The organism is Ruegeria sp. CH5, assembly GCF_056537025.1.
The window spans coordinates 1-57,671 of record NZ_JBQFQT010000001.1 but is presented as its reverse complement, the minus strand read 5'-3'; the positions used below and the strand labels follow the sequence as shown (position 1 = coordinate 57,671).

Sequence of the window (57,671 nt, the reverse complement as noted above, 5' to 3'; positions counted from 1 at the left end):
GTGAGATGATTGCTGCGTGAACCTGCTTCCGGTCCAGCTGCAACAGCAGCTGATTGGTCAAGCCCGGAACAATTCTGACACGCACGTCAGGATGTTCTGACTTCAGCCTTGATAACGCAGCAGGCACCAAACCCGTCAAAGTCGTTGGAACTGCACCCAAGATGATCTCGCCGGCAAGTTCCTTGTCCAATCTCACCTTGTCAGCCAGGCCATCATACGCGGCGACGACCGCCGCCGCTTCTTCAACAAGCATGAGCCCCGCACTGGTCAGTTTGGGTGTCTTCGCCGACCGGTCAAACAAGTCGAGCCCCCACATGGCTTCAAGATTCCGCATCTGATGGCTTACCGCCGACGGCGTCAGATGCTCGGCCTCCGATGCTGCTCGAAAGCTTCCATGCCGATGTATTGCGATCAAAGTTCGCAACGCTCGAATGCTCATCTCAAAGACCTCGCCACTTTTGCCGGACCCGCAAAAAGGTGAGAGATTTTCACCGATGGATCAAATCATTTTCGTTTTTGTTTACATTTTTTGATCTGTACCCTGCGCGAAACAAGCTAAATGAAACAGCACCCTGAGGTCCCCATGGTTGCCCCAAAGTCCAACACCTACACGTCCATCGTTGCCAAGCCTTTCGCTCCTAACTTCGGGGCCGAGATCTATGGGGTCGATTTGAGCCAGCCTGTGCCCGAAGACCAGTTCGCCGAGATCCGCGATGCCTTTCACACCTATCAGGTTCTGTTCTTCAAAGAGCAGAAAGAGATACCGCCTGCGCAGCACATCGAGTTTGGGAAACGCTTCGGGCCGCTCCACGCACACCCCGCAGCCCCAACGATGGAAGGGTATCCGGAGATATTCGAGATCCATGCCACTAAAAATTCAAAGGTAGCCAACGGTGAGTTCTGGCACTCGGACGTGTCATGTGATGAGACGCCCCCATTGGGAACAATGCTTCAGATCCACATTGCCCCTCCTTGCGGCGGGGACACCATGTTCAGCGATATGTATGCGGCTTACGACGATCTGTCCGAACCGATCAAAAGCATGCTCGACGGACTGTCCGCCCTCCACAGCTCCGAACACATCTACAAGGGCCGGTACAGCGACCGGGGCCAAAAGGACGCGGATATTGATTGCCCCGAAGCAATTCATCCGATCGTCCGAACTCACCCCGAGACAGGACGAAAATCGCTGTTCGTCAACCGAACGTTCACAACGAAGATTATCGGCTTGTCGGACAAGGAAAGTGAGGCGATCCTCAACATGCTTTTCGAGCATGCCGAACAGATCAACTATCAAATCCGGTTCCGGTGGTCGCTCAACGATATGGCGTTTTGGGACAATCGTTGCTGTATGCATCGTGCCATCTGGGACTATTGGCCCGCGGAACGAAAGGGGCGGCGTGTAACCGTGAAAGGCGACCGACCCGTCTAGTTCTGACGGGACGGGATTTCTGGGTCGAAGAAACCATTTTGGGAGCGCGAAGTGCAAGCTGCAGTCGTCAGAGAGTTCAACGAGGACCTTTCGATTGAAACGGTCCCGGACCCAACCTGCCCCGACAACGGAGTGGTCTTGGAGGTCGCCGCCTGCGGCGTGTGCCGCTCGGACTACCACGGCTGGTCCGGTGCCCACCCGAAAGTTCAAAACGGCTCCATTCTGGGGCACGAGTACTGTGGAACCGTTGTCGAGGCCGGGTCGAATGCGAAACACAAGGTGGGTGATCGCCTCATCGCCCCATTCATCCTGGGCTGCGGCAATTGCCATGCCTGTCAAACCGGAGTGTCGAATACCTGCGCCAACCAGATCGTTCCCGGATTTGGCGCACCGGGCGCCTATGCGGAATATGTTGCGGTGCCTTTTGACCATAACTTGGTTCACTTGCCAGACACACTCTCCCCTGCCCTCGCCGCCGGCCTTGGCTGCCGCGTCACCACCGCATGGCATGCTTTGACGGACCGAGCAGACGTTGCTGCGGGCGAATGGGTTGCTGTTCATGGAACCGGAGGAATTGGTCTGTCCGTCCTCTTGCTTGCGAAAATGCTAGGATGCCGGGTTGTCGTGGTGGATGTGGTCGATGAGAAACTCGAGCACGCAAAACTCCACGGCGCGGACGCGACGGTCAATGCATCCAAAGAGGATGCGGCGACCGCGATCCTGGAAATCACCGGTGGAGGAGCGCAAGTTTCCATCGAAGCTCTGGGCATCGAAACCACGACGAACGCTTCACTGGAGTGCCTCGCGATCTTGGGCCGTCATGTGCAGATTGGGATGCCGTCGGGTGACGGTTGGATGCGCATGAACATGCGCGCGATATATTCCAAACAGCTCTCGGTTTTTGGCACCCGGGGCATGCCGTCCTGGAAGTACCCGCGTCTGCTTGGCCTGATCGAGCGGGGTGACGTAGACATACAGCCGATGGTGGCCAGAGAAGTCCGCCTTGAGGATGCCAGCGGTGAGCTTCGCGCGATGCGTGGCCCGACCTCGCCGGGCACCGCTGTAATCACGAGTTTTCGACCTTGATTGGGTGCCTGCGTCTTGCAGGATGCACGCAGGCCAAAAGGCTAAAAGTGTTGAAAATAAATAACTTAAGGCAAGTATCGGCGTTTGCCCCGGCTATCGCCACACACGCCGAAAACACTGTTCCCGAAAAATATTGTGAAGCCGTTTCAACAAGAAAAGCCCGCCCAAACAGTTTTGGTCAGTTCAGGCGGGCTAGCCTATCAGAGAATGAAATCACCTTCGTCTAGGCTGCTGGCGCGGACGCCGAACAACGAGATTTCCGTGTCTCCCAAATCGATCTTGGTCTTGAAGAAACGGCCGCTGATCGCATCCTCGACCTCCTCATAGTCTGTGAAGCCATAGGCGCTGAGGTCGATCTTGTCGCGACCTGCGCGAAAGCCGAACACAGTGTCATGTCCGCCGCCTTGTTCGAAGACGAAGCTGTCAGAGCCCGAGCCGCCGATGAGTTTGTCGTTTCCGGCACCGCCCGCGATCTCGTCATTTCCACGGCCGCCGAAGATGATGTCGTTTCCGCCCTCGCCGTTCAGGGTGTCGTCACCCTTGCCGCCGAAAACCTTGTCCCGACCGTCACCGGCGAGAACCAGATCGTCCCCACTTCCTGCGAAAACGATATCGTTGCCGCCCTTGGCATCGATCAGGTCATTGTCCCGGCCCGTGCGGATGACTTCGCGACCATCGTCTCCGATGACGAAATCGACTGCCCCGGAACCGTCAGATTGCAGCAGATCGGCGGGCAGCAGAACGCCGTTCAACACATGAATCACACCGTTAGACGCCTGAATGTCGGTCGCGATGAGGCTTGGATCCTGAATGTCCGGATCGGCGTCGATAAGGGTAAGGGTCTCGGCATCCACACCAATCGTTCCGCCCTGGAGCGTTTCGATTTCCTCAGATGCCAGAACCTGGCTGGCCTGCAGGCTTTCACCCGAGACATGGTAGGTCAGCACCGTTGTCAACAGCTCGATGGGATCGTTTCCGCCGTTAAGCAAACGCAGTGCGTCAACAAGGTATGCAAAAGCTCCGCCCTCATCGCTGCCTTCGTATCCCAGCGAGTTGGAGAGCGCGATAAACGCGTCATCGGTCGGCGCAAAGGCCGTAAGATCGGCATTCGGGTCATTCAGGGCGCCCGCCAGATCAGCCGCGATCAGGGCTTCTCGAAGAATGTCGAAATCACCCCCGTTTTCGTCAAAGCCGGATGCGCCGCTTACCGCAAGAACGGTTTCGGTGATCGTCGGGGCGTCATTGCCTGGCAGATCGATCGGCAGCAGAACCCGATCAATCACGTGGACCACGCCATTGTCCGCCAGAATGTCTGTCTGCACCAGCGACGGGTTGATGAGGTCCGGCTCCAGATCGCCAAGTGTCGGCAATTCGGACGCATCGATCACTCCGCCCTGAAGTGAGGTCACCGAACCCGCCGACGCAATCTCGGACGAACCTTGGGTGCCTGCTGCAACATGATAGGTGACGATCGTCTCAAGCAGCGTTGCGGTTTCGACCGGATCTTCGTTCAGAGAGGTCAGAAATGCGGTTACGGCTGCGGTGTCAGTAACGTCGCCCGCAAAACCCAGATCAGCTGCGAGCTGCCCGAATGCCGCGTTTGTCGGGGCAAAAACCGTGTAGGTCGCAGAAGAGTCACCAGCCGTTCCACTGAGGACACCGAGGTAGTCAGTCCCCTTCTGGTCATCGATAAAACCTATTGCTGCGACAAGAATGCTAAAGCTTGGATTTCCTGCGGCAATTCCTGCAATTGTCGTCATAATTTCCTCCACCTGAGATTTGCAAGCCAACGATTGGCTTACCGCTGGTACGGAGCGCACAGGCCGTTCGGATCAAATATTTCTGAATCACGATATGTCCCCGGCGGTGGCGCGTAGAGCGTTCCCGGGCTCGCTGAGGCCGAAACCAAAAACAAATCCAACCGGGTCAGATCAGCGTATCGATCATCAGTTGAGAACAAAGGTGACGGCCAATGGGAAAACCCAAATTCGTAGTTGAAATGGGGCGTCAGGAACTTCGCGAAGTGCGTCGGCAAAGCTGGCGGCTGTACGTTTTTGTCGGTGTTCTCAGTTGCTTCACCAACCTTCTGATGCTGACAGGGCCATTGTACATGCTGCAGGTGTACGACCGGGTTTTGGGCAGCCGATCCGTGGAAACGCTGGTCGCTCTCTCGGTGCTTGTTGCGTTCTTGTACGGCATTCTGGGCCTGCTTGAATATGCTCGGGGAAGAATTTTCGGACGCGTCGCGGCACGTTTTCAGGCACGGCTTGACCGTCGGGTATTCGAGGCGGTGCTGCGCAAAGCCTCGGTCGCTCCGGACGATCAAACGGAAACCGGCCTGCGCGATCTTGAGGCTGTTCAGCGGCTTTTGTCTTCTCCGGTTCCAATGGCCTTTTTCGACGTGTTTTGGACTCCCGTCTTCCTCTTGGGCATCTGGATATTCCACCCTTGGCTTGGTGCTGTCGCCGCGCTGGGTGGCTTGGTCATCTTGGCACTGACCGGCTTGAACCGATTTTTTTCGGCACGGCCCATGTCGAATGCCAGCCGCGCTGTCGCCTCGTCCGAAGCAATGTCCAACCAGTTGCGGAACGAAGCCGAAATCGTTGAGGCGATGGGTATGCGCGATGCGACCTTCACGCGGTGGAAGGCCTTGCGCGACCGGGCGCTGAAGGAGCAGATCCGCTCGGCTGACGTAAGCGGCAGCTTTGCCAACGTAACAAAGACTTTCCGGTTGTTTTTGCAGTCGGCCATCCTTGGTGTCGGTGCATTTCTTGTGCTTCAGGGGGAACTGACTGCAGGCGCAATGATTGCCAGCTCAATCCTGCTGGGCCGGGCGCTGGCACCGATGGAGCAGCTTGTGGCGCAATGGCAGTTGGTTCAGACCGCAAAAAGAGGCTGGGACAATCTGGCCGAACTGCTCGGCACCGTACCCCCCGAACGTGTGAATACGCGACTGCCGAAACCCAAAGCCAAGTTGGTTGTTCAAAACCTGACCGTCTTTCCGCCGAACTCACGGCAAGCCGCTCTGAAATCCGTTTCCTTCAACGTGAACCCCGGCGAAGCAGTTGGCTTGATTGGGTCGTCCGGCGCGGGGAAATCCACACTTGCCAGATCCTTGACTGGCGTATGGCGTCCGCACAGCGGCACGATCCGGCTGGATGGCGCCGCGCTGGATCAATACGGCTCGACCGAACTTGGCGGCCTCATCGGCTATCTTCCGCAGCGGTTTCAGCTGTTCGACGGCACCATTGCCGAAAACATTGCCCGAATGGCGCCCGAGCCGGACGATGCCGCTGTCGTGGCAGCCGCAAAGAAGGCAGATGCGCATGAGATGATACTACGGCTCGCTGATGGCTACGACACCTACGTATCGGCAAACGGAGGGCAACTGTCCGGTGGTCAGATGCAACGTATCGGCCTCGCCCGCGCCATGTACGGCGACCCCGTTTTGCTGGTGCTGGACGAACCAAATTCAAACCTCGACGTCGAAGGCAGTGCCGCGGTCAATCGCGCAATTGAAGAGTTCAAGGCAAACGGAAAATCCGTGTTGATCGTGGCCCATCGGCCGGCCGCAATCCAGGAATGCGACAAGCTGATAATGCTTGAAAACGGCACCGTCCGGGACTTCGGCGCCAAGAAAGACGTGCTTCGGAAACTCGTTATCAACCACGAACAAATCGCAAAAACCGCCAGACAGGGAGGCCTGAAATGAAACCGGAACGGTCCGACATCAACTCGTCCCTTTCCTGGTCAGCGCGCGGACCAGTGCTCGTGGGTCTCGTGGGTCTGATGCTGTTGCTTGGAGGCTTTGGATATTGGTCCTTCACGACCAATATTGCCGGGGCAATAGTTGCCAGCGGTCGAATTGAAGTCGATCAAAATCAACAGGTTGTGGAACACCCCGATGGCGGCGTGGTCGCCGAGATACTTGTCGACGAAGGGTCCCTGGTCGAGGCCGGTGATGTCCTGATCAAGCTGGCATCCAATGACCTTGCCACCAAATTGGCGATCGTCGAAAAAGAGCTTTACGAACTCATGGCCCGCCGCGGCCGGCTTGAGGCGGAAAGAGACGGAAACGAAGAAATTCGCTTTGATCCCATACTTCAGCAAGCCGCATCTTTGGACATCGACATCGCGGACTTGGTCTATGGGCAGGAACGATTGTTTGTGGCGCGCAAGCAATCCATCGCGCAGGAGATCGATCAGCAAGTCAAAAGGGTTGGTCAGATCGACAGCCAGATTGTCGGGATTGATGCTCAAAAACTGGCGCTTGCCACCCAGCTGGACCTGATCCGAAAGGAACTGACGGATCAGGAGTCTTTGTTTGAACGCGGATTGGCCCCCGCATCCCGCGTTCTGTCATTGCAACGGGAAGAGGCACGCCTGAGCGGCACGATGGGTGACCTGACAGCCCGTATCGCGGAATCCGAAGGGCGAAAGACAGAAATCGAGATTCAGATCCTCAAATTGCAAAGCAAACGTCGCGAAGATGCCATTACCCGCCTCAGGGACCTACGGTATCGGGAACTGGAGTTGCGCGAGGAAACGACGAATATTGCAGAGCGTATCGCCAACCTTGAAATCACGGCGCCTGTCTCTGGGGTCGTACACGGATTGAACATCTTCAGCCTTGGCGCGGTTGTGAAACCGGCTGATCCGGTATTGTACCTGGTTCCGCAGGATCGTCCGCTGATCATAAGTGCCCGCGTCGACCCCATTCACGTCGACCAGATGTTCGTCGGACAAGATGTCGTTTTGCGCTTTTCGGCCATGGATCAGCGCAAGACGCCCGAATTGACAGGACGGGTCACCCTGGTTTCTGCGGATGCGTTCGAGGAAGCTTCGACAAACCAGACCTACTACACAGCCGAGATCGCACTGAACGCCGGCGAGCAGAAAAAACTGCCCGCGGAAACACCTCTGGTCCCTGGAATGCCGGTCGAAACCTTCATACGGACGCAGGACAGAACACCGATTGCCTACCTGATCAAACCGTTCAGCGACTACTTTGCGAAAGCATTTCGTGAGACTTGAGTGTGGGCCCCGTGTCGCCGTCAAATCAAGCCACGAGCGATTCACATAGGTCTCTCTGGCCCTGCGCGGGAAACCCGTGCGCTCCGGCTGGCTCCGACGAACCTTGTGCACCTCTCGCTTAAACAAACCAAAGGCTGACTTTGCGTTGCGGAAGGGCGCCCAAACGCCGTTCAGTTGACGGTGCAACATCGTTGGTCAACGATAGGCTTGACGCTTCAGGTCAGCATTCCACCGCACAGACGCGGCTTTGACACAGGGAACTCGGCGGCCATCGGTTGAAGTCCGCTCAACTTCTGAATCGCAACCCAACCGGATCGTTTGACCGTCTGGCCACGCATTGCGGCAACCACGCTGTCCGCAGACTTTCAGACGGCATCAACGCCGCAGATCGAACGGTCAAATACCTGCATCGACGAGCAACGAGACCCGGCTCAATCAGACGGCATTTGCGCCGTTGGTGTCGACATGGAAATCGCTCGTTCCTCATCCGTCATATCTTCGGCAATCCCTTCAAAGAGCGGTGTCGAAAGATACCGTTCGCCTGTGTCGGGCAGCATCACCAGCATCACCGATCCGTCCGGGGCGCTTTTGGCCACTTCCATTGCGATGGCAAATGTGGACCCCCCTGAGATTCCGGTGAAAATCCCCTCCTCTGCGGCCAGACGCCTGGACCAGGTGATACCGTCCGCTCCGGCGACGGGAAGCAGTTCATCATAATAAGCATTGTCCAGAGCTTCCTGAAGCACATACGGGATGAAATCGGGCGTCCAACCCTGAATGGGATGCGGCTCGAAAGCCGGATGGCTCTCAGTAGGCTGATGGGCCTCATTGCGGGTGTTCACGTAGCCAGACCCGACAATCGCAGCGTTTGCAGGCTCGGTCAGGATGATCTTGGTGTCAGGGCGATCGCGCTTGAGCACGCGCGACACGCCCGAAACGGTACCGCCTGTTCCATAACCGGTGATCCAGTAGTCAAGCCGCTCTCCTTCGAAATCACTGAGTATTTCCCTCGCTGTCGTGGCCTCGTGGATGTCGGCGTTGGCGCTTGTCTCGAATTGGCTGGCGAGAAACCAGCCATTTGCCTCGGCCAACTCCTTGGCCTTGGAGTACATCCCAAAACCCTTGAGCGCACGAGGCGTCAGCACAACCTTGGCCCCAAGAAACCGCATCAACCGGCGGCGTTCCACCGAGAAGCTGTCAGCCATAGTGACCACAAGCGGATAACCCTTTGCGGCACATACCATCGCAAGACCTATCCCGGTATTTCCCGAGGTAGCCTCGACGACCGTTTGCCCGGGTTTCAGCCGACCTTCCCTTTCGCCCGCTTCGATGATGTTCAGCGCAAGGCGGTCCTTGACCGAGCCCGCGGGGTTGAAGGCTTCAAACTTGACGTAGACCGTCACGTTGGCCGGCGCGATTTTGTTGATGCGAATGCACGGCGTGTTGCCGACCGTGTCCAGGACGCTGTCATATAAACGGCCGCGCCCGGATGTGGTTCGAATTTCCATTTGCCCCTCCTGCTTATCCACTTTTCTTAAAATGCGAAGAAGACTGCCACAAGCGCGATGCAATTGATAGAACGTCAACAGCACAGTAGAGGAACGGACCTTCTCCCACGCTACTAAAGCTGAGAGCCGATTGGCAAAATACTGAAAAATCCAGCCACGATATGATCCCAAGCCGAACCCGTTGGTTCTGAGTCATATTCAAGAATTTCTCCGTTCTCGCCCCGTGTTCTCCATTTGAGTTGGCCAGCACTCTCCAGCGTCACATGATACGTATATGCTGGAATCGCATCGTCCAAAGCTCCCATGGTTTGTGCGGTCAGCGCAGGAGAGTCGATGAGAATGCCCATTTCCGTGTTGATGTTGACTGAACGCGGGTCCCAATTGAACGAACCGACAAACAGATATCGGTCATCGACAGCGAACGCTTTGGAATGAAGACCTGACCGAGATTGAGCCCAGTTTATTCCACGACGTTGGACCTGATAAGCGTCAGGCCGCAATTCATAGAGCTCGACCCCACCGCGCAGCAACGCCCGGCGTTTCTTGGCGTAGTGCGCATAGACTGGTGCTACGTCGTTTGAAGCAAGCGAGTTGGTTACGACTTTGACGTCGACACCTCGGTTTTCCAGTTCGGTCATCCACTTCACGCCGTTGTTGCGTGGCACGAAGTAGGCCGAAACGATATTGACCTCCCTGTCAGCACCTTCGAAATACGGCAGCAGTTGCGACGCAAGAATTGGATCTGAGTTATCAAGCCCTGCGGCTTTGGAAGGCGGATCAGCGTAGAGTTTTGCGGGCACCCAATCCAAGGAAAGCGTGCCGTCTGCAAAATTCTCCCTTGCAGATTTTCTGAGAGCTTCGCCGTACTGGGTCTGCTTTGCCGCCTTTACGAGATCATTCAGTCTGCTTCGCGCTTGGCCAAGCGAAAATTCTTCAGGTTGCCCGACGACCACGCGGGCCGGAACCGCGAACTCACTGTTCCAATATTCGTCAAAGCTGTGTGAAACTTCATTTACGACAGGACCGGCTGCCAGAACATCCAGATCCGCGTAGTTCATTTCCTCCCGCGCCAGGAAGTACTCGGCGCCGATATTCCGACCACCGACAATTGTGAACACGTTGTCTGCGGTCATCGACTTATTGTGCATTCTGCGATTGATCCGCTTGAAGTCCGTGAGCCCGGCAATGATCAGGCTTTGGTCGCGCCAGAAAGGATTGAACAGACGGATTTCAATATTCTCGTGGTAGTCCAAAGCGGCTGTCATCGCGTCGTATCCGGATGTGTCCATGTCATCCAAAAGCAAGCGAACAAGTACACCTCGATCCGCCGCCTGCAAAAGGCTGGCCGCGAAGAGGTGACCTGTCGGGTCGTTATGCAAAAGGTAGTATTGAGCGTCGATCGATTGTTCAGCCGCTGCAGCGAGTAGGAGCCGCGACACCAAGGCTTGTTCACCGTCGCTGATCAATTTGACACCGGACCGGCCGTCTTTGGGGTCTCCGAGCCGGGTCGCCGCCTGCCCAAGTGCGCTGTTTGTCCTTGCCGAAAATGAAACCGAATTGGTCTTCTCATATGTACGAACTTTTGGGGCACAAGCGACAAGAGCGAATGTGCAGAACGCACAAAACATGATTGTCCAAGGCTTCATCGACTTCCTCCGCTCGTCACACATAGGTGACTACGCCAAGAGGCAAGAATGCAAGTATGTTCCGAGAAAGGTGGGGAGGTTTCCTGAAGTAGTGTCGTTCCAGAGGAATTGCGGTTCGAAGCCAGTCAGCCCGTCATGAGTATTAGATTGATCGACTGATGAAGCATCCTGTCCACAATCGAAAGACAATCTGTTCGTCGCTGAATCGTTTCCTCGGCATCGCCAGACTCCCTTGTTGCCAGAAATGTACCCAAAATCTCGTACTCGGTTCGGACCAGTTTCAGGGGTCAAGACCACCCTCTCGGCGCGCCCCGAAAAAAGGTGCACGATTCCAAGGGTGCTTTTCATCAACGGGATCGCAGTGTCGCGAAAAAAGCGGCAAAACTCGTCTTCTTTACCTGACCGCCTCGTCACCTGAAAAATTCGCATGACCATACATCCATCCTCCCAAAGGTGCGGTTTCTGAATGTATGTGTGCCTCGCACGATCCGGCTTAGCGTACTCGATACCGAGTGTCAGTTTATGGCTCGGAGCAGTCGCTAATAGTCCAATTCAACAGGCGCATTGCGGACGAAGCCGCCTAATATTCAGCTTGTTGGGGTGTGTGATAACGGCCCAAGGAGGACCTTGGGGAAATTTTGACCCGGTGCCGTCAACTGCTGTTTCTAGCACAAAAGGCTGCTACGCGGGTAAAGCTCACACACTCTTCTTCGTGTTGAACGGTTGCTACAGAGAAGTGACGAAGTGCGCCAAATCACCGGTCAACTGTTGTGTTCTGCCCGCGGTCTTCCTATGTGCACTTAATCGGAAATGGAGATTTTATGTCCCGGTAAGGAAGGGAGGCAGCGCGCCTCCCGGAGCATATTCAAAATCTGAAGCACCGCCGTCGCTTTGTTGCCGACGGAGTGTTTTGATGTGCGCACTCTTTCCTACCATCAGCGCCCAAATCTGACCTGGGCCAGAGACATGAAAGTGAACACCCTATGACAAGGGATTACTCCGACTTCCTTCCGCTTCGCGCAAGCGACGCCGGATCGCACGCCAATCCCAGCCCTCTTCAGGCATTGGGATGGCAACCGTTTTTCGCCCAACAGATCAGCGTAGAGGACTTGTCGGCGACACCTCCCGTTCGCGTTGTCGAAGTGCATCGCAATGGGCTGCATGTCGTCGGTGACGGCATAGATACGGTACTTCCGCCGGGAGCCGACGCAACTGTCGGAGACTGGCTGATGCTGGACTCCACACGTCCGCGCTCCAGTCGGGTTCTTGAGCGCACAAGCCTCATAAAGCGGCGTGCGCCCGGAACCGACCGGCAGGAACAACTGATCGCGGCGAACATTGATACGGCCTTTATCGTCACGTCTTGCAATCAGGACTTCAAGGTGGCCCGGCTCGAACGCTATGCAGCTCTGGCTTTTGAGGCACGGATGACACCCGTCATCGTCGTCACAAAGACCGACCTCGTGACAGACCCGCAGAACTATGTCGACGCGGCTCGCGCGGTATCGGACATGATCGATGTGGTCGCCCTTGACGCCCGCGGAGATGCGCCACGGACAAAACTGCTTCCCTGGTGCAAGCCCGGCAAGACGGTGGCGTTTCTCGGCTCATCTGGTGTCGGGAAGTCGACGTTGGCCAATGCGCTGCTCGAGAGCCAGTCCATTGAAACCCAAACCATTCGAGAGGACGACGCAAAGGGGCGGCATACGACAACGCGGCGCGAGCTTCATGCGATGCCCAATGGCTGTCTGGTCCTGGACACTCCGGGCATGCGGGAACTGCAGCTCACCGACGCAGCGGAAGGCATCAATGATCTTTTCGCCGACATTCAGGAGTTGGCCGCACAGTGTCGATTCAAGAACTGTCAGCACGAATCTGAGCCGGAATGCGCTGTTTTGAAGGCTATCGATGAGGGTGTTCTTGATGGCGATCGGCTTCGCAGATGGCGCAAGCTCATGGCCGAAGATGCGTTTAACTCGGCGAGTCTTGCGGAACGCAGGTCGCGCGACAAGGCGTTCGGGAAGATGGTCCGCGGAGTCAAAAAACTCAAAGATGTCAGGAAGTAAGGCGATGACACAGTCGAAAGCCGGTCAAATCGTATGGCATGACCTGTTCACACCGGACAGGGCGCGTTCAATGGCATTCTACCAGCACGTCGCCGACTGGACTTATGAAGTCGAGCGGGCATCGGATTTTGCATGGGGTGGCGGTGAGCAGGATTTCGTCCTCGCCCTCTCCGGTGACGAAGCGGGCGCGGGGTTAATCGAGACGCCTCCGGAGCAAGCGAAGGGCTGGGTCGCCTACATCGAGGTCCCCGACGTGGACCTGGCGGCCAAGCGCGTCGACACGCTCGGAGGCAAAATCGTTCGGGAGCCATTCGAGGTGCCGGGCGTCGGGCGCAACGCACTCGTTCGCGATCCGCTCGGCGCGTTGGTGGGGATTTCGCTGTCTCGGCACAGTTTCCCCGTGCCGAGACGGCAGTTTGGCCCTGAAGTGTATATCGGCAAAGGTGATGACTTTCCGCAAGCGTTCTACATCGAACTCTTCGGATGGCAGGTGTCTCCCGATAAGGACCAGGATTGCGCCACTCTCCTCGGGCCTCGGGGCCGTCTTGTTGCAATCCAGCATGCGGCGACTTGGGCAACCGCCTCAAACGCATCTTGGGTCCCTTGCCTTAAAGTTACTTCAGTCCCCGACCCCATCCGTGTTGCTGAAACCAAAGGCGCAGGTCCGGCCTCCTTGAAGGTGAGCGAAACCGTTCAAGCTCAAATCCCCATCCTATGTGATCCGGACGGAGTGCCGTTTGCGTTCGGCGGCAAGCAGACAAACCGCTTCTAGCCACTCGCAGATTCTTCTCAGGAACTGCAGAGCGGATATTTTCCGCTCTGCAGGGGCGGGAACTCAGCGCCTATGCGCGCTAGTGGACAGTGCGTTGGTTGGGATCCAGCCGCCGACTTGTTTCTGATGTCAGTTCTCTGATGCATTGGTCCGGCATAGGGGGTGTGAACCGTAGCCGCTTGGTTTGAGACCAATGGCCGACACCCAGTCCCTAACAAGTCTCGCGTACTTCCGTGTCGAGACGTGGAAAGCCGACTTTCAAGGGATATCCTGAATTCTGAAGTCGCAAACCGCGTTGCTTCCGTCGGCTGTGACCTCGACGCAGACCTCATTGACCGAGATTGCATTTCATTCGGCTTCGTCTGGGTCCGAAAATGGGTCGACAACAAGTACCAGACGCTTTGCGATGGAGCCAATTCAAGTCGGTGTTTGAGTTCAAACTACCGTTGATCGCTTGCGCGTGCGCCTCTCAAACAACTTCTTCTGGAAAAACAGATGCAAGACCAAACCGTTACGGTTATGCCAATTGCTTCAGCCGTGGCATCAAATCCAACAGTTCCCGCGTATACGGATGCTCTGGAGCTTCGAACAACGCGTCCGTCTCCTGAACTTCAAGCAGCTTCCCATGTCGCATCACGCCCACCCGGTCACACATCTGACGTACGACCGGGAGATCATGGCTGATAAAGAGCATAGTCAGGCCCAGATGCTCCTGCAGGTCTTTGAGAATGTTCAGGATTTGCGCCTGAATGGACACGTCCAGGGCGCTGGTCGGCTCATCGCAGATCAGAAAACGGGGCTGAGTTGCGAGGGCGCGAGCAATACAAATGCGCTGACGCTGCCCACCGGAAAACTCGTGTGGATACTTGCGCCACGCGTCCTTGGCCAGGCCAACCCAGTCAAGCAATTCGCGCACGCGCGGTTCAATAGCGGGCTTGGGCAGGATTTTGTGATGATGGATGGGCTCGGCAACGAGGTCCCCGACCCTCATGCGGGGATTTAGGCTGGAGAACGGGTCTTGAAAGATCATCTGGATCTGGCGGCGGTAGGCTTGCAGGGCCTCTGCCTCCATCACTGTGACGTCTTCGCCGTCAAAGATCACCCTACCACCGTCTACGGGATAGAGTGTTCCAATCATCCGGGCGACTGTGGACTTGCCAGAGCCACTTTCGCCGACAAGGCCGAAAACCTCACCGTCGCGAATGTCGAAACTCACCTGATCGACGGCAGTGAAGTACTTGCGTTGCGAGGGCAGCAGCCCGCCCTTTTGCAGGAACGTCTTAGTAATGTTTTCGATTTCCAGCAGTTTGCCGGATTTGGACAGATCGGTCTTTTCCCAATGGGCCGCCAGATCGTCGATCTTGAAGGTTCTTTCCCGCTCGCCATAATTGACCACTGGGAAACGCTCGACTTTGGTGTGCGGGCGCGGCACGGCGGCAATCAGAGATTTGGTATACTCATGTTTCGGTGCGCCGAGGATCTGATCGGTCGTTCCGCTTTCAACCACATGACCGGAATACATCACGGTTACCGAGTCGGTGGTGTCGGCGATAACGCCCATGTCGTGGGTAACGAGGATCACGCCGACCTGACGCTCCTTCGCCAGTTCCTTGATCAGATCCAGCACCTGCGCTTGGACAGAAACATCCAAGGCCGTTGTGGGTTCGTCAGCGATCAGAACACTGGGCTCGGTACAGAGTGCGAGCGCGATTACCACCCGCTGACGCATCCCTCCGGAGAACTGGTGCGGATACTGGTTGAAACGGTCCGCCGGGTCGGGGATGGACACGCGATCCAGCAGCGCAATAGCGCGTTTTTTGGCCTCGGAAGCGGAAAGGCCGAGGTGAAGCTGGATCGTCTCGACCAATTGCTCACCCACGGTGAACAACGGGTTCAGCGAGGTTAGCGGGTCCTGAAAGATCATCCCGATCTCTTTGCCCCGGATTCGGCGTTTGTCCTCGGCGTCCAGTTCGTCAATCCGACGACCGTTCAGCCAGACTTCGCCTTCGGAGACATGGGCCGGGGGATCCAGAAGGCCGATCACGGCGTTGCCGGTCATGGACTTGCCAGCACCGCTTTCGCCGACAACGCCCCGGATCTCGCCAGAATGCAGGTCGTAGGTCACATGCTCGACCGGCTTGAAGATGCCGTGGCGTGTGGGGATTTCCACTGTCAGGTTGCGGATCGAAAGAACGGGATCGGTCATTTCAGCCTCGGGTTCAGAACGTCACGCAACCAGTCGCCCAACAGGTTCACACTCAGCGCCAGTGCCAGCAGGGTGCAAGCCGGGAAGAACAGGATCCACCACTCACCCGAGAACAGGAATCCCTGCCCGATGCGGATCAGCGTCCCCAGCGAAGGCTGTGTCGGCGGCGCGCCAACGCCAAGAAAACTGAGCGTCGCCTCTGCAATGATCGCCAGCGCCAATGAGATCGTCGCGATCACCAGCACCGGTGACAGTACATTGGGCAGGATATGGCGCAGCATGATGGTCAGCGGGCTTTGCCCGATGATGCGCGCGGCGGCGACGTAATCTTTGTTCTTCTCAACCAGCGTTGCGCCCCGGACCACCCGAGCAAACTGCACCCAATCGGACAGGCCAATGGCCAGGATCAGCACCCAGATCGCCATCTGGTCGCGATACTCCACCGGGGTAATGCCTTTGGCGATCCCAAAGATCAGCATGGCCAGAAGGATCGATGGGAAAGTCAGCTGCACATCCGCCGTGCGCATGATGATGGTTTCGGTCCAGCCGCCGAAATACCCTGATAACAGGCCCAGAATGATCCCCAGAACCATCGCGAACAGAACGGCTGCCACCCCAACGAATAGCGAGATCCGCATTCCGTAGAGGATGGTCGAGAACACATCACGCCCCTGATCGTCTGTGCCCATCAGGAAGGTTTCGCCTGTAAAGGCATTGGGTTCCATTGGCGGGGTGAAGCCGTTCATCAGGTTCAGGCTGGCCGGATCAAACGGGTTTGTCGGCGCAATCAGTGGTGCGAGGATCGTGGCCAGGATCAGGATCAATGCCGCCGTCGCCGACACCATGGCGACGGGCGAGCGGCGGAAGGCGTAGAACTGGTCGCTGTCCAGAATGCGTTTCACACGGCTCATGCGCTGACCCTCAGGCGCGGGTCGATGAAGGCGTAAAGGATATCGACCGCAAGGTTGATGGTGACAAAGATGACCGAGATCATCATCAGGTATGCTGCCATGACAGGGATATCCACGAATTGGATTGCATTGATGAACAAAAGGCCCAGGCCCGGCCACTGAAACACTGTCTCGGTGATGATGGCAAAGGCGATGATGGCCCCCAGTTGCAGGCCGATAATCGTGATGACCGGGACCATAGTATTCTTCAGCGCATGGCGGAAATTGATGGTCCGGTCACTCAGCCCACGGGCGCGGGCAAAGCGGATATAGTCTTGCCGGAGTACTTCCAGCATCTCGGAGCGCACCAGCCGCATGATGAGGGTCATCTGGTATAGACCCAGTGTAATCGCGGGCAGGATCAGCGCCTTGAGTCCGCTGCTTGTCAGCAAGCCGGTGTTCCACCAGCCCAGATCCACGACTTCTCCGCGTCCAAAACTGGGCAGCCAGCCAAGTTCGACCGAGAAGATGTAAATCAACAGGATGCCGATCAGGAACGTCGGCAGGGACACCCCGATCAGAGAGGCTGACATGATGAAATTCGCTGCAAACCCGTCTCGCCGGATTGCGGTGAACACACCCAGCGCGATGCCCAAGACTATGGCAAATACGGCTGAGACCAGCGCCAGTTCCAACGTTGCCGGAGCGCGTTCGGCCAGGATTTCCGCGACCGGACGCCCTTGACGGAAGCTGACGCCGAAATTGCCCTGTACCGCTTCCTGCAAAAACTTCACATATTGCACCGGAAACGGCTGATCGAGCCCCAACTGCGACCGCAGACGTTCCACATCTTCCATGGTCCGCTCTTGCCCCAGCATGTTGTCGATCGGATCTCCGACAAAGCGGAACATGGAAAAGGCGACCAGGCCCACGACGAACAGAACCAGCGCCGACTGAGCCACACGCCTGATAATGTATGACAGCATTTAGTTGACCGTTACCCAGCGCAGAAGGAAGAAGTTGTCGGGCCGTTGTGTCAGCTCGATATTGCTGCGCGCGCCCCAGACCAGCGGTTGAACGTAAAGCGGTACATAGGCCACCTCATCGTGCAGGATACCTGCCACCTCGTCCAGCATTGCCTGACGTGTGGGTTCGTCAATCTCGGACTGGATCAGCGGCAGCAATTCATCCACGCGAGCGTTCGAATAGCCGCCAAAGTTCCACGACCCCAACTTCTTTTCCTCATTTGGGGTCGAAGCGAGGAAACGCACGGGATGCTCGGCATCGAACGTACCGGGTGACCAACCCAACAGATACATATCAAAGTTGTCGGCCCGCAGTTCAGGCCAGTAGTTCTGAACCGGCATCGCATCGAGCGTCACGTTCAGCCCGGCCTGAGACAGCATGGCGGTGATCGCCTGGCAAACGGCTTCGTCGTTCAGGTAGCGATTGTTGGGGCATTTAAAGCTGATCTCAGCCCCCTCAGCGCCAGCCTCGGCCAGCAAAGCTTTGGCACCCTCGGGATCGTAGCCATAGGGGTCCGCATTCGCAGCCGAATAGCCACGCATCGCGGGACTGACCAACTGGCTCGCCACCTCAGCATTGCCGCGCATGATGGTTTGCAGGATGGCTGGAACGTTGACTGCCTTTGCTACCGCCTCGCGGACGCGCACATCCCGGAAAAGGTCCGAGCCACCCTGCCCGGCTTCGCTCGAGCCTTCCTGCTGATCAAACCCCAGCATGATCACGCGCGCTTCGACGCCCTGAATGACCTTCACATCCGGACTGCCTTGCAACCGAGCCACATCCTGAATTGGGACCGGGTTGATGAAGTCGACATCTCCGGACAACAAAGCCGCCAGAGCGGTTGCCGGGTTTTGGATTGGCACCAATTCAGCGCGGGTCAGGTTGTGTTCTGCTGTGTCCCACCAGCCGTCGAACGGCTCCAGAACAGTGCGCAGGCCCGGCTCTCGCGCGGTGACTCGGAAAGCACCGGTGCCATTGGCGTTCAGGGTCGCATAGTTGCCCGATTCTTTGTCAGGGAGTGCTGCGTCGTTTGCCTCGGCCCAGCCGCTATCCATGATCATCCAGTTGGCAATGCTGTCCGGGAAAATCGGGTTCGGCGCAGTGGTCATGACATCGACGGTATAGTCGTCAACTTTCACCACCTCGCTGACGGGCGCGAACCAGCTGCGGGTGTCCGAATTTTCGTCAGACGCCCGCTGGTACGAGAAGATCACGTCATCCGCATTGAATTCAGAACCATCATGAAACGTTACGCCCTCGCGCAGTTTGAACCGCCATCCGGCTCCATCCCCGATGGTCTCCCAACTCGTGGCCAGCGCCGGTTCAATGGTCATGTCCTTGCCCCTGCGCACAAGCCCTTCGTAGACGTTATTCAAGAAACCTAGAACCGGGGCAGAGTTGACAGCATGAGGATCCATTGTTTGCGGGTCCGTTGTAACGGCAAACGTGAACTCTTCGCCTGCGACGGGCAAGGCAAGCGCGCAGAATAGCGCGGCAGTGGTCAGACGTTTCATGATAGCTCCCACTCTTTGGTGGCGGGCCTCGCATCCCGAGGCCCGGCCACGTTTCTTACTTCAGGCCAAAATGCTTGACCATAGGCTGATCTTCGGGATCAACGTTGATGTCCAGGTTTTCAGCCATACCCCAGTTCAACACTTGATGGTGGATCGGAATATACAGCTGTTCATCCTGCACCACGCGCCAGATCTCGGCGATCGCTTGATCTCGCGCGACGAGATCCGTGTTCGAGGCCAGCGACTTGATCTTGGCATCCAACTCATCATTGTCATACCCGGTGCCGTTCCACGTCCCGATGTCGCTTTCACGACCATGGACCAGGAAGTTGAAGATGTATTCCGAGTCATACGTCGGAACGCCCCAACCCAGCATGTAGAAATCGGTCTTTCCGTCCGTGATCAGCGGGAAATGTTGTGCTTTCGGTTTGGCATCCAGATTCACAGTGATGCCAATCTGACCCAGCATCCCGACAGCGGCCTGACAGATACCTTCGTCATTGATGTACCGGTCGTTGGGACAATCCAGCCGGATCGAGAATCCGTCCGGATAACCCGCTTCGGCCAAAAGCGCCTTTGCACCTTCAACATCCGTGCTGCTTTCACTGTCCATCTCGGCAGTCCAGCCGTTCACGAAAGGCGGGGCGATCATCCCGGCAGGTTGCGACTGACCGCGCATGACCACCTGTTGGATGGCATCTCGATTGATCGCTTTGGACATGGCCCGACGAACGCGGACGTCGGCAAGTGGGTTCTTGCCATCGACGTTATCCGCCTCGATGTCATCCGAGCCCTGGTTCATGCCAAAGAAGATCACCCGGTTTTGCGGCGCTTGTTTGACGACTAAACCGTCGACGGCATTCACCCGGTCCAGGTCCTGCACCGGCATATCCTGAAGGAAGTTCACCTCGCCCGACAGCATCGCCGCAACGCGGGTCGCGTCATTCTGGATCGGGGTATAGATGATTTCGCTGATCGCCATCGGGAACTGATCACGCCCCCAATAATCTTCGTTCCGCTCCATCACCGTTTTGACGTCTGGTTCGCGGCTGACCAGTTTGTAGGGGCCGGTTCCATTCACATTGACGGTCGCAAAGGTGATCTCGCCGCCTTCAAAGTCCTGAACGTTGACCGCGTTATTCGCCTCGGTCCAGCCCTTGTCCATGATGAACAGGTCTGTGAGGTTCGCAGGAAGAATGGGGTTCGGACCGTCCGTCTCGATCTCGATCGTGTGGTCGTCGACAGCGCGCACCTCGACAATCGAATTGATCAGTTCTTTCATGTCCGAGTTCGGCTGCTTCGCCCGGTTGATGCTGAACACCACGTCTTCTGCTGTGAAATCGGCGCCGTCATGGAATTTCACGCCCTGACGCAGGTTGAATACCCAGACATTCGGATCACTCTCGCTGGGGGCCCAATCGGTCGCCAGCGCAGGTTCAAACGCACCGCTCGTATCGCGAATGATCAGAGGTTCATACATCTGGTGGCGCACGGTATGCGTCGGCCCTTCGTTCTGCGAATGCGGGTCAAGCGTCAGCGCATCCCCCGAGCGCGCCCAACGCAGAGTTTCGGCACTGGCCAAGGACGTCGTCGTCATCAAAAGCGTCAGTACGAGTATTGGATTTTTCATTATTTTCTCCCATATTGCAGTCGTTTAACTGCATTGAATTCACGATACCGTGTCGCAAATTTCTGTTAACGTTATGGCTGCGGATAGCATACCAACTGCGAATACATGTCAATCGTTCAACTCGGTTTTGATTTGCTAAACACAAGCGACACGGGACTTCAGGGGGACAGCCACTCTCCCAAAGAACACCGCATCAAGTGTCTATTACTCAGACGAGACGAACACAAACCGCAATCATCAAGCTTCATGCTCCGACAAGTAAATCCAGATAGCGTTGACGGGAACTGCGTTGCTCACACACTGGATGGTTGTCCGCTTTCAGAAGCGATCGCCACGCTGTTTTAGACCCGCCGCCAGATTTCCAATCATCCCGAGGTGCTTTCGCTCATTTGCAATGCGCACAGAGCGGTCGTTTGAGCAGATCACACCACCGATATATTAGGTCCGCACGGTAGACATTGAAAAGACTTGCGACGTACGTCTGCTGTGCGGACGAAGCTGCCTTTCGTTCTTGAAAGTCCAATGTCTGCATTCGCGGCTTCTAATGTTCGCGGTCGCACAGGTTGTGGTCGGCTAGTGAAGCTAACACGTAGCAGTCCCCGGATACACCTTCACCGTCGCAGCCTTTGGATATTCGGCTGAGTTCCTTTTCAAGCATTCTGAGACGTTTGATCTTGGCTCGGACCTCTTCAAGTTGGGATACCGCAATATCCGTCGCAGCCTCACACGACCGGTCTGGATGATCCTGCAACTCAATTAGCGAAGAGATCGCTTCAATCGAAAACCCTAGATCGCGTGCATGCCGGATAAAGCTCAGCCGCTCCAACCCAGCCTTGTCGTATCGCCGTTGGTTGCCGGACGTGCGCTCTGCCTCGGGCAATAGTCCCATATCCTCGTAGTACCGGATGGTCGGAACCTTGACCTTTGTCCGCTTTGAAAGCTCGCCGATAGAAAACATGATGATACCTCTTGAACCTCTAGTCACTAGAGACATTACACTATGTATAAGCAAAGATTAAAGAGGATTCCCATGGCTGGTTGCTGCGGACATGACGCTAAGTTTGACGGCGTTTCAGATGATTACAAAAGGCGGCTCTGGATCGTCATAGCGCTTAATGCGGCAATGTTTGTTGTCGAGATGACAGCGGGTCATCTAGCCAAATCTCAGGCATTGCAGGCTGACGCTCTCGACTTTGCGGGCGATGCGCTGACCTACGGCATTTCGCTTGCAGTCATCGGGGCCTCGCTTCGTGCCCGGACGAATGCGGCGCTGTTCAAAGGTGTCAGCCTTCTTCTGATGGGCCTCTGGGTGTTTGGATCGACAGTCTATCGCGTCTTCTATGTTGGCCTACCGACCGCAGAAATTATGGGGATCGTCGGTTTTCTGGCACTGCTCACCAATATGGCGAGCGTATTGTTGTTGGTTCGTTACAGGGACGGTGATGCCAATGTCCGGTCGGTCTGGCTGTGTTCGCGCAATGACGCGATTGGGAACGTGGCCGTGATGTTTGCAGCACTTGGTGTCTGGGGCACGGCAACGGGTTGGCCTGACCTGATCGTTGCAACCATCATGGCCGGATTGTTCCTGTCATCGGCCTTCCAGATCGTGCGCCAAGCTTTGGAAGAGCGGCGCGCCATCACCACCGACCATGAACATGTGAAAATCTGATGCAAGCGATCTTGATCATCATCGGCCTTGTAATCGGGGCAAGCACCCTAGCCGCGATACTTTGGTCGATCGCATACCCTGATCGCCGCCTCTGGCCACCAAAGCGCTACACCAAGGCGACTCCCGTATTGGTTTGGGTTCCGACATTCACGCTGTTCAGCATCCTGATCGTCCTTGGGTTCATGAATTGGGGAAGCCTGCCAATCCCGACTTTGCTGCGGTTCGGTATTGGCATTCCACTGATCGTTGCGGGCAACGTCATCGTGTGGTCAGAGGTCGCGAAGTTCGGGATAGCCCAGACTGGCGGCGCGAAAGGGTCGCTTCGGACATGCGGCTTGTACCGCTATTCTCGCAACCCACAGTACGTGGCCGATATTGCAATGATTGTCGGCTGGATCGTGCTTTCTGCGTCACCTGGGGCGGCTCTCATTGGTTTTGCCGGAATAGTCGTCCTGATGGCCGCGCCATTCGCCGAGGAACCATGGCTCAAGGAGCATTACGGTTCCGCGTTTGAGGACTACAAGGCAACGGTCCGACGGTTCATTTCGCTGAACGAACACCTGCATAAAGCAGACCTTCGCCATGATGCGGCATCTTGGTAGGTTTGGGCTCAAAGCGGTCATTCGCTGCAACTTGCTTGAACGTCTGCTTTGCGGACCATGCTGCCGTTTGCTTCAGTTGCAACGTCGAAAGGCACATCCGGCGCCAAAGCGCGGTGGAATGACATCGCAAGGTCTAACTCCGAGCCCAAACCAGACGCTTACCGAATTTTTTTAGAGATTGACTATCCATACTTGCAGAAACCTGCGTTGCGGGTTTCCTTCTGTAGTTCAAGATATCCACTGTTTCGCCAGGGTTCGAGGAGTTACTATGAAAACAGCCGTTGTGACTGGTGCCGCGGGAGGGATGGGACAGGCTATCTGCCGCCAATTGCGGACATGTGAGTTCCACGTCCTTGGACTGGACCTCAACGCGGAGGGCTTGGATGAACTGGCGGCAGAGTTAGGTTCAAATTTCACACAATTCTGCGTTGACTTGACGGATCCAGTTGCAATCGCGCAGACGTTTGATGGCATAAAGTCAGCTTATGGCGGCCTCGATGCTTTGGTAAACAACGCTGGCACCTGCTTCATGTCCGACTTCCCGCATATACCGCCCGAGGAACTGGAAAGGCAGATGGCAATCAATTTCAACTCTGCGTTCCATTGTTGCCAGCAGGCTGTCCGATTGATGTTGGAACGCGAGGGCGTCAAAAAGATTGTGAATATCTCATCAAACGGAGCTTACAATTTCGATGTATTTGACCCTCCGCACTACCGGGCATCAAAGGCGGCGATGGATACCCTTACGAAAGACCTAGCCCGTCGATACGCAAAGGAAAAAATCTGTGTGAACTCGCTGGCGCCAGCCATGACCGAGACGCCCTTGTTCAATGTCTTGTCTGAGGAAGTCTTGGAGAAAGCCGTTGGCGCCATGCCGCATGGTCATGCGATGCAGCCCGAGCAAGTCGCCTCTTGGGTCAGTTTTCTCATTTCACCGGCCGGTGACGTTTCCAGCGGAAATGTAATCATTCTGAATCAAGGGCGGGACGTCAGGTAGTTTTCAGGAAGATCAATCGATTTCGGGAAAGGTGGACCACCGGTTGGGGTCAACGGTAGACCTCTGGTGCTTTCTTCAGAACTGGCCATTGATTTGGACAATGCCCATAGATCACAAAGGCGTTTCGCTCGGATGCTAGACGCATCAACCTGTCTGCGCTGGCAATCGCGGCTTCTTCGTCCCATGACCCTGCAAATTTCTCATCGATTTCTGACGGTCGGGATATCGCGTCACTGGTGAGCAAAACCGGACCCGAGGGAAGATCGACCATCAGGGCGATCTGGCCTGGTGCATGACCGGGTGCCGCCATTACCAGAATACCTGGTCCAATCTCTACGTCGCCATCAATCAAAAAGTAATCCCGATCGGGCCACTCCAAAGGCTGCACACCGCCCCAATACAATGGACGAGGCAGAGCCCGCTCCACGGAAGAGATCAGTATCGGAGTGCTCGGAAAGTCGCCCAATCCCCCGATATGGTCGATATGAGTGTGGGTACAAATCTGCAACGTAATGTCTGATGGAATGAGACCGAGCTTTGCCAGTTGCGCGCGTGGCAGATTTTCCGGTTCACATTTCAGGACTTCGCCAAACTCGAACAAAAGATCTTCTTTGACCGCGGCTTCGGTATCGGTCGCATATTTTTCGGGAAACCCGGTGTCGATGAGTATGGCTTCTCCCAGATCCGTCCGGATCAGAAAGCCGCAGATCCCAATGATGCGACCAGTGGAATGAACCTTGAACAGCCCGTAGTCCAATACTGCCAGGTCAATCGGCCGCCCTTTGACAAATCCCTCAGCTTGCACAAACTCTCTCCCTCATCGACTGCAAGGATTTTGAGTAGAGTGTGAAAGTCAAGGAGTCCGTCGTCGCACTGACCACTATTCTAGCTATCACCCAGCCCAGCAGTGCTGCGGGTGAAGCTTTGAGCGAGATTGGCAGTTCAGATCGGAAAGCGGTCTTTTCTTTAGTCACGTGACCAACAGTTAAACGTCTTGGCAGAAAACCACTGATTTTTGGCCAACCTGCAGATTTTGGCTAGACTTAGAGAGTTCCCCCAACGCACAGAAAGTTTGTCGGCATTCCCGACTTATCTACTGTGCTATCCGGAACGCCCCAACCCTTGGGATTATAACGATTAATAGCCAAGGAGGCCACCGGGAGAGTGCCAGGACGCCCGGGACCAATGTCGCGACTTAATTTTTCCCAAGAGCGCATTCGGGCCACCGTCTGTCAAACTTGATCAGCCGTGCTATACATGGCGTCAAGATACGAAAGGCGAAATTTAATGGACGCACCAGTTATCCAACTGATATTTATGCTAGCCTTGCTGCTTGGCGTGATCTGGCTTTATATCCTGCCGATCACGATGGCGGGGCGGCGTAACCGATCCGGTTTGATCTGGTTCCTGATCGGTCTGGTTGGATCACCGCTTTTGGCCATCCTTTTACTACTGGCTTTGGGTGACGCACCCGAGCATCCAGCAACCTAGTTTTGTGAACGATACCGTCAGACACACAGAAAGGCTCCACCGGAGGGTTTCTGGACACCGGTGAGCCGAAACGGCCTTCTCAGCATGCAGGGAGGCCTTGAATTGAGTCACGACACTTTCGGAAGAGAAGAAAAGTACTCCTTCCCACTCTCGACGGCCGTGTAGTGCAATCCTACGGATGACCGATCTGTTTGAAGAATCCTAGAACTTTGTCCGTGACCCGGTCATAGCGGCAGTTCTGACGAACGTCCGACACCGTTAGGAGCAGCCAATGAGGTTGGTGCCAGTTTGGCGGTCCTGCCCCCAACCATGAGACTTCTTGCTACATATGCCGACGCTGATGTCGTTGTTGTGAAAACGGTCATAACCGGTGGGATTGAAGATGCCGGCGCAGCTCATACTATCATCTGGGGATTTTTACTGACTTTGTTATTGGAATTTTGCTGATCGCGCGCGGCCGCGGGTTGGAAGCTTCGGCTAGTTCGCTGATCATCGGCGCGCTGCTATTTGGTGTTTTGCATTGCTCATGTGCGTCTTATGGGCCCAACCAATGAATAATGACTTGCGGCGATTCATTCACGAGACACGGACGGATTAGGGATTGACCTCGGTAGGTTCCTATTTTCAAAAGCCACCTTCATCCTTAGATCTTTTGGTTGCTAAAGTGTTTTGGAAACATCGATTGCAGTACAAACAGGCAGATCCTCAAAGCCTCCGAAGGTTTGAAGATCTCTGAGTGCAAGTGGTAGTCGGTCCAGAGCCCTTCCAGCAAAGCAACCAATGCGTCTGTTGCAAGATTGGCGTCTACGTCATCGTACTGGCCTTCAACCTTTATTTGCTCCAACAGCTCCAGTATCGCCGCCCTGAAACCTTTGTCTCGCGAGTCGATGAAAGGAAATACCTTCGGGTTCGAGAGCGCTTCGGCCCGGAAGGAAAACCAAATTGCGACGTCCCGTGCATTTAGGACCAAGGGATCGAAGTCTGCCTCAATGAAAGAGATTAACTTGTCTGCCGGGTTCAACTCGGGATTGGCTGCGATGACCTTCCACTGCTCCGCGTAGCGGACTGACAATTCCTCAGCCACCGCAAGCAGAAGCTTTTCTTTGGAGCCAAAGTGTAGGTTTACCATCCCTTGCGACAGTCCCGACAACTCTTGGATTCTCGCCGAGGTCGTGCCGCGAATTCCGTACTTATAGATGGCCTCTGCAGCCGCTTGGATCAACTGCTTTCGGTTCTGCAGCTTACCCAGATCACGGGCATTGGTTGGGATATCAGGCTCGAGAGTAATCTTGTTTGTCCTCCGCTGGGTGGTCGCACTTTGTCTTCTCGCATTCAGCAGAGCGAAAGTTCAAGAATTGACATTGAATGAATGTTCGTTCATTTTGTGATTTCCATTTCATCAAGGCGCTGCATGACCCTTTCCAACTCTGACTTTCGGTCCATTCGCGAGTGGGACAACGAACATTTCCTGCACCCGTGGGAAGGTATGTCATGCCTGGGCCAAAACGAACGCACCTTTGCAGAAAGCGGTCTGGGCGTTCACGTCTTCACTGAGGACGGAAAGCGCCTAATAGACGGCCCTGCTGGCATGTGGTGTATGCAATTGGGCTATGGAAACACTGAAATTGCCGATGCCATGGCCCAGCAGGCGAAAGAGATGGCGTATTTTTCGCCCTTCAACAATGCCAACTCAGCCCCCGCCCGGTTGGCGCATGAGATCGCCAAGAGGACGCCGGGCGACCTGAACCATGTGTTCTTCACGACAGGTGGCTCAACCGCCGTGGATTCCGCTCTTCGGTTTGTGCAGTTTCGCAACAACCTTCTGGGCAAGCCTGAAAAGAAGATCGTGATATCGCGGCAGAAAGCCTATCACGGATCGACCTACCTGGCGGCCTCAGTGTCCGGAAAAGAGCGAGACAAAGGTTGGCTGGACCAGGCAAGTCACCTGACGCGCTTCCTGCCGAATGTGAATCCTTATTCGCGTCGCCCCGAGCAGACAGTCGACGACTTTCTGGACGAAAAAATAGCGGATCTGGAAAACATGATCCTGCAGACCGGAGCAGACAAGGTCGCAGCTTTCATCGCTGAACCGATCTTGTGCTCTGGAGGTGTCATCGTACCTCCACCGGGATATCATCTGCGCTGTCTGGAAATCTGCCGAAAGTACGATGTCCTGTATATCTCGGACGAGGTTGTGACTGGGTTCGGACGGCTTGGGCATTGGTTTGCGTCCGAAGCCGTCTTCGGTATTCAGCCGGATATCATCACCTGCGCTAAGGGAATGACTTCAGGGTATGTGCCGATGGGGGCCTGCATCATTTCTGATCGGCTGATAGCAGAAATAAGCGGCGAACACGCCCAGGACGCTACCTTTTCTAATGGCTTCACCTATTCGGGCCACCCAGTAAGCGCGGCGGCCGGTTTGAAGACGATCGAAATCATGGAGCGTGACGGCGTTCTTGAGCATGTCCGCGCGATCACGCCGCTGTTCGCAGAACGCCTTCAGGCCCTAGCTGAATTGCCGCTCGTCGGTGATGCCCGCGGTATGGGGCTGGTTGGATGCGTTGAGTGTGTTGCGGACGCCAAAGCCGATAACTTGCTGGATCTTGATAAATCAGTTGGCGCATTGATCGATCATCATTGTCAGGAGAACGGACTGATCCTGCGGCCAATCATCAATATGTGTGTGTTTTCTCCGCCGTTGATCATTTCGGAAGACGAGTTGAACCAGATGTTCGACATCCTTGAAAAGGGCATCCGGCTGGCGACCGAGGACCTGACGCGCCAGAATGCGTTGAGAACTTAGGAATGGCTTCGGGGTGGCCTCGCAACCTTGCAAATGGCGGCCCCTACCGCGACCTGCTACGCTCACCCAGCCTGCATTACTTCAGGCGGCAACTTGATCGGAAACCTGGATCGAACCTCTTCATCAGCCTTTCTGCCAAAGTAGTTCGGGTAGTGATTGGATAGGATATCGTTCACAACCGACCTGCTCCGCTCGAACATATCCTGACGGCCTGCCTTCTCCCAAGTGTCGGTAAGCTCCCGATCCATCAAGGTTGGATAGACATACTCGGTCTCCATGTATTGCAAGGTCTGCGCATTACCAAGGAAATGACCGGGATCTATTGCGCATTCGTGGATGACGTTGACCGAAAGCGTATCGTCACTCACCTCGATCCCGCGCAGTGTTCGAGAGATCATGCCCGCTGCCTCGTTGTCGATCACCATTGACTCAAAGCTACAGCCCATCAGGCTGCCGAGCATCCCGCCAAACTCGCACAACCGGTTTGCTCCCGCATGGGCCGCCAGTGCGAATGTAAGCGCTTTTTCCAGCCCATATTGCGCATCGGGGATTTTGGAATCCGTCATTCCACATCCGACGCTGGTTGGTAGGTTGTAGAAGTTGCCCATCTGAATAGCAGCGGCTGAAATCAAAGCCTGCTCGCCACTTCCGCCGGTAAACGATCCAGTGCGCAGATCAGTAATGAACGGCCATGCCGCAAAGACGACAGGCGTTCCTGGATTGATCAGGTTGGCCACGGCCACGCATGAAAGGGTCTCGGCTACCGCCTGCGCCAGCGTGCCGGCCAATGGCGCTGGTGACGTGGCTCCGGCTTGTGGCGGAACGGCAAGGTCGCAGACAAGGCCCATTTTCGCAGTATCAATCAGGATTTCCAGGTTTTCCCGCCCGAACCGAAGCGGTGAGACGATGGGACAGCCTCCAAAAATCACCGAAGGCTTTTCAAGGAACTTTCCCTCCCCGCCCGATGCCAGATCGAACATATGAATGGCGTCTTGTATGTGTTCGCGCGTGCGGAATGTCAGGCAGGACGGTTTCTCGCTTCCCGCCAGAATGGCGTATAGCATGCTCATGTCATGCTCGTAGTCCTGCGGGACATCCGTAGCCAGAACCGTATCACCGGTCATGTGAATGTTGTCGAGCCGATCTACAAGACGGGTGAAATCGTAGATATCCCTGAGCGTCGATGGTCGGTAACTGCGCGTTTCCGCGTCAAACGTTGTCACCGCCGTACCGGAATTTGCGTAATACACCTTGTCCTTGGTGCAGTGCATATCGTCCTTTCCGGCCCGAGATCCGCGTGCATGGACATAGAATTCGCTGGCGGCCTTGGCCAACAGGTCTTCCATCAAAGCCCGAGGAAAGCATAGCCTGCCGTGCTCGTTCACCGTCGCCCCTTTGGGCAGCACGAGATCAAGAACTTCCTGCGTTGGATCACCGACGCCCGTACGCTCCAGAATACTCAAGGCGGCTTCATGAATGCGGGCCATGTCAGCGTCTGACAGGGGCTTGTATCTTCCTCCGGTAATGCCCGGCCAGATTGCCTGCGAAGCGACGTTGCTGGTTCGCACGGCCGCGCGCGCCTCACGCCCGCCCCCGCGCCGTCTTGATCTGCGCTTCGTTAACTCTCTCATGGTGTTTCTCCGAAATCTGAGCGAGTCAGATCATGCTGAAGTAGTTGCGATAGAAGCCAGGAATGCTCCACTCCATCTCGGACAGCGGTCCCGGAACGAAATGGTGGGAGTTCACGCCTTCCTGATTGTGACGGATGATCCGCTCATCATCGAGCGACGTGACATGCCAGAGCCATGTCAACGCGTCCTTATCGTAGTCACGACCCTCTTGAGCGTCGCCGCGCACATACCAAACGATCTGAATATCCGTTTCCTGCAGGGCGCGCGGAACGAACCGGTAGCCGACCATGTGATCTGCATAAACGAGGAAGTAGTTCAAAGTCCCGATCCCCAGATCGGTGGCACCGCCGTCGTGACCCTTTAGCTTTCCCAAAGGGGGAGCCAAAGGCGTACCATCCTTGCTGCCCGTCAAATACCCGGGAAACAGCGGGTAGCGCCGCCAATAGACATCTGCACCCGGCGCGAGCGCGTTTTCTCCGGTCAGGTCCAACTCCTCCAAGGGAACTCCGACTTCGTCCATCCGCTCGCGAAGAGCGCCGCTGAACTCAAGAACTTGAGCAGGATCTTTCAACGAGTGACTGCGCGAATAGTCCTGATGAGACGGGGCGCAGTGATAGCATTCCAGATAGTTTTCCAAGGCCAGTTTCCAGTTCGCGGGAACCGGATACGAGGCTTCATGAGCGACCTTCAGATTTTCAAAGTCAAACGGCTTTGAAAGTGGAGCGAGTCGCTCCAGCGCGGCATCCAGAGGTGGTGCATTCGCGGCTGCACAGACGAATATGAGACCTTGGTATATCTTCACCTCAACCGGGAACAACCCATACTGGCCCGGATCGAAATCCGATCCCATTGACCGACCGTTCCGCAGTTTGCCGTTCAAGTCGAAAGTCCACGCGTGATACGGACATATGAAGTTGCGGGCTTTGCCTTTCCGTTCGATGCAAACCCGCGATCCACGATGGCGGCATACGTTCAGATGCCCCCGCACTTCGCCCTTACGATCCCGAACGATAATGATGGACTCGGGTCCATAGTCGAACAGGAAATAATCACCCGGTTCAGGGACCTGGCTAACATGGCCGACCCAGATCCAGTTTCGGTTCCAGAACGCACTGATATCGTTCTCGTATACGGCTTGAGACGTGTAGAAGTGACGAGGCAAGGCGAACCCTTCACGTTGCGAGCCCACCAAGTCGCGCATTACTTGCAAATCATCTTGTGGCATGGCGTACCTCAAACAAGTTCAAGGGAAACGAGTTCCCGACGGAAAAATTCGCGGTCAATTTCGCCCGCCTCGCGTTCAAAATTCCGAGCAGCCATGTGACCCGAATATACTGCGTCCGCGATCAAGCCGGGGTTTGCTGCATCTCCGATCAATTCCAGCGTAGTCAGCGGGTTGTTGGCCAAGCTGCGCAGCTCATCGTAGAGGTTGGTTTCGCGCGCGCGCTGCGTCACCAACACAACTGAACCACATTCTTTGGTCTGTTCTTGCCCCGTGTACGCACATCGCACGGTCGCCTGCCCCGGCGCCACGTTGTCCAATGTATGAGACAGGACCAGTTGAACGCCGCCCTCCAGAAGACTGCGTTGTACTCGAGTTTGTTCCAGCGTTAGTTCAGTAAACGGCGAAACCATTGAAGCCGGGGTTACAAAGACGACCTCATGTCCAGCCCGAGCCAGATGATCCGCCAATACACCACCGAGATATGCCTGTTCATCATCGTAGACCAAAACCGGACCGCTCCCCGGCAGTGTCCCTGACATGATGTCATCCGGCGTAAATACCTGAGCGCCGGCGCTTATTGATACGCCGTGAAATCCAGATTTCCCGCGCCCGTCTCGTCGCCATTTTGCGCCAGTTGCGACAAAGACGTTCGGAATAGCCAGCTCGACAACCTCGGTTGCTGACAACAGGCTGTCGGTGAACAGTTGAACGTTCCCTCTTTGCCGAAGGTCATAAATCCTGTGATCTGTGACGCGTTTCCAAGCGGACAGCCCGGTCAGACCAGACTCCTGCAAGACACGGCCGCCAAGCTCTTGCTTGGCTTCCGCCAGAGTTACCTCGTATCCCCGCCGCGCCAATTGCATGGCGCATTCAAGTCCGGCTGGTCCGCTGCCCACAACGAGCGCAGTTTTCTCTTTCCCCCGACGCTCAATGAACTCTGGATGCCATTTCCGCCGCCACTCTTCGCCCATGGTCGGGTTTTGTGTGCAGCGTATGGGGACACCGAGAGAGTCGGATGAAACACAGATATTGCAACCGATGCACTCACGGATTTCTTCGATGCGACCTTCCTTGATTTTGTTGGGCAGAAACGGATCAGCGATGGATGGCCTCGCCGCGCCGATAAAATCAAGAATGCCTTTCCTGACCAGTGACGCCATCAAATCCGGCGACGTAAGACGCCCGACGCCAACAACAGGTTTGGAAGTCACCTGTTTCACGAATTCGATATATGAGGTTTGAAAGCCGTCGCGGGGCTCGAACCGGGTCGTTGCAGAGTCGTTGCTCCAATCTGCCACGTTAACATCCCAAAGGTCAGGAAGCTCGGCCAGCAACTCGACTACAGCACGGCCTTCTTCCTGCGCTTGCATGCCGTCTGCCCCGAGCATTTCGTCAACCGCAAATCGCAGGGCAATGGCGCAATCGTCTCCAACCTCTTCCTTGGTTTCTTCAAGAAGCTCGCGGGTTAGCCGCACCCGGTTCTCCAGTGAACCTCCATACTCATCCGTTCGATCATTGAACTGTGGCAGCAGGAAATGATGAGGCAAGGTCATGTGATGCCCGGCATATACATACACGATGTCGAACCCGGCTTCGCGCGAACGGCGAGCCGCTGCGCGATGCCACTTGCGAAATTCGCGAATGTCCGCCTTATCCATCGCCCTGGCTTGCTTGGGATAAGCAGTTTGCAAGGCAAGTTCTGAAGGCGCCAGCAAAGGGGCCCGGCTCAGATGATTTTGCGCGTGGTGACCGTTATGCGCCAATTCAATAGCCGCCAAAGACCCCTTTCCATGCACCGCCTCGGTCATCAGGCGCAGCGCCGGGATATCCCGCTCATCCCAAAGTCGGTTTTCGGCAAACGGGGACAGGTCAGAAGTCGGGTGAATTTCCGTCTCCTGGTTGGAGACGACGGCCCAACCACCCTCGGCCTTCATTGCCCGCATGGCAGCCTCGGCCTGCGGTCGCAAGTGCCCCATGCCGTTGCAGTGGGGCACTTGGTAGAACCGGTTTCGAGCCGTCACTGGCCCAATTTGAACCGGTTCAAAGAGTACAGAATATCCGTCAGCGCCTGACATTGCCGCGCTTCCTCCAAGAAAATCGGAAATAGTTTCGTGGGAATGGAAGGGTTTCTACATCCCCACCATTCCCGGCTGTGTTGTAAGAGCGCCCTTAGAAGCCCGCTTTGATGCGCTCGAATTCCTTCAACATCTTGGCCTCCAACTCAGGGTTAACGGCGTCAAAGAACAGGCTGCCTTCAAAGAAGCTGTCCACATCAGAGAACCCGTAAGTTTCGATCAACTCCGGGTCTGCCTGTGCAAAAGCGTCTTCATTGGCGTGGGCGTATCCCCAGCTTTCAATAATGTACTTCCCACTTGCCGCGGAGCTGAGCGCGTTCAGCATGTCATAGACCTGCTCATCCGACTGCTTCGCAGATTTCAGATGTACATAACCGCAGACCCAGGTCGCGATGCCTTTGTCCACATCGCGCATCATGACCGCTGGGGTTTCGTTCCAGATCAGGTTCAGTTCCGATTGGTTCCATCCCCAACCCAGCGTAACCTCACCGCTGGCAATTGCCTGATCCAGTTGGCCGGCATCAGACCAATAAAAGCGCACGTTCGGATGAACCGCGCGCAGATAGTCCGCCGCTTTTTGGAATTCCTCGTCACTCATATCGGTATAGCTGGACGCTCCAGTCGCCAAGGCTGCCATTGCAAAGGCACTGGAAGCGGCGTCCGGAATGGCGACTTTGCCCTGATAGGCGGGATCTGCAAGCAATTGCAGCGAAACATCATCTGCCGAAATCATATCGGTGCGATAGATCAGGCCAGTGTTGCCCCACTCAAACGGCACCATGTAGGTCTGCCCATCGATCGTGATGCCATCGACCTCTTTGATCTTGGGCATCAACTTGTCCCAATTCTCCAGCTTGCTGGTGTCGATTGGCTTGATCAAATCTGCCGCCACCCATTTCCTCAGAGCATCTGTGCAAGGGTGAGCCAAATCGGCTTCAAACCCGGACTGAAGCTTGGTGAACGCTTCTTCCACGCTGCCAAAATAGGTGTAGCTGGGCGCCCCACCGTACTTTTCGACATAATCGCCGTAGAAACCCTGATCCTCATATCCGGACCAGTCAAAAACGGTCAGGTCAGCGGCGTTCGCCAGAGCTTGGCCCGCGGTAAAGGTGGCGACTACGGCTGCCGTAAGTGATGCTGTTTTAATCATTGTTCTCCTCCCAAAGATTCACGCTTACCCAAATCAATCACCGAGGCGCTTTGAACGCCAAGCCAGACGGTATCGCCGCGCGTGTGGTCGACCGTGTGAAAGTAGTTTGGTACTGCGACGGCGATGCTGTCTTTCAGACCGTCGACGCGCACATAGTAGTGGACACTCTCACCATAAAAGGCGACGTCCGAAACCTCGCCCTGAACAAGAGCATCGTAGCCATCCGGTTTTTCCGAGCTGATTTCCAGTTGCTCAGGCCGAACCCCGACTAGGAGTTCCTTGTCATGCACCTGGACGTTGGGGTTCACCCCGATTTCCATCTTTCCAAAGCCCTTGACGTTGACTTCGAGCGTTTCAGAATTCTCCGAAGTCACTTCGGCATCCAGAAAGTTCATTCCACCGATGAAAGAAGCCACTTCCCGGTTGCAGGGTTGGGAATACAGGACCTCTGGCTTATCCACCTGCTTGAGCTGCCCGGCGAACATGACGCCGATGCGGTCGGACATGGTCATCGCCTCGTACTGGTCATGCGTGACCATGACGAAAGTAATTCCAAGCTTCTGTTGAAGGCGTCGCATCTCCAACTGCATCGTTTCGCGCAGGTTTTTGTCCAACGCAGACAACGGTTCATCCAATAGCAATACCTTGGGCCGCATAACGAGTGCCCGGGCGAGTGCCACACGTTGCCGCTGACCTCCCGACAATTCGTTGGCTTTTCGGTCCTGCAGGCCGCCAAGCTCGACCATTTCAAGCGCCTCGGCAACACGCTCTTTGATTTCCCTCCGAGACAGCTTTGTCTTGCGCAATCCGAAGCCAACATTGTCGCCAACGTTCAGGTGCGGAAAGATCGCATAACTTTGGAACACCATATTTGTAGGGCGCTTATTGGCAGGCACCTCTCCCATCGTTCGACCATCGATCCGGATCTCGCCTTCTTCGTGATCCTGAAAGCCCGCGATGATGCGCAAAGCCGTTGTCTTGCCGCAGCCTGAAGGGCCAAGCAACGAAAAGAACTCACCTTCTTTCAAGGTCAGGTTCAGATCGGACACAGCCACAAAGGAACCAAAGCGTTTTTCTACGCCCCGAATTTCGATGATGTTCTGTTCGCTCATCTTACTTGTTTCCTTTGGCTTCAATCTGAGGACTGGATGGAACGGCGGCGGAAATATTCGGCAATCAACAGCAGCAGGACCGATGACAGTAAAAGCAGCGACCCCAGTGCCAACGTGTTGGGCAGTTTTGCCGGGAAGCGGATCTGGCTCCAGATATAAACCGGCAGTGTTGGGCTGTTTCCGGATAGGAAAAAGGCCAAGACGAACTCGTCAAACGACACTGTAAAGGTGACCAACAGGCTGGCAATGATACCCGGCGCGACGATTGGCAGGGTAACACGTCGAAACGTTCCAACAACGCTTTCACCAAGATCGAACGCGGCCTCCTCCAAAGACTGGTCGAAATCGTCAAACGCAGACTTCATGATCGACACGGAAAAGGGCAGCGCCACAAACACATGCCCAAGGATCACGGTGGTCAGCGATGGTTTCAGCCCGATGCTGATAAACAGAACCAGCATTGAACTGGCAACGATGATGCCGGGAATGACCAGTGGAAGCATGACCAGTCCCTCGGACAACTCACGCCCAGTGAAGCGATAACGGACATAGGCGCGAGCTGCAAAGAGACCCAGAGAAGTTGCCATCACGGCGGTCACGCTGCCGACGATCAGCGAATTCACCATGGCTTGCAATAGCGTGTCTTGCTGACCCAACTGCGCGTACCATTTCAACGTGAAACCTTTGAGCGGGAACGCCACGATGGTTCCGTCATTGAACGAAAACAGCGGCAACAGCAAAACCGGCAGATAGAGAAACACCAGGTAGGCAATCGCGTAAACCAGCAACCATGAGATGCGAAATACCCTGGTCATCTGATCCTCCGACCCAATGCGGTGACGACCACCACGAACAGGATCGCAACGCAGCCGACCGAAAGCATGGCGAGAAGAGACAAGGTTGCACCCAATGGCCAGTTGTTGGCGGCGCCAAACTGCACCTGGATCAAGTTCGCGACCATTTTACCCTGAGATCCACCGACCAAGGCCGGAGTGACGTAATCGCCGACGGTTGGGATGAAAATGATCAGGCAGGCCGCGATGATCCCCGGCACCGTCAGAGGCAGTGTCACACGTACAAAGCGCTCCAACTTACTGCAGCCAAGGTCTGTTGCGGCCTCCAAAAGGCTGCGGTCAATCTTTTGTAGCGATACATAGATCGGCAGGATGGCAAAAGGTGCCCAGGCGTGGGCGAGCGTAAGGACCACCGCAAACTCATTGTAGAGAAGAAATGTCAGTGGTTCTTGTATCAAACCCAATGAAATCAGCGCCGAGTTCAACACCCCGTTGAAACCAAGAATGAGTTTCCAACTGAACACGCGCAGAAGGTAGCTGCTCCAAAAAGGAATAGTGATCAGCAACAGCCAGAGGGTCTTTTTTTGCGTACGAAAAGCAATGAAGTAGGCAATCGGATAGGCCAGACAAACCGTTGCCAATGTCACCGCACCCGCAATTGCAACCGAACGGATCATTAGGTGTCGAACCAAGGGGTCAGTAAACGCCTCTTGGTAGTTCGCCCAAGTCAATGTCCGGTCAATCTGGACATATGTCTGGGTCCAAAAACTGTAGGCGACAAGAATACAGAGCGGTACGGCTACAAGCAGCCCCACGTAGAGCGTCGCAGGCGCGCTAAGTGCCAGGCCCTTGCCCGTCTCACTTCGTAGTACTCCTGCCATGCTTCCCTGCTGAATGTCGTTTTCGATGCTGCGACAACAGTCGATCACAAAATGGACAATCGTCCATTTAAATCTGGGATTTTTGCACTAGTTGTGTCAACTGATTATTTCAACATCGGGGCTGGCCGACTTCGCATCGGCCACTAGACGCCACCGCAAGAGACTGAAAACAAATAGAGCCGCCTAATCATATGACTGGAAGACGACAAGAAATACGCGAACGAAATCGCCTTTCTCTGATCGAGGCCGTACTCGACTCGGTGGCAGAGAAAGGGATTTCCGAGACCTCAGTCAGCGAAATCATCCAACGCGCCAATCTGTCCCGCGGAATGATTCATCTTCATTTTGGTGGTAAGGACAACTTGGTCGACGAAGCCGCCCGCTATTCATCCGAACAATACTACAACGGCATTTATGACTTGTTGAAAGCGACCGGGCAAACCGGACAGGAACATATTGAGATGATTGTTCGGGGCGACTTGAGTGAAACCATCCTCAACAAGAAAAACGTCTCCATTTGGTACGCATTTCGAGGCGAGGCTCGAAACAGAGCAGCAATCGCTGCGTTTTCAGATACCCGCGACGCCAAGCTTCGGAACTTGGTTTTCAACGCTTTCGCTCGAATTGCAAAAGAAACTGGGACGGAACACCCTAATCAAGTTGCCAGGGACGCCACACACGGCACACTCGCAATGCTCGAAGGCATGTGGACTGACTACCTACTCCACCCGGATTCATTTGACCGCGACGAAGCAATGAGAATTGTCTTCCGGTTTCTGCGTGCAATGTTCCCAAAGCACTTTGACCTGAATGGCGCAGTGTTGTCTGAGTAGAGATCGCGAAAGGTTTCCTGTCTGGCTATTGTAGAGGTGGGCAATCCCATCTTTCAGTCAACATCATGGAAGCAGAGAGATGAATGGACCGCGGCGGATTTAAGTAAACTTTGCACGCTTCGGAAAAGCTGCCTCAGTCTGCATATCGCGCTTTCTCTGATCGAGGCAGAACGGCACAGCGCACGGTACTACCCACAGAAACCCGTGGCAAGAAAACAGTGGCGAAAGTCGGGAATGGGTGGCGGTGCTGTCAGACGAAGTCGAACCAGTCTCAGTTTACCGCGGGAACCACGAACCTATCCGGAACAAAGTTGACTCCACTCGCAACGACCGGCGAGGCGGATCAGCCTGAAGGGGCTTGGGCTGGTTAGCGATCTTTCCTAGTTGAAGTGGTCAAATACAGAGGATTTGAAGACGGCGAATTTCTGTAGATTTCGCATGTGTTTGAAACGCTGTAACGCGAGGTCGAGTCGTACAAACGGCAGGTGGGAGTTCTCGAGGCGGTCATTGAGCCACCTGCCCGTTTGCCGTTTGTTAAAAGCGCCCAACCCAATTGCCTTAGTGCAGCCTTTTAGCATGCGAAGCGACCAGTGACGAAAGTTTTTGTGGGCAGGCGCTGGAGCAAGACGATATTTTACTCGGGAACGGCCCGACCAAAGTAGGCAACAAGGGGTTCGGCCTAGATCATTCGGACCACTGCAACGACCTTGTTTTGTTGGCCACACTCTCTGACGTGGAAAGGGGGTTAGCAAAATGCGACGTGCCGCATAACTCAGGCGGCACTTTGGCTGAATTGGAGTATCTCAAGGCCATGCAACGCCGGACAAAGTCTCCAAAAACATAATGAGATCAGCGATCTCCTGCTCGGACAAGCTCAGTTCTGAGAGTATGGCCTCACCGTCGGCATGCAGCCTTTCGGTATCAAGCTCGCTGTAGTGCCGGACCACCGCGTCCAAGTCGATCAAACTGCCGTCGTGCATATAGGGCGGAGTTTCAACCACACCCCGCAAACTTGGCGTACGAAAAGTCCCAAAATCAGAATGACGCCTATGCACACTGCGAACCGCCCACGCACCTTGCTTGGCGGGATCGTCGTTCCATTCCCCGTCCAGTGTGTAGACGCTTGAAAATAGGAAGTTCAACCCGCCGAACCGTCCTTCATCGACTTCGGTTTCGCTTAGGAAGTAAGGCACACCGGCGTCGTGAAATTCATTGTTGGAAAATGCCGGGCCATTGTGGCAAAGGGCACATTTCCCGCGCCCCAGAAAGAGCTTTAGACCTCTCTGAGCAGCTTCGGGATAGTTCGCAGCCGCCAACAGATCTCCGCGTTCCAGCGCATCGCGGAAACTGTCAAATTGTGTCCGCTCGGTTCTAAGCGTCTCCAAATAGGCTGATAGAGACTTGGCCGTGTTGACCAGGACCAACTCCGGGTCTTGACTTCGGATATTGCCGAAAATGGACTCAAAATCAGCAACATAAGAACTCTCGGAAATTGCCGCCTTTAGACTTTCGCTGCTGTGAGCCATCTCTTGTTCTTCGATGATCGGATGCAAACTTGCTGCCCAGAGACTATCGCTCTTGCCACCCCAACCGTACCAGCGCAGACTCGCAAGGTTTCTCAGGGATGGGGTGTTCCGATCCAACCTGACACGGCCGAGCGCCCGCGCCTCGGTTGTTGTAAATGCCTGTTCGGGGTCGTGACAACTCGCACAAGAAAAAGCGCCGTCTACCGACAGCACCGGATCGTTGAACAAAGCCGCGCCGAGCGATATAGCTCTTGAGTCACCTGAAACGCGATTGCTGGGGTCTGGCTTGTATGTTGGCGGCCACGGCCCGAAGGAAAGCGTTTGCTGTATTTCCTCTTCGGACAATAGAATTTCTGAGTGTACAGCAACCGGAAGCGCCATTAGCGCGGTTAAAGCCCAGAACTTCATTTGAGCGTGATCTCTGACGTGTAGGACAGCGATCGCCCTCCGATATGAACGTCAGCCTGCAGCTCCCAGAGTCCCGGCATGTGAAACAGCAAATCATCGACCCGGAACATTCCATCGCCCAATGCCGAAACTTCGGGAACGTAATTCAAACCGTGCTGATGAGCGGGCATGATTGCATCAACACGCACCTCATGTGCTGTTGCTTCACTGCAGACTGAAATCAGAACGGAAAACGGTTGGGCCAACGGAATTTCGCTGACAGCCAAATAAACCGCAGGCGCATCTGGGGCTTCCGACCCCATGCGTTGCCCCACAGCGTCACAAGCAATTGCTGCGCCCGATGAAGCAAGAAGCCATATAACCCAGCGGATCATTCTGATGCCAGCAAACGTTCAGCGTTGGCATAGGCGATGTTGTCTGCGATCCGTTCCGGCAGCAGATCCAGCCATTCACGCGAAAAATCTGCGTGCGGGCCAACGTAGTACCAACGTTCCGGCGCAAATGTGTCCGTGCCAACCATGAACCGATCGGGATGCACCTCGAACGCGGCCTTCCAATCCGGGTCTAAACGGCCGCGTGAAACCATATCCGACCGAAAAGCCAAGTCCGCCCAAAGCCTGGGATAAGTGTCCAAAGCGTCAGACACGCTGGCCGGGTCGTCAAAGCCAGAATGCGCCCACAAAACCCGCGCCTCTGGCCAAGTCTCGAAGATCAGGTCAACTGCCTCTCGATCACCGTGGTGGTGTAGAATGAGGTTCCGCTCTTTGGCCAGTGCAATCATACGCTGGATGACCGGCGTTTTGATATCTTCGCCGTAAGCGTGAAACTCGCCGATAGCTTCGTAGTCGTTTTTGGCCAGGTTTTCTTCCAGATAATCAATTACAGTTTCATCGTGCATCCAGGTGTTGATTTCACCGCGACGACGGTACGGGCGCAACGCTGGAACGACGATGTCCGGTGCCGCGTCCAACAACAGCTGAGTGCCATTGTCGTCCGAGCTGGAAACTAGCGCTTTCCGCACGCCCGCATCCCGAAGGATTTTAGCCACCTGTTCTGGTGGCACCAGTTCGACGGCGTCGTGGCTGTAATGAATATGCGTGTCGAAGATGGGGCGCTCTTGTGCGATGGCGGCACTGCAAAACAGCGCAGCGCCCAAAATGAAGATACGTTTCAGCACCTCAAGCCTCCTATCTATCAATCAGTCCTTGGCAAGCGTCACGTCGAAATTCACATGCAAGAAAGGTTCATGGATCTTACCAGAAAGCTCCATGCCATCAGGAAATTCAGAAGCCGGGCGTTCAACATATGTCATCACCAGATCGTCGCGCACGCCAAACACCGTGTCTTCATCCAGATAGGGATCATCGTCGGGAAATATCTCGGTCACCAAAGTGCGATAACCGGGAGCTTTGACGATGTAATGCAGGTGCGACGGTCGCCAGGGATGGCGACCACATGCTCGCAGAATGTCTCCGACTGGCCCATCAGATGGCACCGTATATTCAACTGGTTTGACTGTGGTAAAAGCGTAACGGCCATCTGAGCCGACCGTCATCAGACCATGGAATGAAAAGGTGTCTTGCTCTTCGTCCTGGCTTGCGTAAAGGCCGTTTGGCGCCGTTTGCCAGATATCCAGCTCTGCACCGGCAATCGGGTTGCCTTCGGTATCCCGGATCACGCCTTCAGCAAGAAGGACCGGCCCGCCGTAATGACGTTTCATATCGCCACCGATCGGCAGCGGGGGTGCGCCAGAGACGTGAAACGGCCCCAACACAGACGAACTAGTCGCGTCAGGGCTGGAGTGCAGCATGTCAACCAATGACGAAAGGCCCAACACGTCCGAGGCGAGCACGAATTCATGCCTATCCTCGGTTTCCACCGCGGCGCAGCCTTCCAGAAACGCAATCCCGGCCCGCCACTCGTCATGAGTCAGGTTGGTTTCCCGGGCGAAATCGTGCAGGTGTTTGACCAGGGAGCCCATGATTTCGCGCATCCGTGGATCGGAGTCTTTGGACAGGTACCCCATGAAGACGTCAGTGATATTGTCTTTGGTGACAGAGCGCATCTTGGCCTCCTTAAATCAGGGCAAGGCTGAGGGTCGGGAACTCGATCAGAATGAACAGAACGATCAGCATCACGAACGCAAAGGGAAGTGCGCCCATGAACACGTCTTTGAGTGATATGCGGTCATCGTTGATCGTAGATTTGATAACGAAGCAGGATATGCCCAAAGGCGGTGTCAAAAGCCCGATTTCGGCTCCGACCACGGTGATAATGCCGAACCAGATCAGCGACATATCCAGCGCCTCGGCCATGGGCAGGAACAGCGGAACAACGATCAGAATGATCGACGCCGTGTCGAGCAATGTTCCCAGAAACAGCATCAACAGAACATAGAGCAGCATGATCGACCAAAAGGACGCGGAATTCCCTGCAAGCAAGTCCTGAAGTTGATTGGGCAACCCCGCCAGTCCCAGCATTCGGCTGTATATTGAAGCCGCCGTAATCAGGAACAGGATCGCCGCCGTGATGTGCCCGGTTTCCAGCAACGCGTCCCAGAAAGCGCGTGGAGACATCGATTTGCGGGCAACCGCTATGATTAGCGCAACGAAAGCCCCGGCGGCCCCTGCTTCTACTGCCGTCAACCAACCCGTGTAGATACCACCAAGCACGATGGTAATGATGAACAGTGTCGGCAGTGTCTTGGAGGCGATCTCGCGTCCTGACATCCACTCGGTGTTTTCAACAACACGACCACCGACGAAAGCTGGGGTGAAGCGCCCCATGACCCAAATCGCGCCGACATAAGCGATTGCCAGCATAATCCCTGGAATGACCCCCGCCAGGAACATGTCCCCAACGGATTGTTCGGCCACGAAGGAATAGATGATCAGCATTGCCGACGGCGGGATGATCATCCCCAAGACCGAAGACCCGGCTACAACCCCAACCGCAAAACGTGGATTATATGCCTGCGCCATCATCTGCGGGACCGAGACTTTGGTGAACACTGATGCGGACGCAATGGACGACCCGGTAACGGCCGCAAACACGGCATTTGCTCCGACGGTCGCCATTCCGATACCGCCTTTGACCTTGCGAAATCGCATGGTCATGACCTCGTAAATATCCCTGCCTAGTCCCGCTTTTGAAACGATGAGCCCCATAAAGGTAAACAAAGGGATTGTCGCGAAACTATACTCCATCGCGCTATCGCCAACCGCCACTTTCAACAGGTTGAGCGCAAGCGTGAAGTTGTCCCGCATCAGCCAGATCGACACGAACGAGACCACGCCCAGAGCGATAGGAATGTAAACGCCCGCGTAAATCAGAAAGACGATGGCGATGACCGAGATCAGGCCAATCTCGATCGGGGTCATTCTGCAGCCTCGTCATGCTCTGGGGTGCGGACAAGTTGCGGGCGGTCCTGCGCCGTGACGACCTTGAGCAGGAAGATCACGCAGGCAAGCGCAGTACCGCACGCGATGACCAGTTTGACCGGCCACCAAGGCAATGTGAAAAGACCGGGCACTCCGAAGTAGTCCTGTGTTTCCCACATGTGAAGAAATTCTGGAAAGGTTACATAGGCGATCAAGGCCATGAAGATTGCCGAAATGGCGTTGATGATGCGCCTCAGGTTGGCTGTCAGAACGGGGCGACGATGGTGTAGCAGGTTCAAAAACCCGTCCGAGCGCGTCAATCGATCCACTCTGACCACATCGGCCAGTTGCAGGAACACGATCATCACGACCGAGAATTGCACCATCTCGTAGGTTCCGCGCAGTGGGGCCGAAAACAGGCCCCGCGCAATGACGTCAACATTCAGAATGACCACCAACGCTAGGACGACAAGCGTACCCAATGCGTTGGCGGCGATTGCAAGCGAATTGGCGACCCGCGACAAGCCAGCAACTGCGGTCTTCAGCATGAAAGGCCCCTTTCGTGGATCGCCAGCCAGTTATTTGGCCGTCCAGTCACGAACTCCGGTGAAACCCGCGTCCTGCAGCTTGCCGAGGTAAGCGGCCAAAATCGCGTCGCCTTGTTCTCCGTTTTCATTCAGGGTGGCTGCCCATTCCTGTGCAACATTTGGCATAGCGTTCGCCCAAGCCGCTCGTTCTTCGTCCGAAACTTCGACAATCGTTCCGCCGGCTTCGGTATAGGCATCCCTTGAGGCCGCGGCGCGGCCCATAGCGATACCGGCCACATGATCACGGTAGTCGATGGCGACGGCCTTAAGAACGTCTTTGACTTCGTCCGGCAACTTTGCCCAATAGTCAGAATTCACAGTTATCGTCTTGGAATTCACCGCACCCAAATCAGCTTTGAGCATGTAAGGAGCTACTTCGGCGATCTTGAATGTTTTGGCAGCCTCGGGCCAAAGCATCGCACAATCGACCAGGCCAGTTTGAAGCATATTGTAGAAATCGGTCAGGCCACCACGTACCCCTGCTGCGTCTTTGATGCCTTCAAGATATCTGAGATTCAGTCCAGCTCCGGCCACTTTGCGGCCTTCCAGATCTGAAACAGCCGAAACCGGCTCTGTACAGAAAACCTGATAGGTATCGAGCACCACACCTGTTGCGAGGTAAACTTGGTTCTGCGCGGCAAACTCATTTTGCATCGCCGGGAACTCACGCGCGATTTCATCCACGGCTTTGGCCACAGCACGGGCGTCGGATGCAACGAAGGGCGTCGACCCCGAGATACCCTGACTGGGTAGCTTTGAAGAATGGAAGATCGTTGTGACGATCCCAATATCTCCAAGGCCAAGTTGGACACCTTCCAAAACACCCTTCGGCTTGACGATCGAACCGCCATAGTTCTCTTGCCAGCTCATCTTGTAGTTACCGGACTCAGCCAGCCGCTTGTCCACTTCTGGAATGAAGAAATTGGTGAATTCCTTCACCCAAAGGGCCCGATCTGGGTACCCATCAATCACAACGGCTGAAATGGTCTCTTCCGCCATAGCAGGCATCGCCATGACGCTTGCCACAGCAGCCGCAACAAGGCTGCGTTTGGTCCAGTTTTTCATTTCTCTCCTCCCAGAAAGTCGGGTCTGTTGACTTTTAGCTGCTTGTTTTGACCCAGTTGACGGTCAGGTCAGTGCCTGCCGCTTCGAACAGCTTTGCGATGGCACAGTATTTGGCCGTTTCCTCACCCACGCGTGTCAGCTCCTCCTGACTGGCGGGCGTTTCACAATTCACGGTGAGTTCAATTTCCGGAAACGGAACATCGATCTCTTCTTCCATTAGGACACCACGGCGATCCAACCTGCATTTCGCGTCTATCGTCACTGTGCCAAGATCAACTCCCAAACGGTGCGCATTCTTGTGCCCGATGACGTTGGTGCAGGCGATCAGCGCTGCCATTGCGGTTTCGGTCGGAGACGGGCCAAGATTTGTTCCGCCCCGTTCGACCGGTTCGTCTACGACAACATCTAAATCACGAATGGGAATCTCGGTCCGCGCGTGCGTCGGGCATTGAGCTGTCGTGCGGTACGTGACGACAGGTTTCACTTTCATGGCCACTGGGTCACCTCCTCATGCATAAGAGCAAACCTTTTCGAATGGGAAGCGAGGCAGCTTGTGAAACAGTCCCGTTTCATCTGCGTAGCCCAGATTGCACAAAAAGTTCGACTTGAGCGTTGTTCCTGCAAAGAACTCCTCGTCGACGATCTTGTTCGAAAAGCCGGACATCGCGCCGACATCCAACCCGACAGCTCGGGCGGCGATCATGAAATAAGCGCCCTGAAGCGTTCCGTTGCGAAAAGCTGTATCGGCCACATATTCGGGATTGTTCTCAAACAATGGCCGTCGGTCTTCGTGCGGGAAAAGAAAAGGCAATTCCTTCCAGAAGTCCATGTCATAGGCAATGATAGCCGTAACCGGCGCATCCATCATTTTTGGAACGTTCTTTGGCTTCAACGACTTGGCAAGCCGCTCTTTTCCTTCGGCACTTTTCACGAAAACGAAGCGGGCGGGCAGCGTATTCATGCTGGTCGCGCCGTTGATCGTGATGTCGTAAATCTCTTCGAGCAGATCGTCAGAAACTGGCTGGTCGGTCCAGGCATAGTGAGACCTGGACTCGCGAAGGATTAAGGCAATTGCATCGTCGGACAAACGCGGAATGCGCTCGCGCAGATCACGATGATCTTGCTGCGCCTTGGCGCGAAGTGCTTCCAGCTCTGCCCCGGTTGGTGCGGTCATGCAGCGGCCACCTTGGACTTGGCGTCTTTTTCGTCAATGACTGGGCTGGCGCAAATTCCAATGCCTTCAATCTCGACCTCAACGGTTTCGCCGGGCTTCAACCAACGGGGGTTGGGCTTTTTGGCGTGTCCCACACCAGGCGGCGTGCCCAGCGCAATCAGATCCCCCGGCTCCAAAGTGGTATATTCCGAAATCGTCGCAATTACCTGCCGGACACCCCAAATCATATTGGCCGTATTCGAGCTTTGCAGGATTTCATCGCCCACACGGCTTTCGATCTTCAGACCTGATGCCCCTTCCGGCAACTCATCCGGCGTCACGGTGAAAGGACCGATCGCGCCCGTGTCATCAAAGTTTTTGCCGGGCGTCCACTGAACGGTTTTGCGCTGATAGTCCCGCAGCGAACCATCGTTGAATACAGTGTAGCCAAAGACATAATCCAGCGCGTCCTGCTCCGAGATATGGCGGCCGCGTTTTCCAACGATCAGCATAAGCTCGGCTTCGTAGTCGAGTTTTTCCGAACACGCAGGCCGCACCATAGGCTGGCCCGCCGCCATGATCGAGTTCTTACCGCGCATGAACAGCGTTGGATATTCGGGGATGTCGTAGCCGCCCTCTTTGATGTGATCCGTATAGTTCAAACCCATACAAATGATCGTGCCGGGTGACGCCACGGGCAACGCCGGTGTGACTGAGGATAACGGCACACTATCTGCCGAGGTGATTTTTTCAACCAGCGAGTCGGCCAGGCCAGGCTTGCTGATCAAACCCATCAAGTCGGAACCGACGGCAGGGTCCAAAGCCGTTAGATTCACTGCGTTTTCACCGTTCACGGCAAAAACCGCTGTGCCTTCCGAAGTCTCTCCCACCAGGTATTTCATTGTCACCTTCCATGTTAGCTTGCTTGATTTTTGCCGACTATTTTGCAATATGTCAAATAATATCGATTTTCTTGGAGGCCGCGAATGGTTGCTTGGGCAGACTACAAATCAGAAGCAAAAAGCCGCGGTGCGCTTGCGTTGGAGCTTTACGTCGCGCTGAGCACGCCAGCCAAAGCGCCCGAAGATGTAAAAGCTTCATTGCCAGATCACCTGGCGTATCAGGCGCAGCTTGAACATTCGGGGCAACTGGCTTTTGCAGGCCCCATGTCGGATGAAACCGGCGAGCATATGCAGGGGATTGGCCTCATCATCTATAGGGCCGACAGTCTCGAAGCCGCCCGAAAGCTGGCAGAAGATGACCCGATGCACAAAAGCGGGGCACGCAGCTTTGTAATGCGGCGATGGTTGGTAAACGAGGGCTCGCTGAACATCACAATCAGGCTATCGACTGGAACGAGCACGCTCAGTTAAGAGCTCCGAGTAGACTGCACCACGAAGAAGGGAATGCCAGACATGGATGCCATGCTTGATACCGAGGGCAAAGAGACATCCGCCACTCATGGTGCGTATCGAAAGCTGCGCGAAATGATCCTGACTGGCGAGCTGCCGCCAGGCCAAAAGCTCAAGATTGAACAGCTCCGCGGGCTCCTGGAGACCGGCGCAAGCCCGGTTCGCGAAGCTCTAAGCCTTTTGACATCGGATATGTTGGTGGAACGAATTGACCAGCGCGGTTTCAGGGCTGCACCAGTAAGCAAATGCAACTTCGAGGAAATCCTTATGTTGCGATGCAATCTTGAAGAAACCGCGTTGCGCAAGTCCATCGCCAATGCAAACTCAGCCTGGGAAGACAGGCTTGTTTTGCGGCACCACCATATGAAAAAGGCGAGCCAAAAAGGGGCACTCGACTTTGAAGACGCACACAAGGCGTTTCACATGGCCTTGTTGGACAATGCGAAGCTTCCTTTACTCTTGCGGTATTGCTCGCAGCTCTACGACCTGAACATCCGCTATCGATATCTGGCGGCTGGCGGGTCGAGTTACAAAAAACGTGATATCAACGCAGAACATCAGGAAATACTGGACGCAGCACTGGATCGCGATGCAGAAAGCGCAACGCGGCATTTGATCGATCATTACCGTCGAACTGGTGAGTATCTGAGCAGTCAGATGGATTCGTGAAATGCAGCGGAACTGGTTTCTGGGCGATTTGCTTAATCAGCTGTTCGACCGCCCCGGCAAAAAGCGGGGCAAGGATGACAAGCGATCCATCTCGGAGCTATGTGAAGCACTCTTGTCTGCGGAAGGTGAAGTATCAGGTTTCGCACTCGCATCAACGATACTGGATCGATACCAGACCTTGGACGACCCGGAAAAACTGGACTTCTTCGCTTATTTGAATGATCAGCTTGAGTTAGACGCGGATCAACTGTCTGAGACGGCGCGTCGTTATGCCGAGTGTAGAAGTGTCGATCTGTACAAAAGGCTTAGCGAGGCGGCCGAACCCAAACGGCAAGAATTGCTGCGCCGTCTGAATCAACCCTCCGGCGCGACGCAAGAGCTTGTGGCAATGCGCGTTGACCTGTTGCGTTTTCTCAAATCGAACCCCGAACTCAAGCGCACAGATGTAGATTTCGTGCATTTACTGCGAAGCTGGTTCAACCGGGGTTTTCTGGTCCTCAAACAAATCAGTTGGGATACACCAGCCCGCGTTCTGGACAAGATCGTCGCGTATGAGGCCGTCCATCAGATTCATGATCTGGACGACTTGCGGCGCCGGCTTTTACCGCCCGACCGTCGCTGTTTTGCATTTTTTCATCCCTCAATGCCGGATGAACCGCTGATTTTTGTCGAAGTTGCTTTGACGACTGAAATTCCGAACGCGATTGATGTGCTTTTGTCCGAAGTTCGAGAACCGATCGAACCAGAACAGGCCAAAATCGCCGCATTCTACTCAATTTCAAACTGCCAAAGGGGGCTAACGGGAATCAGCTTTGGAAACCTGCTGATCAAACAGGTTGTGACCGAACTTTCGCGAGAGCTTCCGGGCCTCGACACATTTGTGACCTTGTCTCCGATACCCGGTATGAACCGGTGGTTAGCTGGCGAAACAGGACATTCCGAGCATGGCCATGCTGCCGAAGCCGTAATTGCGGGAACAGCCCCTCCGCAGGACGTGCGGGCGATGGCCGCCCGATACCTGTTACACGCCAAGCGCGAAGATGGGATGCCGCTGGACCCAGTGGCCCGCTTTCATCTGGGCAATGGAGCCGAGCTTCACGAACTGCATGCCGGGGCCGATCCGTCACAGAACGGACGATCCCAATCCGGCGGCGCAATGGTCAATTACCTCTACGACTTAAAAAAGACTGAACGTCACCACGAAGAATTTGTGACGCACGCCACAATCGAAACCTCGCGTTCCGTGCGCGCGGCTTCAACCGCAGTACTTGCGCCCAGACCAGAGGAAAATCCAGCGTGACTAACACACTTTATGACAGCTTGTTTGCCCACCACGCGGGAAACGAGGCTCCGTTCCTGCTACTCGATGACGGAAAAGTAGTGTCATATGACGCGTTTCTGAAACGCGCTGCGCAGATCGCGCATGTTTTGCAGAAAAGTGGAGTTTCTCCTGGCGACCGCATCGTTGTGCAGGCCCCAAAGTTGGCCGATACGGTTGCACTCTATGCTGCTTCAGTTCAGGCAGGTGCTGTCTATTTGCCGCTAAACACTGCTTACACAATGGCAGAATTGGACTACTTCGCATCTGACGCCCAGCCTGCGGTGATCGTCTGCGACGACAACGACGAAGCTGAGATCAAAACATTGGCGGATCGGTATGGCGCAAGGCTGCTTACCCTTGGCGGTGAAATATCAAGCTTAAGCCGCCAAGCTGACGCGCAGCCCCGCGAGTTTGAAACCGTTGATCGCGCCCCGGACGACCTTGCGGCTTTGCTTTATACGTCGGGAACCACGGGTCGCTCTAAGGGCGCAATGTTGAGCCACCAGAACCTTTTGACCAATGCACAAGCTCTCGCGGATTTGTGGGGTATGACAAACAACGATCGCTTGGTTCACGCGCTGCCGATCTTTCACACGCACGGGCTTTTCGTGGCGATGAACACGTCACTAGTCGCCGGGTCCGAGGTTCGGCTGATGGAAAAATTCGACATTGGAATGATCTTGGAGGAATTACCGCATTCAACCCTTCTAATGGGCGTCCCAACTTTCTACACTCGATTGCTGGCAGATGACGGTTTCACCAAAGAGACGGCGGCGAACATGCGGTTGTTCGTGTCGGGCTCTGCCCCATTGCTGGCCGAAACCCATCAGGCGTTCGAAGCGCGCACAGGCCACCGCATCCTGGAGCGCTACGGTATGACCGAGACAAACATGAACACCTCGAACCCTTATACTGGCGAACGTCGCGCAGGAACTGTTGGCATGGCATTGCCCGGCATCGAGGTGATCGTCACTGATCCTGAAACCGGTGAGCAACTGCCCAGAGGGGCGGTTGGAATGATCGAGATACGCGGCCCTAATGTTTTCCAAGGCTATTGGCAGATGCCCGAAAAAACCGCTGCAGAACTTCGCGAGAATGGGTTCTTTATCACCGGGGATCTGGGCAAATACAGCGAGGATGGCTACCTGTCGATTGTAGGTCGTTCAAAAGACCTCATCATTACTGGCGGTTACAACGTCTACCCCAAGGAAATCGAAGACGTTTTAAACGACATCGATGGCGTACTGGAGTCGGCAGTCTTTGGCGTCCCTGACAACGACTTCGGGGAAGAGATCATTGCCGCTCTGGTTGCTGAGCCAGGCGTAGAACTCGACACGGATCAGATTGCATCAATCATCAGGGAAAGGCTGTCGCGCTTCAAACATCCGCGTCGCTACGAACTCGTCCAAGAGTTGCCACGAAACACCATGGGAAAAGTCCAAAAGAACGTTCTGCGCGATCAGCACACGAAGAAGGAACCCGCTACGGCAATATCTTAGCCGACCTGCCTAGAACTTCGAACAAACCATAACCCTTTGAACTGATAGTATCCCACGGATTGAATCGCCACCTCATCAGGAGATTGACCATGACTCGCATGACAGCAAAAGACTTCGATCAGGAACTGCTGGATCTGTACGACTATTATGCGCACGGAAAGATCACCAAACGCCAATTTCTGGACCGCGCCGGAAAATTCGCGGTTGGCGGCTTAACGGCTGCCGCGTTATTGAACATGCTCAGCCCGAACTATGCGCTGGCACAGCAGGTGTCGTTCAACGATCCCGATATCCACGCAGACTACATAACCTACCCCTCTCCGAACGGAACGGGTGATGTCCGAGGCTACCTTGTTCGTCCCGCTGTTGTGGAAGAACCCCTGCCCGGGGTGCTCGTGATACACGAAAACCGCGGTCTGAATCCCTACATCGAAGATGTGGCGCGACGCTTGGCGAAAGCAGGCTTTATGGCACTGGCTCCTGACGGCCTAACGTCGGTTGGCGGATACCCCGGCAACGACGCAGATGGGCGCGAGTTGCAGAAGACAGTCGACCGGGTCGAGCTGATGAATGACTTCTTCAATGGCTTCGAATACCTGTTGAACCGGGAAGACTGTACTGGGAAAGTTGGCGCTGTAGGTTTCTGCTATGGCGGTGGTGTGGTCAGCGCAATTGCCGTGGCCTACCCCGAATTGGCAGCCGGCGTGCCATTCTACGGCCGCCAACCGGCCTCCGAGGATGTGGCTAGAATTCAGGCACCGCTACTGATTCAGATGGGAGAGCTTGATGAACGCATCAACGCAGGTTGGCCGGAGTTCGAAGCTGCGCTGCAATCCAACAATAAGGTTTACGAGGCCTACATCTACGAGAATGCCAACCACGGCTTTCATAACGACAGTACGCCTCGGTATGACGAGGAAATGGCAAACTTGGCCTGGGACCGCACCATTGATTGGTTTGACACCTACCTAAAGTCCTGAACTGAGTTCGCGGAATGGCGAAGCGACGGCAAAAAATCTGTCGTCGCTTCGGTGTTCAAAAACTTCGAGAGAGCGTCATCAAACAAACTCAAAGCATTCTCGGCCAGCCCCAAATAGCTGCCTTTTTGCTGCACCAAGCTCGCGCCATTCGCCGAGGGTAGCGTTGCATGTCAGCTTCAAGGTGTCTCGATTGGTAAGAGATTGCTAAAGGTTGAAGTGATTTTAGAGGACGGAGTGAACGGCCGCGAGCTTTTGCAATTTTGCATCCGACTTACTGGCTGCATAGTAATTCGAGAACGGTTGTTTTGGTCCGTGACCCGGTCATACCGGATCGCAATCTCGCTGCGTTCTGCCTGAACGTCCGCATTTTCCTCTGTCATGCAGCGGGTGATTTTCGCCGATGCGGTGGGTAATCTTGCTGCGAGCGCTCGCTGCGTAAACTCTTCACTTCCACGGAGGGCTCGATGCGGTCACTCGCTCTACCGCCACAATTATCCGATTTGCGGACTTTTTCCGTCACTGGCCCGCGTGAACTACTGAGCCGCTTGTGACCCATCCGTCGGATACGCACAGTGTGCGGTTCACAATTGAATTAAGTTATTCCCCAACATTGGGATAAATGAACCCGTTCACCGGGTAGAAGCTGCCATACCGGCCCGGATGACTTTCAACTCGGACCAATGTCCAATCATTGTTTTTGGATACATCCTTGACGCCCATCTTCAATGATACCTTGTTGCGGTGCCAGTTGGCGTGGTTCACGATGACTTCTCTGTCAGTGACGACATCGGATACGACAGCCACGTGACCAAGCGGCATCCCTCGGGTTGCTCGAAATGACATGACCGCACCAACAACCGGTTCATTGCCTCGCTCAAAAGTATTGCGCGCCTTGCCCCACCAGTCCTTGGCGTTTCCGCGAATTTCGATACCGCTGAGGTTACGTGCGTAGGGTACGCACCATACCCTTTGCCCTCGAGCTTGTTTTTGAGAGACCTCGCGCAACGCCATGGCCTGACGTTCTGGATCGAGATCCGCGCCGCTTGGGGCCTGAGCGCAGGCAGAAACAAGAGCAAAAAGCCCCATCGCAAACGCAGCGCGAGCAGTACCGTGCAGGCACGGCCGTTTCGTATTCGCTTTGCTGTTGCTGTTCTTCAAGACATTACATTGACGGTTTGAGGGGTCGGATAGTTTTAAGGCGATCTAATGGGTAATGAAAAGAGCCCAGCCGGATCCCCGGCAGAAATTTGCCAGTTGATATTCATCCTCGAAAGGACGAGCGCGAAACTTTGCAAAGTCAACTTTCTGCGCACAGCCTCCGTCGGTCGATCGCGCAGCATCGGTCACTTGGGGCTCACATCCTCTGTTCGCTGCGTCTTCACTGAGTGACTACTTTGCGGACGAAGTGGCTAGCCTCGGACAACTTCTGAATTAGTCCGAAACATCCATCGAGTAGAAATAGGTCGCACAAATAGTCTGGTCATCAACGCTTGTAGGCGCTGCCGCACCCGTAAACATCGCGATGCCGAGATAGTCGAACCCAGAACTTTCTTCGTTCCAGGCCGCCATAAATGTGATTGGCTGGTCTCCACAAAGCGTGTTTCCCTGACGCAACGGTCCGACGTCACCTGATACCCGGAATACCTGAGCAATAGGCACGTCACCAGACACGCCCCAATTACCTGAACTCTTGGCGTCATGAACCTCGAGATCAAGAGAAGCGCCGGTCTCGAAGACTATCCGCTTGGTAGACAAGATTACTGGCCCGGTAATCGCCATTGCCGTTTCGCTGGAAGGATTGAAGGCCTTGGAATCCTCAAAGAGCGGTTGGGAAGATGCAGCACCCCCCATTACCCCCATAGTTATTTGCAGCATCAGGTTCGATCGACGCATTTGATTCTCCATTGTGCGAAGCGGGCTGACAACCTTAAACATGCTTTTGCTTTGTCGTCGAATGCAGCCGAGAGACCAAGCCAATCGTTGTCTATGCTGAGCACGCGATCAAGGTCTGAGGAGGGCTCGAACCTGACGTTCGTCTGAAAATCGTGAGCGTACGCGTGTGAGAATTTGCAAACCCATTGCAAGAGAAATGAGAGTTCGAAGACAAACCCAATGACATGAGCCTCCGGCTGTAACAAGATGGTGGCAGAGGTGTACGTTATGGCGGATGTTTTCGACCGCATTGCAGATTGGTTGCAGAAGCTGGCCTTTTTTGATGCCGACCTTGGCGGGCTAGTCGAGCAGCTAAGTCACAGGCTGATCGATGGTGGCGTGCCGGTTTCGCGTGTTTCCTTGGGCCGCCTGATGATGCACCCTGTAATTGGATTGCTCGACGCAACATGGGATGCTTCCAACCATCGAATTGAATGGACTGTTCTTCCACGAAGCTCGGTGACAACTGATCTCTTCGACAAAGCACCCTTCGGAGAGAACTCGAAATTGGCCAATGAGATAGCGAAACAGCACTTCAACAAGGAAGTCTGGGACTTGGCGGACGACCTTACGAACGGCTCGATAAAGTTTCCTTTCATGCGAGCAGATCTGACTGACGAAGCGACCCGTGACAGATTTCCGCTATTCCAAAAACTCGCTGAGGCAGGTGTCACCGACTACGTCGTATTCAGTGCACCATTCGGCAATCGTACCGTTGTATTTGACGGCAAGGTCGAGTGGGCTTTGGGGGCGTCAGTCTCTTTTGCTACAAAGCGTCGTTCTGGTTTCACAGACCGTGAGGTAGATGGTCTGTCGCGACTGTCTCTACCTTTGCTTGGTACAGCGCGTGTTCTGTCAGAGCAGTTCCTGGCAGCTGAGTTGATGGAGGTTTACTTGGGCAAGGTGTCCGGTCGATCTGTATTGAACGGTCAAATAGCCCGGGGAGATGTCAGCAAAATTGACTGCGCTCTATTGTTCAGTGACATACACGGGTCTACGGCTTTGAGCCAGCGCCTGTCACCGGAAAAATATGTCGCGACCGTCAACCAATTCTTCGACTGCGTCGGCGGGGCGGTACACGACCACGGCGGAGAGGTTCTGAAATTCGTTGGCGATGGGTTGCTTGCGATCTTTCCTTTTGATGGCCAACGAAGACTACCCGAAGACATGTGCGAAGCTGCCCTGTCGGCGGCGCGAGAAGCGTTCCAAAGGCATAAAGAGCTTGATCCATCAGACCGTGCTGAGTTTGGGATTGGTTTGCACACTGGCGCGGCTGTGTACGGGAATGTTGGCACTGAAAAGCGCTTGGATTTTACGGTAACCGGCACATCAGTTGCGATAGTCAGCAGGTTAGAGAGCTTGACGCGAAAACTGGATGCGCGGCTTTTGGCAACTGGCGACTTTGTCAGCTTGGTATCTGAAGAGCCGCATAAATTGGGGCGGCATTCATTGCGGAGTTTTGATGAAGACTTAGAGGTCTTTTCCTACGGAATTGTCACGTAAAGCTCAATTGCATAAGCCTTTTGCAAACATGCTTTGATGTGCGTTTTGAGGCGCGGGCACTAGAATGACAACGGTCTGCTTCGGGCTCGTAGCGGTTTTCCCGCAAGACTCAGTGTTTGGCTTCTCGGCAGACAGAAGCCGCAATTCCAATCATATCGGTAAAACTTGCTTCCAGACAGAAACGGAAATTCACCGAAGCATCCGGCAAAAAACGCGGAGATAACAGGGTCGCAGTCCAATTCATTGTTTCAACGTTGATCCTGGAGGCGCCGGATGTAGTCGCTGACGATCTCTTCCCAGAGTATCGGCCACCACAATACCCAATGACCTTTGTTGTAGCCAGGAACGGCCACGATATGAGTCTCACTATTGGCACCCATCGCTTCCATTGCGGTGAGGTTGGATAGGGAATGCTCGATGCTGTAGAACATGTCATCTTCCCCATAGATGGAAAGCACCGGCCCATCGAATGTTCCAATACGTCGAAAGAGCGTCGGATTGATTTGAGGATCACCGTAGCCCTCTGCTATCCATCCCCCAACGAAGTTGATCACACCAGCGGTGTTTCCCGGATCGTCGCCGGCCTGCATAAGGGCAACAATGCCCCCGCGCGAGAAACCAATCAGTAGAACCGATCCATCACTCACATCCGGTCGTTCCTGCAACGCATGCAGCGCTGCTTTTGCATCCATCAGCGCACGTTCCGCCCCTGCCAAAGATAGCCGGGCCTCCGTCGAATAGCCCTCGGTCCGATCTTCAGCAAAGCCCTCGTCATACAATCCGTCGGACCCACCCCGACCGCGGCGCTGTGGGAACGCAGCGATCCAACCGTGTGAGTTCAGAACGTCCGCAAGCCAGTCGTTGGAAAAGAACCGATCAAAAGCCTGCGGATCGGTTCCAGAGCCGGTTGAGCCGTGATGAACGAGAGCCAACGGGAAAGGCCCATCACCAGGCGGTCGATAGATTGCCACAGCAAGCTCGACTGTTGCGCCGTCCTCTCGGAGTTCCGTCGTAAGGAAGTCTCGCGTTCCAACCTCAAACCACTGGCGGGTCGCCGTCGCGAGGACTTCTGAGAGGGTTTGTCGCTCGAGTATTGCGACGCGGTCCTCGGTTGGATAGATGCCCCGCAGTCGCCCCGTACCCGAAATTGAATAGCGCGCCCCGAAGTCATTGTCGGTGAACACCAACGTGCTTCCGTCTAAACGTGCTTTGCTCCGGAACCAGTTTCCGCGGCCATGCTGGCCACGTCCGACCGAGTAAACAACATTGAACAACCCATCCTCATCTCGGCTTTCGACGACGAGGATATGACTTCTCCGAGAGTCCCATCTCCCCGTCCAAATTCCAAGAAAAGGAGAATCTGGCGTTACATCAATTGCAATGTCGGCAGGAAGCGGGGCGTCCCCGATAAGAACGGAGTCTTGCGCAAAAGACTGAGTGGCCAAGACAACGAGTGTTGCGATGGTGAGAGAAAAGCGCATGACGAATGCCCCGATGCTGTAAGTGATACGAGTTCGCCCTTTTTTAGCACAGTACACGGTGCGATTAGTGCAACTCATCGCTCTGGACTGCCAAGCCTGCTACTCACCATCTTGTGAAGTGTGGTTGGCTTTGCCATTGGTTCCCACTTGCACGCGTGAAAGCGGTCTTTTGCACACGCGATTTCTCAATGAAGCCCGTCCTGGCGTCGCAGCGTGGCGGGAAACTGGCCTTTCGATTGTCGTGCAGCCATTTTTAATATGTGAGGTCACAGGTTTTGGACTGAGCTGCCGTGACCGAAAATTTGACTAGTCGTCCAGATCTGAAACAAGGGACTTTAGTCGGAGGATTGCCCCCTTGCTTATGCGAGCACGATCAACTGTAAGAGAAAAGCCTTCATCTTCCTCGTGAATAATGCGGCTATCGCGGTCGGCACTTTCATAAATAGCGGTCGCAGCATACGTGCGAATGGGGTTTTGAAATCCCTTCACTCGAACAGGCTCTCGTTCCTCAACCGGAAGCCAGTCTTTTACCAAAGAATAGGATTCGGCAGCGAGTAAGTTACCTCCTGGAGGTGCTGTCAGACGAATTCGAACCAGTCTCAGTTTGCCGCGGAAACCGCGAACCTATCCGGAACAAAGCTGACGCCACTCGCTAAGAGCGGCGGCGCGGGTCAGCTTG

Annotated in this window: 50 protein-coding genes and 2 pseudogenes (1 of these 52 running past the window's edge); 18 read left to right on the top strand and 34 right to left on the bottom strand. The window is 55.1% G+C overall.

Features of this window, described 5'->3' with window-relative positions:
• A protein-coding gene (locus ACR0JC_RS00260) for a LysR family transcriptional regulator (RefSeq protein ID WP_170339877.1) crosses the window boundary here: on the bottom strand, positions 1-439 show its 5' portion. Its footprint begins 434 nt before the window's first position; only the first 439 of its 873 coding nucleotides appear in the window; its start codon is at positions 437-439; its stop codon lies beyond the left edge, outside the window.
• Between the two features lie 120 nt (positions 440-559).
• Between ACR0JC_RS00260 and ACR0JC_RS00255 the strand changes: the two genes are divergently transcribed.
• Both ACR0JC_RS00255 and ACR0JC_RS00250 read left to right on the top strand, forming a co-directional pair.
• Complete coding sequence (locus ACR0JC_RS00255; RefSeq protein ID WP_217361073.1) at positions 560-1,432, top strand: TauD/TfdA dioxygenase family protein; 873 nt, start codon at positions 560-562, stop codon at positions 1,430-1,432.
• 51 nt (positions 1,433-1,483) lie between these two features.
• Positions 1,484-2,518, top strand: coding sequence for a zinc-binding dehydrogenase (locus ACR0JC_RS00250; RefSeq protein ID WP_170339879.1), 1,035 nt, complete (start codon positions 1,484-1,486; stop codon positions 2,516-2,518).
• Between the two features lie 200 nt (positions 2,519-2,718).
• Here the strand turns inward: ACR0JC_RS00250 and ACR0JC_RS00245 are convergent, their stop codons facing one another.
• Positions 2,719-4,278, bottom strand: coding sequence for a fasciclin domain-containing protein (locus ACR0JC_RS00245; RefSeq protein WP_170339880.1), 1,560 nt, complete (start codon positions 4,276-4,278; stop codon positions 2,719-2,721).
• A 212-nt stretch (positions 4,279-4,490) separates the two neighbouring features.
• Between ACR0JC_RS00245 and ACR0JC_RS00240 the strand changes: the two genes are divergently transcribed.
• Together ACR0JC_RS00240 and ACR0JC_RS00235 are read left to right on the top strand one after the other, a co-directional pair.
• On the top strand, positions 4,491-6,230 hold the full coding sequence (locus ACR0JC_RS00240) for a type I secretion system permease/ATPase (protein ID WP_480762901.1): 1,740 nt from the start codon (positions 4,491-4,493) through the stop codon (positions 6,228-6,230).
• A complete protein-coding gene (locus ACR0JC_RS00235; RefSeq protein WP_170339882.1) occupies positions 6,227-7,552 on the top strand; it encodes an HlyD family type I secretion periplasmic adaptor subunit in 1,326 nt (441 codons plus the stop codon). Before ACR0JC_RS00240 ends, ACR0JC_RS00235 begins: the two co-directional genes overlap by 4 nt.
• A gap of 431 nt (positions 7,553-7,983) precedes the next feature.
• Here the strand turns inward: ACR0JC_RS00235 and ACR0JC_RS00230 are convergent, their stop codons facing one another.
• Both ACR0JC_RS00230 and ACR0JC_RS00225 read right to left on the bottom strand, forming a co-directional pair.
• Entirely contained in the window at positions 7,984-9,060 is a 1,077-nt protein-coding gene (locus ACR0JC_RS00230; RefSeq protein WP_170340095.1) for a PLP-dependent cysteine synthase family protein, read from the bottom strand.
• Between the two features lie 113 nt (positions 9,061-9,173).
• Positions 9,174-10,706, bottom strand: coding sequence for a phospholipase D family protein (locus ACR0JC_RS00225; RefSeq protein ID WP_170339883.1), 1,533 nt, complete (start codon positions 10,704-10,706; stop codon positions 9,174-9,176).
• Between the two features lie 983 nt (positions 10,707-11,689).
• On the opposite strand from ACR0JC_RS00225, the gene rsgA reads away from it, so the two are divergent.
• Complete coding sequence (gene rsgA, locus ACR0JC_RS00220; protein WP_170339886.1) at positions 11,690-12,772, top strand: ribosome small subunit-dependent GTPase A; 1,083 nt, start codon at positions 11,690-11,692, stop codon at positions 12,770-12,772.
• Positions 12,773-12,776: 4 nt separating this feature from the next.
• The gene (locus ACR0JC_RS00215) at positions 12,777-13,544 is read left to right on the top strand and encodes a VOC family protein (RefSeq protein ID WP_254430716.1); all 768 of its coding nucleotides are present in this window, start codon (positions 12,777-12,779) and stop codon (positions 13,542-13,544) included.
• Between the two features lie 135 nt (positions 13,545-13,679).
• On the opposite strand, the pseudogene ACR0JC_RS00210 reads toward ACR0JC_RS00215, so the two are convergent.
• From ACR0JC_RS00210 to ACR0JC_RS00180, 7 genes and pseudogenes are all read right to left on the bottom strand, one after another.
• Positions 13,680-13,790, bottom strand: a pseudogene (locus ACR0JC_RS00210) (integrase); the annotation flags it as partial.
• A gap of 271 nt (positions 13,791-14,061) precedes the next feature.
• The gene (locus ACR0JC_RS00205; protein ID WP_170339890.1) at positions 14,062-15,750 is read right to left on the bottom strand and encodes an ABC transporter ATP-binding protein; all 1,689 of its coding nucleotides are present in this window, start codon (positions 15,748-15,750) and stop codon (positions 14,062-14,064) included.
• Positions 15,747-16,661 (bottom strand): ABC transporter permease, encoded by a 915-nt coding sequence (locus ACR0JC_RS00200; RefSeq protein WP_480762896.1) that lies wholly within the window; start codon positions 16,659-16,661, stop codon positions 15,747-15,749. Before ACR0JC_RS00200 ends, ACR0JC_RS00205 begins: the two co-directional genes overlap by 4 nt.
• Entirely contained in the window at positions 16,658-17,626 is a 969-nt protein-coding gene (locus tag ACR0JC_RS00195; RefSeq protein WP_170357427.1) for an ABC transporter permease, read from the bottom strand. Before ACR0JC_RS00195 ends, ACR0JC_RS00200 begins: the two co-directional genes overlap by 4 nt.
• Positions 17,627-19,180 (bottom strand): ABC transporter substrate-binding protein, encoded by a 1,554-nt coding sequence (locus ACR0JC_RS00190; protein WP_170339896.1) that lies wholly within the window; start codon positions 19,178-19,180, stop codon positions 17,627-17,629. It abuts the gene before it with no gap.
• A gap of 55 nt (positions 19,181-19,235) precedes the next feature.
• Positions 19,236-20,810 carry an ABC transporter substrate-binding protein gene (locus ACR0JC_RS00185; protein WP_170339899.1) on the bottom strand — a complete coding sequence of 525 codons (1,575 nt, stop codon included), beginning with the start codon at positions 20,808-20,810 and terminating at the stop codon, positions 19,236-19,238.
• A gap of 541 nt (positions 20,811-21,351) precedes the next feature.
• A complete protein-coding gene (locus tag ACR0JC_RS00180; RefSeq protein WP_170339901.1) occupies positions 21,352-21,768 on the bottom strand; it encodes a MerR family transcriptional regulator in 417 nt (138 codons plus the stop codon).
• 72 nt (positions 21,769-21,840) lie between these two features.
• Between ACR0JC_RS00180 and ACR0JC_RS00175 the strand changes: the two genes are divergently transcribed.
• From ACR0JC_RS00175 to ACR0JC_RS00165, 3 genes are all read left to right on the top strand, one after another.
• A complete protein-coding gene (locus ACR0JC_RS00175) occupies positions 21,841-22,479 on the top strand; it encodes a cation efflux transmembrane domain-containing protein (protein WP_170340097.1) in 639 nt (212 codons plus the stop codon).
• Positions 22,479-23,081 carry a methyltransferase family protein gene (locus ACR0JC_RS00170; protein WP_170339903.1) on the top strand — a complete coding sequence of 201 codons (603 nt, stop codon included), beginning with the start codon at positions 22,479-22,481 and terminating at the stop codon, positions 23,079-23,081. The genes ACR0JC_RS00175 and ACR0JC_RS00170 overlap by 1 nt, the downstream gene beginning before the upstream one ends.
• 268 nt (positions 23,082-23,349) lie before the next feature.
• Positions 23,350-24,078: an SDR family NAD(P)-dependent oxidoreductase gene (locus tag ACR0JC_RS00165; protein WP_170339905.1), complete on the top strand. Its 729-nt coding sequence runs from the start codon at positions 23,350-23,352 to the stop codon at positions 24,076-24,078.
• A gap of 49 nt (positions 24,079-24,127) precedes the next feature.
• On the opposite strand, the gene ACR0JC_RS00160 is transcribed toward ACR0JC_RS00165, so the two are convergent.
• Positions 24,128-24,883: an N-acyl homoserine lactonase family protein gene (locus ACR0JC_RS00160; RefSeq protein WP_170339908.1), complete on the bottom strand. Its 756-nt coding sequence runs from the start codon at positions 24,881-24,883 to the stop codon at positions 24,128-24,130.
• 482 nt (positions 24,884-25,365) lie between these two features.
• On the opposite strand from ACR0JC_RS00160, the gene ACR0JC_RS00155 reads away from it, so the two are divergent.
• On the top strand, positions 25,366-25,569 hold the full coding sequence (locus ACR0JC_RS00155) for a hypothetical protein (RefSeq protein ID WP_170339910.1): 204 nt from the start codon (positions 25,366-25,368) through the stop codon (positions 25,567-25,569).
• Positions 25,570-26,212: 643 nt separating this feature from the next.
• On the opposite strand, the gene ACR0JC_RS00150 is transcribed toward ACR0JC_RS00155, so the two are convergent.
• On the bottom strand, positions 26,213-26,791 hold the full coding sequence (locus ACR0JC_RS00150; protein ID WP_254430718.1) for a TetR/AcrR family transcriptional regulator: 579 nt from the start codon (positions 26,789-26,791) through the stop codon (positions 26,213-26,215).
• Positions 26,792-26,980: 189 nt separating this feature from the next.
• On the opposite strand from ACR0JC_RS00150, the gene ACR0JC_RS00145 reads away from it, so the two are divergent.
• Positions 26,981-28,375, top strand: a complete 1,395-nt coding sequence (locus ACR0JC_RS00145; protein WP_170340101.1) for an aminotransferase — start codon at positions 26,981-26,983, stop codon at positions 28,373-28,375.
• 62 nt (positions 28,376-28,437) lie between these two features.
• Here the strand turns inward: ACR0JC_RS00145 and ACR0JC_RS00140 are convergent, their stop codons facing one another.
• The 7 genes from ACR0JC_RS00140 to ACR0JC_RS00110 form a co-directional block, all read right to left on the bottom strand.
• A complete protein-coding gene (locus ACR0JC_RS00140) occupies positions 28,438-30,006 on the bottom strand; it encodes a trimethylamine methyltransferase family protein (protein ID WP_170339912.1) in 1,569 nt (522 codons plus the stop codon).
• Between the two features lie 25 nt (positions 30,007-30,031).
• Entirely contained in the window at positions 30,032-31,231 is a 1,200-nt protein-coding gene (locus tag ACR0JC_RS00135) for an aromatic ring-hydroxylating oxygenase subunit alpha (protein ID WP_170339914.1), read from the bottom strand.
• Between the two features lie 8 nt (positions 31,232-31,239).
• Positions 31,240-33,306 (bottom strand): oxidoreductase, encoded by a 2,067-nt coding sequence (locus ACR0JC_RS00130; protein ID WP_170339917.1) that lies wholly within the window; start codon positions 33,304-33,306, stop codon positions 31,240-31,242.
• 94 nt (positions 33,307-33,400) lie between these two features.
• Complete coding sequence (locus ACR0JC_RS00125; protein ID WP_170339920.1) at positions 33,401-34,456, bottom strand: ABC transporter substrate-binding protein; 1,056 nt, start codon at positions 34,454-34,456, stop codon at positions 33,401-33,403.
• Positions 34,453-35,568: an ABC transporter ATP-binding protein gene (locus tag ACR0JC_RS00120; RefSeq protein ID WP_170339922.1), complete on the bottom strand. Its 1,116-nt coding sequence runs from the start codon at positions 35,566-35,568 to the stop codon at positions 34,453-34,455. The genes ACR0JC_RS00125 and ACR0JC_RS00120 overlap by 4 nt, the downstream gene beginning before the upstream one ends.
• A gap of 20 nt (positions 35,569-35,588) precedes the next feature.
• Positions 35,589-36,383, bottom strand: coding sequence for an ABC transporter permease (locus tag ACR0JC_RS00115; RefSeq protein WP_170339925.1), 795 nt, complete (start codon positions 36,381-36,383; stop codon positions 35,589-35,591).
• Positions 36,380-37,243, bottom strand: a complete 864-nt coding sequence (locus ACR0JC_RS00110; RefSeq protein ID WP_170339927.1) for an ABC transporter permease — start codon at positions 37,241-37,243, stop codon at positions 36,380-36,382. The genes ACR0JC_RS00115 and ACR0JC_RS00110 overlap by 4 nt, the downstream gene beginning before the upstream one ends.
• Before the next feature lie 191 nt (positions 37,244-37,434).
• Between ACR0JC_RS00110 and ACR0JC_RS00105 the strand changes: the two genes are divergently transcribed.
• Entirely contained in the window at positions 37,435-38,076 is a 642-nt protein-coding gene (locus ACR0JC_RS00105; RefSeq protein WP_170339930.1) for a TetR family transcriptional regulator C-terminal domain-containing protein, read from the top strand.
• A gap of 296 nt (positions 38,077-38,372) precedes the next feature.
• Here the strand turns inward: ACR0JC_RS00105 and ACR0JC_RS00100 are convergent.
• The 11 genes and pseudogenes from ACR0JC_RS00100 to ACR0JC_RS00050 all read right to left on the bottom strand — a co-directional run.
• A pseudogene (locus ACR0JC_RS00100) lies at positions 38,373-38,624 on the bottom strand (IS6 family transposase); the annotation flags it as partial.
• A gap of 255 nt (positions 38,625-38,879) precedes the next feature.
• A complete protein-coding gene (locus tag ACR0JC_RS00095) occupies positions 38,880-40,010 on the bottom strand; it encodes a cytochrome-c peroxidase (RefSeq protein WP_170339932.1) in 1,131 nt (376 codons plus the stop codon).
• A complete protein-coding gene (locus ACR0JC_RS00090; protein ID WP_170339934.1) occupies positions 40,007-40,384 on the bottom strand; it encodes a hypothetical protein in 378 nt (125 codons plus the stop codon). The genes ACR0JC_RS00095 and ACR0JC_RS00090 overlap by 4 nt, the downstream gene beginning before the upstream one ends.
• Positions 40,381-41,187, bottom strand: coding sequence for an amidohydrolase family protein (locus ACR0JC_RS00085; RefSeq protein ID WP_170339937.1), 807 nt, complete (start codon positions 41,185-41,187; stop codon positions 40,381-40,383). Before ACR0JC_RS00085 ends, ACR0JC_RS00090 begins: the two co-directional genes overlap by 4 nt.
• A gap of 21 nt (positions 41,188-41,208) precedes the next feature.
• Positions 41,209-42,075: a dioxygenase family protein gene (locus tag ACR0JC_RS00080; protein WP_170339939.1), complete on the bottom strand. Its 867-nt coding sequence runs from the start codon at positions 42,073-42,075 to the stop codon at positions 41,209-41,211.
• A 10-nt stretch (positions 42,076-42,085) separates the two neighbouring features.
• Positions 42,086-43,390 carry a TRAP transporter large permease gene (locus tag ACR0JC_RS00075; protein ID WP_170339941.1) on the bottom strand — a complete coding sequence of 435 codons (1,305 nt, stop codon included), beginning with the start codon at positions 43,388-43,390 and terminating at the stop codon, positions 42,086-42,088.
• Positions 43,387-43,938, bottom strand: coding sequence for a TRAP transporter small permease subunit (locus ACR0JC_RS00070; RefSeq protein WP_170339943.1), 552 nt, complete (start codon positions 43,936-43,938; stop codon positions 43,387-43,389). The genes ACR0JC_RS00075 and ACR0JC_RS00070 overlap by 4 nt, the downstream gene beginning before the upstream one ends.
• A gap of 30 nt (positions 43,939-43,968) precedes the next feature.
• Positions 43,969-45,042, bottom strand: a complete 1,074-nt coding sequence (locus ACR0JC_RS00065; RefSeq protein WP_170339945.1) for a C4-dicarboxylate TRAP transporter substrate-binding protein — start codon at positions 45,040-45,042, stop codon at positions 43,969-43,971.
• 34 nt (positions 45,043-45,076) lie between these two features.
• Entirely contained in the window at positions 45,077-45,532 is a 456-nt protein-coding gene (locus ACR0JC_RS00060; protein WP_170339947.1) for an OsmC family protein, read from the bottom strand.
• 18 nt (positions 45,533-45,550) lie between these two features.
• Positions 45,551-46,216 (bottom strand): malonic semialdehyde reductase, encoded by a 666-nt coding sequence (locus ACR0JC_RS00055; protein WP_170339949.1) that lies wholly within the window; start codon positions 46,214-46,216, stop codon positions 45,551-45,553.
• The gene (locus tag ACR0JC_RS00050; protein WP_170339952.1) at positions 46,213-47,097 is read right to left on the bottom strand and encodes a fumarylacetoacetate hydrolase family protein; all 885 of its coding nucleotides are present in this window, start codon (positions 47,095-47,097) and stop codon (positions 46,213-46,215) included. Before ACR0JC_RS00050 ends, ACR0JC_RS00055 begins: the two co-directional genes overlap by 4 nt.
• Before the next feature lie 84 nt (positions 47,098-47,181).
• Between ACR0JC_RS00050 and ACR0JC_RS00045 the strand changes: the two genes are divergently transcribed.
• The 5 genes from ACR0JC_RS00045 (at position 47,182) to yghX (ending at position 52,076) form a co-directional block, all read left to right on the top strand.
• Positions 47,182-47,568: a YciI family protein gene (locus ACR0JC_RS00045; protein WP_170339954.1), complete on the top strand. Its 387-nt coding sequence runs from the start codon at positions 47,182-47,184 to the stop codon at positions 47,566-47,568.
• Between the two features lie 42 nt (positions 47,569-47,610).
• A complete protein-coding gene (locus ACR0JC_RS00040) occupies positions 47,611-48,276 on the top strand; it encodes a GntR family transcriptional regulator (protein WP_170339956.1) in 666 nt (221 codons plus the stop codon).
• Position 48,277: 1 nt separating this feature from the next.
• The gene (locus tag ACR0JC_RS00035; protein WP_170339958.1) at positions 48,278-49,576 is read left to right on the top strand and encodes a malonyl-CoA decarboxylase domain-containing protein; all 1,299 of its coding nucleotides are present in this window, start codon (positions 48,278-48,280) and stop codon (positions 49,574-49,576) included.
• The gene (locus tag ACR0JC_RS00030) at positions 49,573-51,096 is read left to right on the top strand and encodes an AMP-binding protein (RefSeq protein ID WP_170339960.1); all 1,524 of its coding nucleotides are present in this window, start codon (positions 49,573-49,575) and stop codon (positions 51,094-51,096) included. The genes ACR0JC_RS00035 and ACR0JC_RS00030 overlap by 4 nt, the downstream gene beginning before the upstream one ends.
• Before the next feature lie 89 nt (positions 51,097-51,185).
• A complete protein-coding gene (gene yghX, locus ACR0JC_RS00025) occupies positions 51,186-52,076 on the top strand; it encodes a YghX family hydrolase (protein ID WP_170339962.1) in 891 nt (296 codons plus the stop codon).
• Positions 52,077-52,673: 597 nt separating this feature from the next.
• Here the strand turns inward: yghX and ACR0JC_RS00020 are convergent.
• Together ACR0JC_RS00020 and ACR0JC_RS00015 are read right to left on the bottom strand one after the other, a co-directional pair.
• The gene (locus ACR0JC_RS00020) at positions 52,674-53,162 is read right to left on the bottom strand and encodes a CHAP domain-containing protein (RefSeq protein WP_170340103.1); all 489 of its coding nucleotides are present in this window, start codon (positions 53,160-53,162) and stop codon (positions 52,674-52,676) included.
• A 345-nt stretch (positions 53,163-53,507) separates the two neighbouring features.
• Positions 53,508-53,969, bottom strand: a complete 462-nt coding sequence (locus ACR0JC_RS00015) for a hypothetical protein (RefSeq protein ID WP_480762863.1) — start codon at positions 53,967-53,969, stop codon at positions 53,508-53,510.
• A 267-nt stretch (positions 53,970-54,236) separates the two neighbouring features.
• Between ACR0JC_RS00015 and ACR0JC_RS00010 the strand changes: the two genes are divergently transcribed.
• On the top strand, positions 54,237-55,511 hold the full coding sequence (locus ACR0JC_RS00010; RefSeq protein WP_170339966.1) for an adenylate/guanylate cyclase domain-containing protein: 1,275 nt from the start codon (positions 54,237-54,239) through the stop codon (positions 55,509-55,511).
• Between the two features lie 248 nt (positions 55,512-55,759).
• Here the strand turns inward: ACR0JC_RS00010 and ACR0JC_RS00005 are convergent, their stop codons facing one another.
• Entirely contained in the window at positions 55,760-56,992 is a 1,233-nt protein-coding gene (locus ACR0JC_RS00005; RefSeq protein WP_170339968.1) for an alpha/beta hydrolase family protein, read from the bottom strand.
• Positions 56,993-57,671 lie beyond the last annotated feature (679 nt).

Excerpts from the sequence above, each read along its gene's own strand:
- ACR0JC_RS00190 (WP_170339896.1), bottom strand. The coding sequence starts at position 19,180 with ATGAAACGTCTGACCACTGCCGCGCTATTCTGCGCGCTTGCCTTGCCC.
- yghX (WP_170339962.1), top strand. The coding sequence starts at position 51,186 with ATGACTCGCATGACAGCAAAAGACTTCGATCAGGAACTGCTGGATCTG.
- ACR0JC_RS00255 (WP_217361073.1), top strand. The coding sequence starts at position 560 with ATGAAACAGCACCCTGAGGTCCCCATGGTTGCCCCAAAGTCCAACACC.
- ACR0JC_RS00205 (WP_170339890.1), bottom strand. The coding sequence starts at position 15,750 with ATGACCGATCCCGTTCTTTCGATCCGCAACCTGACAGTGGAAATCCCC.
- ACR0JC_RS00240 (WP_480762901.1), top strand. The coding sequence starts at position 4,491 with ATGGGAAAACCCAAATTCGTAGTTGAAATGGGGCGTCAGGAACTTCGC.
- ACR0JC_RS00060 (WP_170339947.1), bottom strand. The coding sequence starts at position 45,532 with ATGAAAGTGAAACCTGTCGTCACGTACCGCACGACAGCTCAATGCCCG.
- ACR0JC_RS00090 (WP_170339934.1), bottom strand. The coding sequence starts at position 40,384 with ATGATCCGCTGGGTTATATGGCTTCTTGCTTCATCGGGCGCAGCAATT.
- ACR0JC_RS00145 (WP_170340101.1), top strand. The coding sequence starts at position 26,981 with ATGACCCTTTCCAACTCTGACTTTCGGTCCATTCGCGAGTGGGACAAC.
- ACR0JC_RS00130 (WP_170339917.1), bottom strand. The coding sequence starts at position 33,306 with ATGTCAGGCGCTGACGGATATTCTGTACTCTTTGAACCGGTTCAAATT.
- ACR0JC_RS00065 (WP_170339945.1), bottom strand. The coding sequence starts at position 45,042 with ATGAAAAACTGGACCAAACGCAGCCTTGTTGCGGCTGCTGTGGCAAGC.
- ACR0JC_RS00225 (WP_170339883.1), bottom strand. The coding sequence starts at position 10,706 with ATGAAGCCTTGGACAATCATGTTTTGTGCGTTCTGCACATTCGCTCTT.
- ACR0JC_RS00185 (WP_170339899.1), bottom strand. The coding sequence starts at position 20,810 with ATGAAAAATCCAATACTCGTACTGACGCTTTTGATGACGACGACGTCC.
- ACR0JC_RS00045 (WP_170339954.1), top strand. The coding sequence starts at position 47,182 with ATGGTTGCTTGGGCAGACTACAAATCAGAAGCAAAAAGCCGCGGTGCG.
- ACR0JC_RS00095 (WP_170339932.1), bottom strand. The coding sequence starts at position 40,010 with ATGAAGTTCTGGGCTTTAACCGCGCTAATGGCGCTTCCGGTTGCTGTA.
- rsgA (WP_170339886.1), top strand. The coding sequence starts at position 11,690 with ATGACAAGGGATTACTCCGACTTCCTTCCGCTTCGCGCAAGCGACGCC.
- ACR0JC_RS00200 (WP_480762896.1), bottom strand. The coding sequence starts at position 16,661 with ATGAGCCGTGTGAAACGCATTCTGGACAGCGACCAGTTCTACGCCTTC.
- ACR0JC_RS00175 (WP_170340097.1), top strand. The coding sequence starts at position 21,841 with ATGGCTGGTTGCTGCGGACATGACGCTAAGTTTGACGGCGTTTCAGAT.
- ACR0JC_RS00180 (WP_170339901.1), bottom strand. The coding sequence starts at position 21,768 with ATGTTTTCTATCGGCGAGCTTTCAAAGCGGACAAAGGTCAAGGTTCCG.
- ACR0JC_RS00140 (WP_170339912.1), bottom strand. The coding sequence starts at position 30,006 with ATGAGAGAGTTAACGAAGCGCAGATCAAGACGGCGCGGGGGCGGGCGT.
- ACR0JC_RS00075 (WP_170339941.1), bottom strand. The coding sequence starts at position 43,390 with ATGACCCCGATCGAGATTGGCCTGATCTCGGTCATCGCCATCGTCTTT.
- ACR0JC_RS00070 (WP_170339943.1), bottom strand. The coding sequence starts at position 43,938 with ATGCTGAAGACCGCAGTTGCTGGCTTGTCGCGGGTCGCCAATTCGCTT.
- ACR0JC_RS00105 (WP_170339930.1), top strand. The coding sequence starts at position 37,435 with ATGACTGGAAGACGACAAGAAATACGCGAACGAAATCGCCTTTCTCTG.
- ACR0JC_RS00015 (WP_480762863.1), bottom strand. The coding sequence starts at position 53,969 with ATGCGTCGATCGAACCTGATGCTGCAAATAACTATGGGGGTAATGGGG.
- ACR0JC_RS00135 (WP_170339914.1), bottom strand. The coding sequence starts at position 31,231 with ATGCCACAAGATGATTTGCAAGTAATGCGCGACTTGGTGGGCTCGCAA.
- ACR0JC_RS00005 (WP_170339968.1), bottom strand. The coding sequence starts at position 56,992 with ATGCGCTTTTCTCTCACCATCGCAACACTCGTTGTCTTGGCCACTCAG.
- ACR0JC_RS00115 (WP_170339925.1), bottom strand. The coding sequence starts at position 36,383 with ATGACCAGGGTATTTCGCATCTCATGGTTGCTGGTTTACGCGATTGCC.
- ACR0JC_RS00110 (WP_170339927.1), bottom strand. The coding sequence starts at position 37,243 with ATGGCAGGAGTACTACGAAGTGAGACGGGCAAGGGCCTGGCACTTAGC.
- ACR0JC_RS00215 (WP_254430716.1), top strand. The coding sequence starts at position 12,777 with ATGACACAGTCGAAAGCCGGTCAAATCGTATGGCATGACCTGTTCACA.
- ACR0JC_RS00050 (WP_170339952.1), bottom strand. The coding sequence starts at position 47,097 with ATGAAATACCTGGTGGGAGAGACTTCGGAAGGCACAGCGGTTTTTGCC.
- ACR0JC_RS00120 (WP_170339922.1), bottom strand. The coding sequence starts at position 35,568 with ATGAGCGAACAGAACATCATCGAAATTCGGGGCGTAGAAAAACGCTTT.
- ACR0JC_RS00035 (WP_170339958.1), top strand. The coding sequence starts at position 48,278 with ATGCAGCGGAACTGGTTTCTGGGCGATTTGCTTAATCAGCTGTTCGAC.
- ACR0JC_RS00055 (WP_170339949.1), bottom strand. The coding sequence starts at position 46,216 with ATGACCGCACCAACCGGGGCAGAGCTGGAAGCACTTCGCGCCAAGGCG.
- ACR0JC_RS00245 (WP_170339880.1), bottom strand. The coding sequence starts at position 4,278 with ATGACGACAATTGCAGGAATTGCCGCAGGAAATCCAAGCTTTAGCATT.
- ACR0JC_RS00230 (WP_170340095.1), bottom strand. The coding sequence starts at position 9,060 with ATGGAAATTCGAACCACATCCGGGCGCGGCCGTTTATATGACAGCGTC.
- ACR0JC_RS00125 (WP_170339920.1), bottom strand. The coding sequence starts at position 34,456 with ATGATTAAAACAGCATCACTTACGGCAGCCGTAGTCGCCACCTTTACC.
- ACR0JC_RS00155 (WP_170339910.1), top strand. The coding sequence starts at position 25,366 with ATGGACGCACCAGTTATCCAACTGATATTTATGCTAGCCTTGCTGCTT.
- ACR0JC_RS00195 (WP_170357427.1), bottom strand. The coding sequence starts at position 17,626 with ATGCTGTCATACATTATCAGGCGTGTGGCTCAGTCGGCGCTGGTTCTG.
- ACR0JC_RS00165 (WP_170339905.1), top strand. The coding sequence starts at position 23,350 with ATGAAAACAGCCGTTGTGACTGGTGCCGCGGGAGGGATGGGACAGGCT.
- ACR0JC_RS00010 (WP_170339966.1), top strand. The coding sequence starts at position 54,237 with ATGGCGGATGTTTTCGACCGCATTGCAGATTGGTTGCAGAAGCTGGCC.
- ACR0JC_RS00020 (WP_170340103.1), bottom strand. The coding sequence starts at position 53,162 with ATGGGGCTTTTTGCTCTTGTTTCTGCCTGCGCTCAGGCCCCAAGCGGC.
- ACR0JC_RS00170 (WP_170339903.1), top strand. The coding sequence starts at position 22,479 with ATGCAAGCGATCTTGATCATCATCGGCCTTGTAATCGGGGCAAGCACC.
- ACR0JC_RS00235 (WP_170339882.1), top strand. The coding sequence starts at position 6,227 with ATGAAACCGGAACGGTCCGACATCAACTCGTCCCTTTCCTGGTCAGCG.
- ACR0JC_RS00080 (WP_170339939.1), bottom strand. The coding sequence starts at position 42,075 with ATGCGCTCTGTCACCAAAGACAATATCACTGACGTCTTCATGGGGTAC.
- ACR0JC_RS00040 (WP_170339956.1), top strand. The coding sequence starts at position 47,611 with ATGGATGCCATGCTTGATACCGAGGGCAAAGAGACATCCGCCACTCAT.